Here is a 57,671-nt window from a genome sequence, read left to right on the forward strand (position 1 = left end):
GTAACAAAAGTTGACAAACTATAGATGGGTGTTTATTGTTTACGCAAATTAGTTAGTAACAAAAAGTTATATACCCAGGAAGGGCATGTAGAAGGGCACCTAATGACCACCAAACTATTTTCTTCCCGCATCATTCAAAGCGCTTTGGATTTCGATGTCTACAAAGTCAATATGATGAGTGCTGTAACAGCGCTTTACCCTGATGCGATGGTGTCATATAAGTTTATCGTGCGCAGTGAGGAAGACCTTTCTGAGCTTTTGCCTGAGGTAAAAGCCGAAGTCCTTAAACTGCAAGATATTCAATTTACGCAAGAAGAAATTGAATATATTAAGCGTGTCGCGCCTTACCTGAATCCTGACTTTGTTGATGCACTGCGCCATTTCCGTTTCAACCCACAAAGCGATGTCTCTTTCCATAACAAAGCCATGGCTGATGGCTCAAGCCAGTTAAGAATTACTATTAACGGTTTGTGGCGAGATACCATCTTGTACGAAACGATCATCATGAGCATCGTGTCTGAACTTCGTAGCCGTCAGCGTTGGTCAGATATCCCTGTTGTGCAATTTACCACTGTTTTAGAAGAGAAAGTTCGGCACCTAAAGTCGGAACTAAAACGTCGTAACATCACTAACTTTAAATTTTCTGACATGTCGACGCGTCGACGTTTTTCCTTCCAAGCTCAGCGCACTATGCTGGAATATTTGTGCCAGGAAGTGCCGGAATGTTTGACAGGAACAAGCAACTATCACTTAGCAAAAGAGCTAAACTTGACGCCTATCGGCACCGTTGCTCATGAATGGTTTATGGGACACCAAGCTCTGGTGAATGTGCGAGATTCGCAAAAAGTGGCGTTGCAACGTTGGCAAAAAATGTTTAATGGTGCACTAGGCATTGCGTTAACCGATACGATTGGTATCGATGCTTTCCTTAAAGACTTTGATGAAGAACTAAGTAACGCGTACTTCGGTGTACGTCACGATAGTGGTTGCCCTTATAGCTGGGGTGAAAAAATGATTGCACACTACCAGTCACTGAATATAGACCCATTAACAAAAACACTGGTGTTTACCGACGGACTTAACTTCGAACAAGCGTTAGATATTTGCGAGTATTTCCAAGGACGTATTCAGGTGAGTTTTGGTATCGGTACTTTTCTTGCCAATGATATGGGTGATTATGTCAATAAAGATGGTGAAGCCTACCAGCCACTTTCTATCGTGATAAAAATGGTCACGTGCAATGGTTCACCGGTCGCCAAAATCAGTGACGAACCTGAGAAAGCCATGTGTGAAGATATCTTCTTTTTGATGAATCTCAAGCGCCGCTTTGAACAACCTCTTGATTTAAATGAGTGTCGTAAAATGATCGATCGTTTAGAAACTGAAGGTCAAAATTATCTCATTGACGCGTAGGCGTTATCCTCTCTCCTTGATAAGCACCCTCTATCGTTACGACAAATTTATATAGGTAAACGTGGAGGGTGATTTCGTTATAGTAATATACAGAAGTAACCAGATACAGCGCAGGAAAGCACTCAAAAGTTGATGTGTTATCTGCCTTTGATTGGTGTAAATCGATACGTTACAGCATCGTGGACGGTGTATCTCATCCGACACTAAACTCAGTCTAATCACGTAGTTTATTCCCACGTACCATGAGCTCACTCGGGTATAGACGTCTATCTGCTTTTATGACTTTGGGCTTCACGTAGTTGCTTGAATCAGGAGTCAAAATGAACCTAGTAGTACATTTGCAAAAGAAAGCGATCCGAAAATATGGCTATGAGATGGCCACTCGCCAAGCATGGAAGTGTGGTATCAAGGCAAATCTTGTAAAGCGCGTGATTGGCCTTTTTAAAGGACAAATTGTTTGTGTGGTTGAAGGTTGCCGAGCAGAGTTTTCTTCTCCTCTTAATAACCCCCTTCACGAAGATGACAAGCAGGGGCGATATGTGTTTGTTGGCGGTGTATGCTGGGAACCAAATAACATTATAGCGCCTGGTTTCCCTGATTTTATGTTTATGCACGTGCGTAATCTAAGCCACCGTCATAAGTATTTAACGGATGACGAACTATTTTTGAGCTTGGCTTAAAAATAAATCTCATAGACTAGTCCAGCCCAATCATAATCAGTAGTGATACAGTTTTAGCTCTGTTGACATTCTGCTGAGTGTTTCTTGATGTACCTCTTATAAAACAGTGTTTCTTTACTTGTTAATAACAGAGGGTTTGTTTTCGTCTGATGTGATTTCCCTTTTGCGATTTACCATAACGCTCATCAAAGCAAACCATACTGGGATGTAAATCATGAATATGAAATCTATCGCAATTGCAACGGCAGTTGTTGCTGTACTAGCAGGCTGTAAAGACAAAACGCCACCAGCTCCAACTCAAGCAAACATTACTTTGGTTGAAGCGGTGACTGAAACGGTGAAAAAGCCGCACCAAGTATGTAAAGACGTGGTAGTAACCGAGCAAGTTGCCCCTGCGGATGACAATAAAATTATTGGTACGGTTGGTGGCGCAGCAGCTGGAGCAGCGCTGGGCAACCAAATCGGTGGTGGCTCAGGTAAAGTGATTGCAACTGCAGCTGGTACGATTGCTGGTGCACTGACAGGTCGTAAGATCCAGGAGAATGTGCAAAAAGGTGATGTAGTAACAACGACGAAAAAACAGTGTCATACAGAATATACGACATCTGATAAAGTAGTGGGTTACGACGTCACTTACGAAGTTTCAGGTGCACCAACGACGGTTCGTTTGGCGAGCAAGCCAGCGACAAAAACGTTCCCAATTCAAGATGGTAACGTTGTTCTACCACAATAGTTAGCGACTTAACCGAAGCGATTAACAAGCCCTTTTATCTTTGAGATGAAAGGGCTTTTTCACACAAACGGCGTTTTCATCTGTTTTCCTATTGGAATGTGCGGCCAGAAATACCCGTTAATTTCCGTGTTCGATACAATCACTTTTCTAAAAGTACGAACGGAAAAAACATGGAAGATTTTTACCTGACCGAGCACGGTTTGGCTGGTTATTTCGAAGCGCAATGGTTCGACAAGTTCATTGAGGATCAACAGATTGAGATGATAACCAGTCGCTCAAAACAAGTCCCACTTTCTTTTTTGTCATCACCTCACTGCTCCCAAGTTGCTGATTTTATTGCGCAGGCGGTAATCGAAAGCAGCGTTCAGCCGTATTCCCTACTTGAGGTTGGGGCGGCGCTGGGAAGAAATTATTATGAGTTAGTGCAACGCTTACCTAACCTTAGAGAAGCGACGCTTGTGGAGCCTTCAAATAGGTTAATGGATGGCTTGAAGCAACTATTAATAGAAGAACAACGCGTCGAGCTTACTTACCTTCACGATGTGAACACCTTAAACACTTTAGAGGTAGAGAATAGAGATATCGTACAGAAATGTGCTCATGTTGATTTGACGCTAATTAACCAGCCTTTTGAGCTTGATACTCTCCAATCTCGCTTTGATTTAGTCGTATGTTTAAATGTGATTGATCAATGTGAGTCGCCACTTAGCGTGATCAATGCTCTAAAAAAAACCACCAAGGTGGGTGGGCTGATCGTTGTCTCTTGCACTTATCAGTGGAACGCGAAACACATCAAAAATAAAGAAGAGGCGGTTGATGATATCAAAGAATACTTTGCTGAAGGCTGGCGTCTAGTGTCGGAAGCCGATCATGAATATCGCATCCGGTTTAATGATCGCTTCGCAAGGCAGTTTTTATCTCACGTAGTCGCTTACGTAAAAACCGATTAGAGCCACATAAAAAAACCGAGCACTTACGGCTCGGTTTTTTAGTCTTTGGGTTAGAGCACAACTTTAAGTAACGTGCGCTTCTTGTTGCTCTTGCAACTTTTTCTTGCGACGCTCTCGTTTAGAAAGCCAAACCAGAGGCACAACAATCATAATGGTTCCTATTGCCATAAATATGTCTGGCACTTCTCCAAACCAAATCAATCCCACAAATACGGCACCAATTAAGCCACTGTATTCAGCGCTGGCAATTTTGTTGCTATCGATCGAGCGGTAAGCGATGACACATGTTGCTGCATAAATCATGATGAACAAACTTGAGCCAGCAGCAACAGGGAAAGCACTCCAGTCCCAAGGTTCTGCTTCGATCAGAACAAGCAAGAAGGCTACTGGAATACCTGCCAAGTTTGTCATCAATAACGTTTGCATCACAGACTGATTTTTTGGCAGTTTTCGAATGAGCAAGTTATTGATTGCTAAAGTAATTGCAACAACTAAAGCTGAAATGGCTGCCCAATCGATTTGGTCTGGACGAATGATGACCAATACACCGGCAAAGCCCATTATCGCTGCGGCGACCGATTGCTTAGACAACTGTTCTCCAAAAAAGATTGCTGCAAGCGGCAACATGATTAATGGCGCGGCGTAAAAGATCGCGTTCGCAGTTGCGAGCGGTAAAGATGAGATCGCCAAAACCATGAATATTGCACCAAGTAACCATACGTGAGCGCGAACAGCATGCCACTTAAACCCTTCAAGAAAAGGCGCATTTTTTGTTAGCAAGTAGACTGGCAGCAGGAAAAGCACCGCTGAAATTTGTCGGAAAAAGACAAATTGAAAAATAGGCACTTCATTTCCGACACTTTTAATTAAAGAGTCCGAAAGCACCGCAATGAGATTTCCAACAATTAATAGCAGCATCGCTGCTCCGACCGATGTAACTTTCACTTTTTCCTCTCCTCTTTCTTTGCCAAAGAGTAGGTGATGTCATAGGATGAAGTGAAGTGATATTTATTAGTTTAAGTATGAGATTTTTAGATAATGAAATTGCCACCACTCAGAGCGGTTCACTGTTTTGAATCTGTTGCCAGAAACTCTAGCTTTTCGCTTGCTGCTGAAGAACTCAATGTGACGCAAAGTGCCGTTAGTCACCAGATACGACTATTAGAAGATTATTTGGGTGAATCATTATTTATCCGTCAAGGCAGAAAGCTCTCTTTGTCCGATACGGGCACCCGCTATTTAGAGGATATTAGCCCAGCAATTAGCTCAATTGCGATGGCCAGCCAAAAGGTGCGAGAAGGGGACAAAGGCAGCATACGGTTGGCGATTTATAGCTCGCTTGCCGTAAAGTGGCTTATTCCTCGTTTGTCTGATTTTAAGCGCTTACATCCAGAAATCGATCTGACACTCAATATGGTCGTTGGTGATCCTGAACAGACAGACAGCGTTGGCGATTGTTTTATCACGGTAGAAAAGCCAAAGCGAAACTACATGTCGGTAAAGTTATACGCGGAGACGCTGTATCCGGTCTGCAGCCATAAAATTTGGAAAGAGTTGCAAGATCAACCGATTCCAGAAGCGCTTTGGCGATACCCTATTTTGTCGACAGACTCAATTTATCGTGAGAGAGGAAAAGACTGGGCTGAGTGGTGCAGAGCGGGCGGTTACACCTTGCCGAAAGATGTCGATGTTCAACATTTTAGTCATATGTTGTTGGCAATAGAGGCGGCGCGTTATGACCAAGGCATCGCATTTGCGAATGATTTTATGCTTAATGAAAGAGATAAAGCGCACGATTTGGTGTATATCCCTTCTCATGGATTGGAAACCGGCGACAGCTTTTATTTTATTCATAAAAAGAGTCGAGCCAAGCAAGCGGAAATCATCAAACTCACTAACTGGTTGAAGCAGCAATGCTTGTGAAATGACTAAATTGTCAAAATTAAGAAAGAAAGTGGCAAAGTTGTGTCTAAATATTTCATGTTTTATTGAGTTTTTATTCATTAACATCCACTTGGTTTTGAAACCAAGTGAAATGGATAGCATGGCATGCTTAAGGATGGGCAAAACACAACCTCAATAATTAACAGGCAGTGAAATACAATGTTTAAAAAAACATGGCTAATGACAGCCCTTCTAGCAACATGTTCTGTTGCAAACGCAGCTCCTTACGTTGGTGCATCTGTAGGTCAAGCATCGTTTGGTGATGTTAATGGCTCTATCAATGGTGGTGGTACTAACGCTAGCACTAAACTTAAACTTGAAGATGACTCAAGCCTTTCAGGTAAAGTATTCGGTGGTTACAAATTCAACGAATACATTTCTCTAGAAGCAGCCATTGGTGGCTACGATGCTTTAGACGGCAAAGTTGTTACTGTTGGTGATATGAAGTATCTATCGATTCAGCCAAAAGCGACTCTACCGATTGGCGATCGTTTCAACCTTTTTGCTAAAGCTGGTCTTTCTTACTTCAATGCTGAATTCAAAATTAGCAACTCTGTGATTGACGGTAGCGCAGGCCATACCACCATTTCTGACAGCACTGTAACAGGCATGTACGGTTTAGGTGCAGAGTTCGCTATTACTGAAAACTTTGCTCTACAAGTTGAATGGGAATACATGATGCCTGAGCTAGACATTGCGAAATTTGGCAATGAAAAAGTAACGGTTGATGCAGACATCAATGTATTCTCTGTAGGTATGAGCTACCGTTTCTAAGAATACTTATTCAAGTTACCTCTTGGCTTAGTAAACGTTTTTGACTTCTGTTGGTCGAGCTGAGTCCAAGCTTTGAATTTGTTTAGATATAGCACAGGAAGTTTAGTTGCTAAGCGTCCTGTGCTATTTTTTTGCTTTGGAATAACTCTTAGGAATCTTTGTGAACGATGTCAATCTTAGGTATCTGGATCTACTGTTAAAGCACTTTGAACCTCACCAGTATCACCTTGTTACGCTTTCTGAGCTAGAAGCGGTGATTTGCACGTCGAGGCGCAATGTTTCTATTGTGATGAAAAAGCTTGCCACTTACGATTGGGTCGATTGGCAACCTGCGATTGGCCGAAGTAACGCTAGCCGTCTCAGTATTAATATTTCCCTCCAACAAGCGATGACCGAGTTTTTGGTTGAGGAGCTTGGCAGAGGAAGAATGAACTCAATAACGAAACTTATTGATTGGTTCGGTCAAACCGCGGTTAGAGCACTAACCATCGCTTCTGAAAAAGTGAATCGATTGAATGAATCAAATAACGCTATTTTGATTTCTTCTTACCCTTGGGTATCCAAAATCGACCCTGCGAATACTTACCGTCACACTGAATTACACGTCGCGAAAAGCGTTTATGACGTATTGCTGACCCAAAATTCCAATGGTGGTATCGAGCCATCGTTAGCACACGAATGGAAAATGGAAGGCAAGGTAATGACGTTATGGTTGCGGCCAGGCATATATCGCCATGATGGCGAGCCCCTTAACATACAGGATGTGGTTTGGAGTATAGAAAGACTCAGGGAGATAAAAGGACCAGTTCACGAGCTCTGGCAATGCATTGATAGTGTGGTTGCAGAAACATCTAACTGCTTAAAAATTATATTGAAGCATCCGAACAAGTTGTTTCCATACATGCTAGCAACTCCTCATGCGTCTATTCTGTGTCGAGATGTCGTCTCTTTCGGTTCTAGTTATTCCTACCACATCGGGACTGGGCCATTTAAAATTAGCGGCTGGAACCAGGAGAGTATGACTCTTGAAGCGCACAAAGAGTATTTTTCAGCACGCGCATTGTTAGATCAAATAACGCTGTCTCATGGTGATGTTAAAACCTTAAATATGTTGAGCTTTAACCAAAGCTCCGATCACGTTGAAGTGGAAAAAATTAGCGCATTTTCATATCTGACCTACCGCGAACGCGCGGAATCCCAACTCACAAAAGAGACTTGGTATCAACTCGCTGATTACATCCATGTGCAAAAGCGAATTTATGATGCGCCAAGTGCCGTTGACAGCATTCAGTTAGAGACTCATGAGCAAGATTTATCAATAATAGATGGTGGTGTGATACCTAAACTGAAAGGTAAAGTGGTATTAGCTGAACCTGTCTGGACGATACCGAGTTTAATTCGTCATTCCGAATGGTTGCACAGTGTGATTCGTGCAACGGGATTGGAGTTGGAGATCGTCGTTATTGATGACATTAGTTTTCCTGAGGTAGTGTCTCACCAAGCAGATTTGCTCTTCATTGAGGAAGTCATGGAAGCACCATTTGAATATGGCATCTTCGAATGGCTGTCGATAGCAACTGGACTGCGTTTTAGTTTTGATCAAAGCCAGATGTTAAGCCATAGAGAAAAGGTCCGCAGGGCGATGGCTGATGATCACTCGCTGCAGTCTTTATTAAACCTAGAGAAAGCGCTGCGCGATCAGTACCTATATTTGCCTTTGTTTGTTGGCTACGAAGAAGTGACAAAAACACAGCAAGTGCGAGGTGTGCAGGTGAAGAATACAGGCTATAGCGATTTACATAGGTTATGGATTGCTCATTCACACTAACGTCTGTGTGCAATATGATGCAAATGTCCAACGCATAAAGCCATCGAAATGATGGCTTTATAAGGGCGTGTCGGATTAGAAGTTGTACGACACACTTGCGCCAACAACCCATTGGTTTGCACTATCAACGATAGAAGAGTCGCTGATACCGCTGCCTAGGCGCGTGTATTGTGTCATTTGGCTTACTTGCCAGTTGTCGTTGATTGGCATAACAAGTTTGTAGCCCACACCATAGCTTACCGTTGAATCACCTTTGTATGCTTTGCGGTTTGCGTTTGCTTCGCGTTGTTTTACACCAAAGTAGTAATCTACGTAGTCTTCACTTTGATAAGTTAGGTTAGCAAAAGGAACAAAATCAACACTACCGAATTTCATGATGTGGAAGTAAGTCGCACCCGCTAAGTAACCTTTGTAAGCACCACTGATATCGTGCTGAAGGTACGTAGAAATGACGTTGTTTTGATCCAGTGTAAAGTCTGCGTTTAAACCTAGATCGACGGCGAAGCGGCGTTTATCTGTGCCTTTCAGGCTTTTCGCTGTATCACCGTCGCGCATTACACCGCTACCTACAAGGTAGGCACTCATGTTGATTAACTCATTGGTGTTACCGAAGAAGCGGTAGTTAATGCCACTTAGGTCGGCATTAAAGTCGTCACCATGGTAACCACCGTTGAGAATTGGTGCTGTATTATGCTTTTGATCTTTGAAAAGATCGCTGCCTTGAGCCACACCAGCTTCTACGTTCCAACCGCCTTCGTTGTTGTAGATGTTACCGTTACGAATGTAAGTATCGCCAGCGAAAGCTGAGCCAGCAGCTGTCAGAGTAAGTAGTGCAATTAATGTTTTTTTCATCATTTTTCCGAGTTGTTCTGTTTTGTTTTGAACACTGTACAAAATGACGTTGTAAGCATCTATCGGCAAAGCGTATGGAAATGTAATGAACAATCAGGGTAAGAAGCAGAATGTTGCTTCAGAATAGAAAGGTTGCTGGAATAGTTTTCGTTAAAATAACGAAAAATCCGAGCTGGGGTGGCTCGGATTTGAGGTATTTATCAGGTATTGATACTAACTTCTTACTGTTTCGTTAAGTTGTATAGTGGTGCTAGGTCACCCGTTACTTTTTCGCCATTCATGTCTAGCTTCATAAGTACGTTTTCACCAACAAAGTATTGGTTTGGTGCATCTTCATTTGTCAACGTTACGATGCTGCCATTTGCGTCCCAAGTGAATTGACCTTCAGATTTTGATTGACCGTCTTCTTTGTCTTGGTAGCTTTCTTCAAGTACGTAAGTGCCATCTTGATTTAGTGTGATGGTCATATCGATACCAGCACAATCCGCGCAAGGTAGTGTTCCTTTGTAGGTGCCGTTCCAGTCCAGAGCACTTTGTGCGTTGTGTTCAGAGTCTACAAATGTCTCTTCAGTAATTACCTGTTCTTCTTCTACTGGTAACGTGTCAATTGTCTCAGTCGTAACGTCTGCACTGGTGGTGACTTCAGTTTCCGTTGCCTGAGGTACTTCAACTGCGCTTGTTTCGGCTGGTTTCTCATCTTGACAGCCTGCAAGAATGATTACCGCGCCTGTTAGTGCCAACATTGTCTTTTTCATTTTATCCCTCTTTAAATCAAGATTTTGTATGAGAGTAATAGTAGACATTTATCGAGGATTTGCGTCATCAAAAAGCAATAGAATGATCTGACTATGTCAATAAAACCGGATATGAGCATGAAATTGTCAGGAAAATCAGAATAATGTAAATGTTGCTTTGGGTATCAAGCTTGAGCCCACAGACAAATATCTAAAAGGGGATTGGGAGCGAGTTAATTGATAACAGCCCACATTATTGTGAGTTGTATTATCAACATCATCTAAGAAACGTTATTGAAGCTTGAGCGTGAAGTGCCTCGTTTTGTGCTTCGTTGATCAGAAAACAGCTCCGCAATAACCTGACGATTTAATTCGCCTTTCAAATTGCCGTGCTTATCGATGACGGGCAGTGAATATTCACACGACATGACTTCAGTCAGCACTTGCTCAATGGCTAAATGTGGAGAGATGATAGGCACCTCTTCATAGATATCATCACGCCAATCTGATAGGTGAGTTAACTTCGCTGCGTTTAGCAATCCTTGCTGTGTTATCACGCCTTGATAGCCTGCATTGGTCTCATGGTAGGCATAATCACGTTTAACACGTTTCATTTCACTCAGCGCATCTTCAATGGTTTCAGCGCGAACACAGTACGAAGGTGGCTGCATCAGCGTTTCGACCGTCAGTGCTCGCGCTCTATTGACGTCTTTTACAAAGGCTTCAACGTACTCATCGGCAGGATGCAGTAAGATTTCGTCCGGTGAACCTTGTTGGACAAGTTCACCGTCTTTAAGTATCGCGATGCGATCGCCAAGTCGAAGCGCTTCATCTAAATCATGAGTAATGAAAATAATGGTTTTGTGCAGCTTCTGTTGCAGCTCTACCAACTGATCTTGCATTTCGCTCCGAATCAGAGGGTCCAATGCTGAGAAAGCCTCGTCCATCAACAGTATTTCGGCGTCGGTAGCCAGTGCCCGTGCAAGGCCCACACGCTGTTGCTGTCCACCCGATAGTTGAGCAGGATACTGGTGCTCATAACCCGTCAGTCCAACGGTTTCTAACCATTCATTTGCTTTTTCTAAGCGCGCCTCTTTATTTATTCCCTGAACTTCTAAACCATATGCGATGTTGTCGATAACAGTGCGATGAGGCAGCAAGCCAAAGCGTTGGAACACCATAGACATCTTGTGACGGCGAAACTGTTCAAGCTCTTTGTTAGAAAGTTGCATGACATCCACCCCTTCTACCAAAATCTGCCCCATGGTTGGATCGATTAATCGGTTGAAGTGGCGAATCATGGTGGATTTTCCAGAACCGGATAATCCCATAATGACAAAAATTTCACCCTTTTGAATTTGCAGGTTGATGTCTTTTAGTCCGACCGTATGGCCCGTTTCCGCTAAAACCTGCTCTTTACTATGTCCCAACTTAACGCGCTCAATCACGCTATTGGGCTTGGGGCCGAAGATTTTATACAGACCGCTGATTTCGATAAGTGGACTAGTCATGTTTTGAGTCTCCTAAATGAGCTTGAGTGCGTTTCGCATACGCTTGTGAAGCACGATCAAAAAGGATTGCTAGGGCGACAATTGCTAAACCATTGAGAAGACCAAGAGTGAAATATTGATTGGTAATAGACTTTAGAACAGGCTGACCTAAACCTTTTACCCCAATCATTGATGCGATGACCACCATTGACAGTGCCATCATGATCGTTTGGTTAATTCCCGCCATGATGGTTGGCATTGCAAGCGGAAGCTGAACCCCAAAAAGCCGTTGCCGAGTGCTGGCACCAAATGCGGTTGCGGCTTCCAATACTTCTTTATCAACTAGACGAATGCCCAAATTGGTTAAACGAATAACCGGTGGAATCGCGTAGATCACTACTGCGATAAGGCCAGGAATTTTCCCGATGCCCAATAACATCACAACTGGAATGAGATACACAAATGCCGGCATGGTTTGCATGACGTCGAGTAATGGTGTTACCACCGACTGAATGCGATTAGAGCGCGCCATAGCGATGCCGATAGGGATACCAAGTGCGATGGCAAGCATAGTACATACAGTGATGATACTGAGCGTGCGCATAGTGTCTTCCCACATTCCAAAATAGCCAATCAGAATCAGCGAACCAAAACATGCAGCGGCCAGTTTCCAAGAGCGGCTAGCGGCATAAACGAGAGTGGTGCAGACACCTAAAATAATGAACCAAGGTGTAGAAATCAGAAGCTTTTCAAACCAGACAAGAAACGCCAGGAGCGGATCAAACAGAGACTCAATGAGTTCACCATACTCGCGAGAGAAATCTCTGTAGGCGCCGTCGAGTGTTTTGCGAATCGCCCTGAGATCAGAGGCATCCATTTCCGGGAATTCGCTGAGCCAATTTGAGTCAGACATATGTACTTCCTTTTTCTGATATACCTAAGCGCTTTCAAGAAACTTAATTTGGCAAGAAGAGTAGGGCATCTAGGCCAAGTAATGGTCGTTCGACAGGTTCTGTATCGAAAGTATTACCCTTTAAGCTCAGGCCAATGTCGTCAAACTTCTCTTTTTCGTTCCTTAGGTATACATCCTTTAAATAAAACAATCATTAGTGTTCAAACTAATGATTTGCTTGGATTATAGTTTTTCTTCTTCAATAAAATGAACACATTAGCGTGTATTTGTATGAAAAATCTGCGCAAACTAACGTTTTTATTATCCGGTTAATTAGAATTGATCTTTTTGTTCGTTTGTCATCAAAATTCCTAAATTATTAGATGTCTAATTAATGCTGATGTATTACGTATTTGTCGTGTTGATTTTTGCAAACTTAGTTTATTGGCATATGCTAAAAATGTTATTGGCATATGCCAGTTTAAGGCGTAATTTGACTCTGTGTTTTTGAGGGACAATGATGGCAAGACCAAAGATAGAAAGACGAATATGCGGACGTGCGGCTCACCATTGCTTTAAGCCCAATGGCATTCCATTTAATCAGTTGGAGCAAGTCGCCATATTACCAGAAGAGTTAGAAGCGCTACGTTTAGCCGACTTAGAGGGGCTTAGCCAGCAGCAAGCTGCGGAGCAGATGGGCGTTTCTAGACAAACTTTTGGTAACACAGTAAAAAGTGCAAGGTTGAAAGTCGCAAAAAGTTTAGTTGAAGGTCATGCATTAGTTTTTCCGAATGAGGAGTCAAACTTATGATTTATGCTATTCCTAATGATGGTGAGCGGGTGGCAAACCACTTTGTAAAAGCACCATACATTGCTATTTATTCTGATACTGACGGTATGCTAAAAAACTTAGCGAACATAGCTTCTATGCCACAAGCGGGTTGTAATGCGAAGTCTCAGTTGATTCAGTCTCTAAAAGGGTACAATGTGGATGCTGTTCTTGTGCGAAATATCGGTGAACGTGTATTGGCAAAGCTACTTAGCAGTGGCACGCCAGTATTTAGGCTGTCTACTCGTAGTTCCTTGGAAGATGTGCTTGCGGTTCCAAGAGAGCCTTTGATTGAGCCCTCTCAAGGACGTCCATCAAACAATCATAAGAAAAGTGTTCACAAAGAAAAAGGCGGCTGCGGCTCCTGTGGTTGTGGTGGCCAAAAATCAAAACCCTCCTTGTTGGCAAGACCTAAAGCGCTACTCAAAGCAACATCTAGCCCTGCTATACTTAAGCTAGAGTCGATGGCTAATAAGGCAGGTTAATATGGTTTGGTTATTTACCTTTCTTGGTTTTCTCGCAATCATTTTGTTGATGTCACTTGGCGTCATTTTTCATAACAAGCGTATTCAAGGAAGTTGCGGCGGTTTAAACAACGTCGGTGTTGATAAAGTATGCAACTGCGAAACCTCATGCGCAGAACCTGAAAGGCGTTTATATCAAATCTCAGAGCCTAACTCATCACCTGAGCGCTAAGGCTTTTGGCCCATTGCGGCAAGGTTTGCCGAAACCAGTCCAAATACTTGCTGGTCTGCGGATTCTCTCTGGAGACCAGTATGTTGACTACCTCGACAACGATCCACGCTTTTGCTAGTCCGATATCGCGCGCCAATTCTGTTGTTTCACCTTTCTCTGCGCACTCTATATACTTGCCTGCTACGTTCAAGTAATCATCAAATGTGCCCATGCCCTCGATGAGCGGCGCTAAATCTATCGCGACATGCCCTGTAGAAAAGCGTTCCCAGTCGAACAGCACTAGCTCGCCATTTTCGCGCTGTCCCCAGTTTCCAGCATTCGAGTCTCCGGAGATCAAGTTCTGTCCATCGAAAAGATGCGCCGATCGTTGTTGGAGGTTGTGGAAGAACTGCTCTGTCTCTGAGCCCAGTTCAAGTGTAGCGAGTGCTTGTTGAGTCGCTTGTGGTGTCCACTGGTGGCGGTGATAAACACCATCTGATGTTGGTGGAAGTTGGTGCAGTTTGACGAGTTGTTCAATGACTCGATCATCTTCAAGTAAGAATGCTTGCTCGACTGCGTGGGGAACGTATTCAATGTGCAGAACGTTTTTCTGGTCGTCGAATTGAATCAAGCGCGGTACGTGTATTCCAAGCGCGTTAAACTGTTCGGCATAGCGTTGATAAAACGCCACTTCTATTTGAGTAGGGTTACGTTTTTCTATTACTTGGACGCCATCTTTTTCGATGAGAAAAACTTTGGCACTGCCCATTTGGTTGAATTCTTGTTGCGACACCGGACTTCCTGTCTTCATGTAGAGAGAGCTCACCTTAATCGCTGCACTCACGTTTGCCAATAGCCACGACAAAGTGCCTCAAAAATATTAAATGCAACTGTTTAAATATGATTTTGCTGTGAGTGTCTAAATTTTACACAGTCTCGCCTGTACTCCGATAAATTCGTTCTACGCTTACTATTCGTCTTAATAAAGGAGAACCAAAATGGCTGTAATGAAGCAGGATATTCCAAATCGTGTAACGGTTTACCATGACAATATCGATCAAGAACAAGAGCTGAAAAATGCGATGCTGCCAGAGAAACCGCGCTACTTTAACGGTGCTCCGACTTACAAAGCGAACAGCATCGAAGAGTTTGAAAGCAAAATCAGTCAGATAGGTTTGTCTCTCGATAAATAATTTTTCTTTTACCTAAAAGCGCCTTCAAAATGAGGGCGCTTTTTTGTTTATGTGATTGATTTGAATCTTAGGGAATTAACCTTGTTGTGTACTGCCTTGGCAGACCTGTTTTTGCACTGCTGGTGGCGCAGGCTCGTAATGGCTTAAGGTCATACTAAAGCTGCCTTCACCACCAGTGATAGAGCGTAATCGACGAGCGTAATCTTGCAGCTCGTTTACAGGTGACTTGGCTCTGAGTAAGGTGAAGCTGCTGTCGATTGGCTCGGAGCCTTCGATTAAGCCTCGGTTGCCAGATAAATCACCAGAAACATCGCCAACATTCGCGGTTGGGATGTGCAGTTCCATCTGGACAATGGGTTCTAGCACAATAGGATCGGCGTTGTTAATAGCATCTAAAAAGGCTTTCTTACCTGCGATGACAAACGCAATTTCTTTCGAATCGACGGAGTGATATTTACCGTCATAAACGGTGACTTCCACATCCTTAATTGGGTTGCCAGAAATCGCGCCTTCCTCTAACGCTTGCAAAATACCTTTTTCAACAGCAGGAATGAGCGCGGTTGGGATGGCGCCACCCACCACTTTGTTGATGAACTTAAATCCGGCACCACGTTCGAGTGGACGAACCTTCAATTGCACTTCACCAAACTGGCCTGCACCGCCACTTTGTTTTTTGTGTCGATAATGCCCTTCGGCAGGTTTGGTGATGGTTTCAAAGTATTCGACGCTTGGTTGGCAGGTTTCGACGTCCAGTTTGTACACGTTCGCCATCTTTTCTAATGCGACTTTGAGGTGAAACTCCCCTTGGCCGCTGATGATGGTTTCGTTGGTGCGAGCGCGATGTTCGATGCGCAGCGAAGGATCTTCACTGGCAATTTTATTCAGCACATCTCCTAATTTTTGCTCATCTCCACGCTTAAGAGGCTTCAAGCACAAAGAATACATGGAGTCAGGAAGGTCCAACGTTTTGAGTTGAACTCCATCTTCTTCGTGAGAGTCATGAATGATTGAATCGAATTCGAGATCATCCACTTTGGCTAAAACGCAGAAGTCGCCTGCAAGCGCGCGAGGGATCTCGGTTCTATCTTTGCCCTGCAGTTGATATAAGTGCCCAACTTTAAATGCCTTGTTGCTTTCGCCAATATAAAGCTGGCTGCCCGCATTGATTTCACCCTGATACACACGTAAGTAGGCAAGTTTTCCCATATATGGGTCGACGCTGACTTTGTACACGTGTGCGACGGTGTGCTCTAAGGTTTCGCAATTTACTTTGATTTTTTTGCCGTTCTTTTCCAGTAGAGGAGGGTTACCCTCGTTTGGCATGGGCATGATCTCCGCCAAGGTGCGCAGCAGCAACTCGACGCCCGCGCCGGTTTGTGCTGAGACAAAACAGACCGGAATCACATGTCCAGTTCTCAGTGCTTCTTCAAACGGATCATGCAGTTGCTCTGCGGTGAGTTCGGAGCCTTGTTCCAGATACAGTTCCATCAGTTCTTCATCGACTTCGATGACTTGGTCAATTAAGGTCTCATGAGCTTCATCTACCGTTGCAAGTAAGGTTTCTCGTCCCAATTCTGGTTCGAAATAGCAGTCAACTACAGATTCCCCGTCAGCCGAAGGTAAGTTGATCGGCAAGCTGTGGTCACCAAAATGCTCAACGATGTTCTCCATCAATCTCTCTAACTGATTACCGTGGTTATCGAGCTTATTGATGATGATCATCTGACATTTTTGCTGCTCTTTAGCAAAGGTGAATAAGCGATCGGAAGTTTGGTTAAGTGGGGTTTGAGGGTCGATGACAAGGGCAGATGTTTCAACGGCAGGAAAAACGCTGATAGTACGGCCAAGTAACTCGTTTTGTCCCGGAGTGTCGATGATATTGAGCCGGTGTTTATTCCAGCGCAGTGCGACTGGCGTTGCTTCAATACTGTGTTGATATTGGATGGATTGAGGGTCGAAGTCGGTAACAGTATCGCCTTTTTCTACGCTGCCTAAATGGTGGGTGGCATCGCAGGTGAAGAGCAGTTTTTCTATCAGTGTGGTTTTACCGGTCCCGGTTTGGCCGACAAAAGCGATATTGCGTATTTTGTTGATAGGCATAGAGCCTCCTTGCAAGATGGCGTGAAAAACCTACGAATTGCTAGGAAGTGGGTTGCTATAGAAACCCACGCACTGCATTGGAGTAGGGCGGGATTACCGCCTATTCGTCTTCCATGTCATTTTTCGGATGACTCGATGCATAAGACCACCTTCTTGGACCACTGTAATCTTAGCATGCCGTAATAACCGTATAATTTATGTGACTTATTTCATGATGGGGCTGATTGTTTTTTAATCGAGATCATAAACTCAGAGGTTCTGACTTTTGGAGCAAAACCTCTGGATTGTTTAGGCTATTTGGAAAGAACGATTTCGCCGTCGCGATAAACCAAGCTTGGCGTTACATCTTGTCCGAGCAGCACCGGGCCATCAAGATCGACAACGCTTGCCTGAGCAGCAATGGGTAAGGCAGCACGCATCGCAAGCGACGTCCCCAACATACAACCGGACATGAGGCTAAAACCGAGTTTTTGGGCGTCGTCGGCTAATAATAGTGCTTCAGTGAGCCCGCCAGTTTTATCTAGCTTAATATTCACCATTTCATATTTGCCAACCAACTGATGCAATTGCTCTCTGGTGTGACAACTTTCATCGGCGCAAAGTGGAATGGGGTGCGGAATGCTGGCGAGTACGTCATCGCAGTCTTGTGGCAACGGTTGTTCGATCATGGTGATGTCTAGCGGTTCGAGTTGAGCAAATACCGTCGCGAGGTCGAGGTTTTGCCACGCTTCATTCGCATCTAAGACAATTTGTGCGTGCGGCGCGGCATCGCGTACTGCTGCAACGCGCTCAATCACGTTTTCACCATCCAGTTTTACCTTAAGCAGTTTTGCGCCTTGGCTAAGGTAAGTTTGTGCCTGTTTTGCCATCGCTTGCGGCTTGTCGATAGAAACCGTCATCGCCGTCACAATCGCCTCGGGTAACGTAAAGAGGTCGTGAACCTGCTGCTTTTGGCTCAAAAGCGCGTGAAGATGCCAAAGGGCGCAATCCAATGCATTTCTTGCCGCCCCCGCGGGCAATAACGATTGAAGCAGGCTTTTGAGAACCATGACATCAGCTTCGCCTTTGGCATACAAACTTTGCAGTTCATGCGAGGCGTGAGAAATCGCCTTAATTACCGATTCAACCGATTCACCATAACGTGGGTATGGTGTGCATTCTCCTTGGGCTGTCATGCCTCGATGTTCAATTGTCACGCGGACTACGTGGCACTCTGTCCGACTGCCGCGAGAGATGCGAAATGGTGTCGCCATGGCAAGCGTGACAGGTTCTACATGAATTTTCATCTCACTAGTTTTCCCTAAACCGCAGTTATTTTCTAAACCGTAAATGTTTCTTAAATCGTAAGGAGCCTATCTGCAACCGCATCAACGCCAAAACGCACAGGGTCGGTGACGGGCACCTGGTATTTGTCGCTCCAATCCTGGCATAACTGGGCTGCATCTTCTTCGCTGATCGCCGAAGTGTTCAAGCAAATACCCACTAATTGAGCGTTTGGATTTGTTAGGCGAGCAGCGGCCAGATTCGCTTCTATCGTTTGTTCAATGGTTGGTAAGTTCGCATGTGGTAAGTTGCGGATGTGCGGGCGACCAATCTCATGGCACAGTATCAGAGCGTCAGCTTGTGCGCCGTGAAGTAAGCCCAAACTTACGCCAGCAAACGAAGGGTTAAACAATGAACCTTGCCCTTCGATGATGTCCCAATCGTGATCGGTGAACTTAGGGCTGATCGCTTCTACTGCGCCGGAGATAAAATCGGCAACTACGGCATCAATCGAAATGCCACTGCCTGCGATGAGAATTCCGGTTTGACCCGTTGCTTTGAACTCTGCACGACAGTTTTTACGCTTCAATGCATGCTCAATGGCAAGGGCAGAGTACATTTTGCCAACGGAGCAATCTGTCCCTACAGTAAGTACTCGCTTGCCTGCGCGAGCTTTGCCATTGCCGACCTTGAGCGGGGCATCATAATGACGAACATCATATAGTTTGGTTAATCCGCGTTGTTCTAGATCGGCAAGAGGAGCAAATTCCGCCAAACGTTGGTGCATGCCCGATGCAATTTCAAATCCCATCTCTGCCGCTTCAAGTAAGGTTGCTTGCCAAGCTTCGGGAATGACGCCTCCTGGATTTGCCGTGCCGAGCACCAGCGTTTTTGCTCCTTGCTGCTGCGCTTGTTGTATTGTCATGTCGGTTAAACCAAGCGATACGGTTTCTGGCGTCAGGCGGATTTGGCCAAGACAAATCTCAGGTCGCCATTGATATATGCCACGTGCGGTTTTTGCTGCGAGTGGATCGGTTACATCGCCAAGAAAAAGTAGGTAAGGTTGAGCAATTTGCATGATGGTTCCCTTCGTCATCGTTATTGCTCATTAATGTAGCCAGACTGATTTAGGAAACCGAATGCTTATTTGTTAGGCAGGTATAACTTCAGGTTATACCTTTAAACCATCTGTTGTTTTAGGGCGGTGATAAATTGCTTTGTCGCAATGGATTGAGGTGTGTGCTCTGCGAATAAAATAGAGACAGAGAAGGACATATTTGGCTCCAAAGCATGCACGGAAACGGCATTATCTTGGCGATATTGTTTTGCAGTCCAAGGGTCTACAATCGCGAATCCTGCTTCGTTTTTCACCAGTTCAGCCGCCGCGGAGTAGCTGCGGACGGTAATGGCATGTTGATAATGCTCGTCACGCGCTGACAAGGTTTGATGTAACAGCAAGCCCAGAGGGTCTCGGCTATCTAAACCGATAATGGGTAAATCGTGACTGATGAGTTCTTCTAAAGTGACGGTTTTTTCTGTGGGTATCGCTGCGCTTTTAGGGGCAATTAGCGCCAAGTTTTCTTTTAATAACATGTGTCCCATGATCGCTGGTGGCGTTTCTTCACCGAACGCAATGGCGACATCCAATTCATGTTTCAGTAAACCTGAGCACAGCTCATCGCGATTGGCCGTTAAGAGCTCAAAGGAGATGCTGTGCTCTTTCGACAACAACGCGACAGTCGGCGTTAACAAGTGTGCGGCCAAAACAGGCGGAGCACCAACTCGTAAATGTTGAGTTCCCTGTTTGACTTTGTTGGTCAGAGAGCGAAATTGTCCGAGTTGTTGATAGACTTTTTCAGCCTCTGGCAATAAGGCTTTGGCTTCTTGAGTTGGAACGAGACGGCCCTTTACACGCTCAAATAAAGCGAAGCTCAGTTGTTGTTCTGTATGGGCGAGAACTCGAGTGACATTAGGTTGGGAAACGTGCAGTAAGCGAGCCGCGCCTGACACCGTTCCTGCTTGCATAATGGCGTAAAAGACTTCTAATTGCCTTAAGTTCACTGCGATTTCTCTCTGCTCATGTTGGTCACCTCAGAATACCCAACCTTGCTGATAAGCGATAGAGGCAAAAGTGCTGGCGTAAAAAATAGGAAGACGATGTTGGTTGCCTTCCTATCTCGCTTTTTCAATTTCTCAACTTCTCAATTTCTATGCTTCACTTTGCTGCTGCATGAAGGGGCAGGTCGTTAAACGGCTCGACGTCTCGGCTGAGTAATCCCATCAAAATCACTGCTAATACCATGACAGCAGCTGCGATTGCAAAACCGTATTGTGTTAGTTCGTAATGACTCAATATTGCAATCAGGACGTAACTGAGAGATTGAATGGTGGTGGCAAACATGCTGATGCCGCCATCGACGCGACCTCGTTGATGAACCGCTACGGTGTGATGCATCCAGTTGACTCTCGCAATGCGATTTAGCGCGTTAAATACGCCAAACAGCGCCGTAAACAATAAGATGGTCAGCGGGCTCATCGCAAAACTCATCCCGATAAGCGCAAAAGAGACCATAACCATCGAAGCGAACATAATGTGGCTATGGGAGGAACGGCTTAGCACTTTGGTGACAATAAAGCCGGTTAGCAACGAGCCGAGGCCAAAACTGATGTTGAACCCTGCAAACCAATCGCCAGAGATGCCTTGTTCAGAAAACCAAATCGGCACCAGTTTGCTCAAATACGTCAATGCAGGATAAGAGAGGCAAGAGAGCAGAATAAAGCCATAAAATCGGGGTTCGAGGCGGAATATTTGTTTGCTCTCTTTGAGTTGCGCGATGAAAGCAACGGATTTTGATGCCCTTAATTGTTGGGTATAAGGCGTCAGAATATAGAACATCGCTGCTAACGCAGAGGCGCTGGCCGCAAACAAAGCAAACTCTTTCATACCCCACATTTCAAGCAAAACAATACCCAACGCGCCAGCTCCGAGGGTTGTGGATTGCATTACAATTTCTTGCTGACCCGAAATTTTCGCATACTCATGGTGCTGATAATTTTCTTGGGTGAAAGCGTTGTTGGTCGTCCATGCAAAATTACTCGAAACCCAATACACCAATTGTGCAAAAGCCAGCAACCAGTGTGACTCGAACCCTAACCAATAAGCAATGAACACCACCAAAGCCATACCCGATTGAATCCATTGATTGAGCACGAGTAGTACTTTGCGTGAATGTCGGTCAATTAAAGTGGAAAAGAAAGGCGTTGCTAGAAAAGAAATCGCGGTGCAGCTCAGAGAAACTAAAGCGACGAATGTACCCATGTTAGGTTCGGAAAGCATGACCCATGGCAGTGCCATCATGAATAAGCCAGAGGAAATGCTGTCGAAGAAGCGGCCAGCTAAGTACGGCTGAGTTTTATTTTTCATTATGTTTGCCTCTAACTCCCGATGGATTTCAAAAGGTTGATGTCCAACTGTCTTGTGGTTAACAACCAAGTCGTTCGCGCTGAATACATTATCTTGAGATCGCCGGGGTTTAGCGTTAATTAAGATGGTGCAACTTTAAAACCTCAAGTAAACTTGAGGTAAAGCATTTTTTTAACAAAATTGATACGCAGGGAGTCAAGGATGGAAATCAGCGTAGGAGAAGTGGCAAAACGTTCTGGAGTGAAAGTATCTGCCCTACATTTTTACGAGCAAAAAGGACTGATTTCGAGCTGGAGAAATCAAGGTAATCAGCGTCGCTACCATCGCAGTGTGTTGCGCCGTGTTGCGGTGATCAAAGCAGCGCAGCAAGTTGGGTTGTCGTTAGAAGAAATTAAACATGCGTTAGATGAACTGCCGAAACACCAAGCCCCTAACAAAGCGCAATGGGAAGAAATGGCAAGCCATTGGCATGAACAGTTAGAACAAAAGATTCAAAAACTTAAAGCGTTGCAAAACGATTTAGGCGGATGCATTGGCTGCGGGTGCTTGTCGTTAGAAACCTGCGCACTTCGAAACCCAGAAGATGTATTAGGGAAAGACCACTCGGGGTCGAACTTAACGTTAGAAGAAGAGTAGCGATTATCTCTATTCTTTGTCGAAACTGTCGACTACGATCGCGCCCATCGAAGCAGGCATTGTGATGACGATAACGCGTTTTATCGCAACCAAAGGCTCATTCATGAGTGGCAGTTTATCAAGACAGAAAAGAACTAACGCTACCACAACGGCCGCAATGAGGTACGCGATAACCACACGAAAAATAAAGATGGATACGCGATTCTTGATGTGGCTTTGAAACACGCTTTGATACGCGAAAAAACTGAGGAAAATGACAGAAAGACTTAACAGCATGAGCAAGTTTGCCATTGGTAGGCTCTCACCCAATCGCCACGCTTCCTCCGAAAATGAGATCGGGACTGCTAGGGCAAAAGCGCCAACCAATACTTGGCTAGCGTCTTCTAGATTAAAGTGGCTGCTCATGCTGTTTCTTCCATTATTCGCTTGCTAGATGTAAGAGCTTTTCAAAACGCTCATTACCGTGCAGCAATTCGAGGTCTCGTTCTTCGGCAAGTAAATCACGAATGGATGGGCTGTATTCAATTGCGCGTTCCAAGTCTTCAATAGCTTGCTCTTCGATACCAAGGCGAGAGTATGCACACGCGCGTTGATACAGTGCAGGGCCGTTGGTGTAATCGACTTCAAGTACGCGGTTACAAATGCTAAGTGCCCAATGGTATTCGTTGATTTCCATCGCTGCGTCGGCTTTGTAAGTCAACGCTTCTAAATCACCTGGACGAATTAATAAGATTTCATCATAGATTTCAATACGTTGTTCTGGAGTTTGAGAGCTTTGTGCACGTAGCCATAAGTTATGGATCTCGTTGATTTTCTCAATCTCTTTGTTGTTTTCGCTGATAATGCGAGTTTTGCGTTTTAAATCTCGCTCAAGGGCGACAAACTTTTTCTCGTATTCTTGGGCGATCTTCTCCAATCGTTTATCAGCCATCTCTTTGGTGTTGTGTTTAAACTCGCGCAGAGATTGCCATCCGACAAAGGCAATCAGCGATGCGACACCAGCAATGATGTAGAAGAAGTATGTAACGGTCACGTTGGCATAGTTCAACGATTTATCTGCGACCGTTAGCTCGCGATCGGTGATCTCTGTGATCATTCGCTTTTCTAGGCTTTGATAGTCCTGACGCAGCGCTTTTAGTTCATCTAAAATATAGCGTTCCATTAATGGTCTATCTAACAGATCCGATTCTGAATACTTTTCCTCCGATGCCATTGTTGGCAAGGCAAGTATCAGCGAGAAAAAAATACCAATAAATAAGCGCATATAACGTCCTTTCACGAGAAGAGTACAGATAGACCATGCAACAATAGCAAATAGCACAAACGTTTAGCAAAGTTATTACAAAAGAAATAACAGTCGTCTTCGTAGAAGTCATATTCTTGTTGTTTTTCAGTTTGTTCCTGATGGTTATTTGTTGTGATATCTTTTATCCTCCTTGCGAATTTATGATTAGTGGAGTGAGCATGGACGCGCGAGCTAAGGATTACTTAGAACAATTCCTAGAATTATTATCACCAGAACAAAGGGAAGCTGTACCATCAGTCAGTGCTGACTATTATTGTGCCGATGAATACAACGCGAATGTATGCGCAGATTTGGTTCGTATTGGACAGAAAACTGCATCGTGCAGTTTGGAGCTTTGGTATCGAGAGCATGGTGAAATCATGCCCCAAGTCGGTCATTTACAAGTAGTGACGAATTGGGATGGGGACCCGGTTTGCGTGATACGAATTACTGACGTAAGTACATGCAAATATGAGGATGTAACCGCAGAGTTTGCCTTCGCAGAAGGCGAAGGTGATAGAACCTTAAACTGGTGGCGTGATGCTCATACTGCATTTTTTAAAGCTGAATGCGATGAGTTGAACATCGATTGGCATGAGAAACGTACGCTGGTTTTAGAGCGTTTTGAAGTGGTGTATCCCGTCAATTAATCTCTGATAGCAGCACTGATTTGAAGTGCTGCTTTCTTTATTGAGAGACCATTTTTAGCGCTTTCGAGCGGTCACACTAAACATATGCCAATGTTTTTGGCTTCCTACTACAGTGGTCCCGTCTTCATCTCTTTCATGCAATGAAATGAGGTCGTAACCCTCGAATAAGCTTTCCACTTCCTTTTTTGTTAATGCGGTAATGTTTGGATGCATTTCGGAGGTCACCCAGGAGTCTTTCACTCCCAAGAAATCGCCGCAGAAGATACCGCCCGGTTGTAATGCGCTGTCTATTTTTGTCCAGACTTGTTTGAAGCCTTTGTCAGGGCAAAAGAACAAACTGGCATTTGCGATAACCAAGCTGCACTGAGGGTAATTAAATTCAGTAAAACAGCACTGCGAAACTGAAAATCGCTTATTACCTTCAAAGCGTGTTAAACAAGTTTTTACTGCATCTTCATTGCTATCACATGCGTGAACCTTAAATCCCTGTTCGAGGAGAAAGTGGCTGTCTCGACCTATTCCGCAGCCAATATCGAGAGCGACTTTGCCTTCTATCTTAAGTCGGTTTACGGCATTCTCCACGTTTGGGCGGTGAGGTTGGCTTAAAATTTTCTGATAGTATTCATTCCATTGCGCTGGCATTGAACTTCCTTATGTTGGGTGTGTCCCCTGCCCAAAACTAGCGTCCATTTTGTTTTGCTTGACTGGGGAGGTTTGCAGTATTGGCAGCTGTTATAGCTGATCTTCAATCGGTAATATTCCGGAGAACCAAGCGCCCATTTTTCGCCATACTCCTGCTTCTGGTTCGGAGTCGTATTCTTCGCCTGTTTTTACGTCGGTCCAGACAATGTCCCCGTCGCGCAGAGTTAAGGCGTAGGCGTTACTCGACAGTTGATTCGGCAGTTGTTCTAGAAACATTTGCACATATTCTGGCTGTTCTATAACAACGGCCATTTCGGTATTCAAAGCTGCCGAACGTGGGTCCCAGTTCATTGAACCAACGAAAAGTGTTTTTTTATCAATCGTCATTGCTTTAGCGTGTAAACTTGCTCTGCTACTCCCCGTGAGGCTCCACTTACTTTTGAGTTTCGCGCTCGCTTTTACTTCCCAAAGCTTGATTCCAGCTTCGAGTAGATCTTTTCGATATTTTGCGTACCAACCATGCACGGCAAACACATCGTTAGACGCGAGGCTATTGGTCACAATCGTGATATCAACGCCTCGCTTGGCCGCGTTACTTAATGCTTGAGTACCTGCTTCAGTTGGAACGAAATAGGGAGAAATGAGCACAAATGAATCCTCAACACTTTTAACCAGTTCCGACAAATTATCAATAAGTTGGCTCTCTCGGGTCGCGACTTTATCGGGCAGATCAAACCATACTTTCGCTTCTCCCCAGTAGAGCTTGAGTTTGCCTTGTTTTAGATCTTGGTACATATCCAGTTGAGTGAAGTCATAGCGGCCGGTTGAAAACTTTTCCTCTAACCGGAGTTTATTGACCTGCTTTTGAATCGCTTGGTCGGTAATTTGCTGTGAATTCGGTGTAATCCATTCCATTGGTATCGAATAGGCGCTATTCCAGTAGAGGTCGAACTGATCGGCAGTTTGTTGTACCGCCTCACCATAGAGCAGAAGATCAAAATCACCAAACTCAACTTGCGATTCAAAAGAGAAGTATTCATTGCCGATATTTCTACCTCCGACAATGGCGGAAACACTGTCTGCAATCAGAGACTTATTGTGCATACGACGATTAAGACGTTCAAAATCGCTAGCAAGAGCGAACCAACGGGAGTCGCGATACTGATGCGGGTTAAATAAGCGGATTTCTATATTAGGATGTGCATTGAGGGCTGCCATCACATCGTCGTTTCGCTTTTGCATATCGTCAAGCAACAGTCTTACTCGAACACCACGCTTTGCCGCTTCATACAAGCGCCACGTTATTAGCTGACTCGTTTCGTCACCACGGTAAATATAGTATTGAAGGTCAAGGCTTTTCTGGGCGGACTCGATCAAAGAGGTTCGAGCAAGAAGGGCATCGTGTCCCTGATTTAACGGTGCAAAGCCAGTTATGGACTTGGGGTCTCTCCCGTAAGCTTCAAAGTACTGCGCAAGAACAGAATCCTTTTGATAACCGAGCTGAAAGCTGGTGGACTTTTCACTGGCGTCATTCAACGATACGGATGAGCATGCCGATAAAATAGTGAGCAGCGAGGGGAAGAGCAACTTGGCGAGCGTTTGTAACAAAGCACATTTCCTTGTCTTACAGAGTGTTACCTACTCCAAATTATAGACTTAAGCTGACGCCACATGCACCCAGAACCGTTTGATAACGAGCGATTAATCGATGAATTGCCATAGAGCCGGAACTAAGTTCAACTTTTAAAGCGCAGATAATCATTTATTTTAATTATCATTATGGCCGTATTGGTCATAATCACTAATATCTGGTGATTATGACCAATAGCGCACTGGATAAAATAATGATTTTTATATAACCATATGATTTTTAATAAATAAATGCTTGGCATGTCATTTGCTATTTAGAATAAAAGTTAAGTCAGAGCAACTTGCGCAGTTGGTTAATTTTTTGTTAATTTTATTAACTTTGAATTGGCAATAACTATCTAGTTCGCTGCTTAAAAGACTAGGCAAGTGCCGCTTTGATGTTTATTCAAATTCAATTCTCTCACCACCATGCTTACCGGGAGCAATGGACTGAATAAAAGTGTGGTGTTGAAAACAACAATAAAAAAGGATTTTCGATGTTAGCAAAACCCATATTACGTTGGCTTTTACCCTTCGTCGTCGTTGGAGGCTCTTATGCAGGATATGCTGCAATTGCCGCAACTGCGCCGGAAAAAGAGTCAACCAAAGATGCAATTACAGAACCTACTGTTCAGGCTTCTTCTCTTTTTCCTACTGATCACAAAGTGGTGATTACCAGTCACGGTGAATTAGTTCCTTTTGAAAAAACACACCTTTCCGCGCAAGTCAGTGGTGAAGTGATAAGTTGGCACCCGAATTTTGTAACGGGTGGCATCGTGAAACGAGGAGAGGTTCTTTTCACAATTGAAAGTGACAACTATGAAGCGTCGGTTTTACAAGCTGAAGCCGATTTAGCTAGTGCACGCGCAAACTTGATTGAGGAACAAGCGAAAGCCGAAGTTGCAAAACGTCAGGCAAAGAGACTGAGCGATAAGCAAGTGACGGATCTGTATTTACGCAAACCTCACGTTTTGAGCGCACAAGCCCAAGTGAAGTCGGCTCAAGCGGCACTCAAACGAGCAAAAAGAGAGTTAGAAAATTGCAAAGTCGTTGCACCTTACGATGCGCTGGTTGTTGAGCGTGATATTGGTGTTGGTCAATTTGTTACATCTGGTTCTCGAGTTGCCACGTTAAACAACATCGAAGTGGCAGAGGTGCACGTACCCATTGCCGGTTTTGATAGTGCATTTTTACCCGAATCCATTGGTGAACTCACTGCGACAGTGACGCAGCAAGGTGTGTTTTCTACCACTAGAGAAGGTCGAGTAGTTCGTGATCTAGGCATGATTGATAGCGCTACCCGAATGATTAACATGGTCATTCAAATCGCGGACCCATACGGTGTCGATAACCAGCAGCCTCCAATTAAATTCGGCTCCTACGTTGAAGTGAGCTTCACTGGTAAGGAACTTAAGCATATCTATCGCTTACCACAGGAATTAGTTAAAAACCGTACCGTGTGGGTGGTGAATGGCGATAATCAACTTCAACCCAGAACTGTCACGGTTTTGAGAGCAGAAGGTGAGCTTTTGCTGGTGGGCGAAGGTTTAGAGCAAAGTGATAAGTTGGTACTGACCTTGCCCGAGTACCCTCAAAAAGGCATGGCGGTACAAATCGCAAAAAAGAGTGACGACTCCGAAACCGTCGTACAGTAAGTAGGAGTATGTCATGGAAGATACTAAACAAAAGGGCTTAATTGCCTATTTTGCGAATAATCCCGTCGCTGCCAACCTTTTGATGGTGTTCATCATTATCATGGGTGTGGTGAGCTTTCTCTTTATTCAAAGGCAGATGTTTCCGAATATTGAGGTGAACTACATTGATGTTCGTGCGACTTATCCTGGCGCTTCTCCTCAAGAGATAGAAGAGAGTATTCTCGTTAAGGTCGAGGAATCGATTAAAGACGTCACCGGGATTAAAAAAGCAGTCTCAACGGCCTCTAGAGGTAGCGCGTATGTTTCCATCGAGGTAGACGTTAATGCCGATATCAAGCGTGTCTTAGATGATGTAAATCAACGTATTGATACCTTGTCTAACTTACCAGCGGGTATGGAACCAATCAATGTCTACCAAGTTGAATGGCGCCAAGATGTAATTGAAATGGGGTTAGTTGGGGACCGACCGCTCGAGGAGCTTAAACCGATTGCTAAGCAAATCGAAGATGAATTACTTCAGTTAGAAAACGTCATGCTGGTGTACCTGAGTGCGCCAGAAGAAGAAATAGCTATTGAAGTTGACCCACTTGTTCTTCGTAAATACGACCTGACGTTGAGTGATATCAGCAGCGCGATCAGCCGTTACTCAGCCAACTTTTCTGCGGGCGAAGTAAAAACAAACTCAGGGATGATTGCAGTAAGGATTGAAAACCAATACTACCGTGGTGATGAGTTTAGAAATATTCCTGTAAAGCTTGGCGCAAATGGTGCAAAGGTTCTGTTGCAAGATATTGCCACAATAAAAGATGGCTTTACGGAAGAAGAGCGCTACTTTGAATACTCAGGTCAAAATGCGATCTACATGTCTGTTGAAGCAACTCGTGACCAGAACATTATCCCTGTTGCACAGTCCGTTCGTAATTATATTGAAGCAAAAAACAAGACATTACCGCAGGATGTTAAGCTCAAAGTCTTAGTTGATACGACTTATTATTTAAATGGGCGTCTCGACATGATGTTGAAAAACTTGCTGCAAGGCGCTGCATTAGTCGCGATTATGCTGACCATTTTCCTACGTTTCCGCTTGGCTATGTGGGTAATGATTGGGCTACCTGTCTGTTTTCTCGGTGCCGTAATGATGATGCCTGCATTAGGGATCACGGTAAACATAGTGTCTCTTTTTGCCTTCATTATGGTGCTCGGTATTGTAGTTGATGACGCCATCGTGATGGGAGAGAGCGCTTACAGCGAAATTGAAGAAAAAGGCGGTGGCGTCGAAAACGTGGTTCGTGGTGTAAAACGTGTTGCCACACCAGCCACTTTCGGTGTGTTAACCACAATTGCTGTGTTTGCTCCTTTCTTGTTGTCTAGTGGTATTGATAGTGCCTTCTTTTATGGTATCGCGGGGGTCGTGATTCTTTGTTTGATCTTCAGTTTGATTGAATCGAAGCTGATCCTTCCTGCACACCTTGCGCATACTCATTTTAAGCCAGTTAAACCAGGTGGCTGGCGTGACCGATTTAACCAACGTTTTTTTGGTTTTGTAAATGGTCCATATCGTAACTTTGTAACAACATGCACCCATTGGCGCTGGACAGTGTTTGCGGTGTTCTGTGGTTTACTGCTGATCAGCGCGGCTTTGATCAACGCGAATTATGTTCGGGTGATCCCTAACCCTAAAGTGCCGACTGACTATCCTGCGATCACTATTGAAATGAATGATACCGTTTCAAGTGAGCAGACAATCAGTGCACTCAAGACTATTGAACGTGTCATGCAAAAGATCGAATCTGAGACCATTGCAGAACATGGTCAAGGAATGATGTGTGATGTGCTGTCGTACAACAGAAGCCGCACCGAAGGTCGTGTATTAGTACCTTTGGTTGATGAAGAGTTACGCCCGTTCAATACATTTGAGCTGGCTCGACGTTGGCGTGAAGCTATGCCTGTTATTCCAGGTATGAAGAGCATCAAAATCCGCGAGCAGAGTGCGGGTGGTGGTGACAGAGATGAGTTTGGCTACTTGTTGTTTGGTTCTAACATCAATGAGCTCAACGAGGCTGGGCGTTACTTGATAGAGCGTTTACAGCAGGAAGAAGGGTTATATGATATTTCATCTTCTATTGATTCTGGAAGCAAAGAAGTACTCCTGTCTCTTGCGCCTGTAGCGTACGATCTCGGTCTGGATCTCACCATGATCGCAGAGCAAGTTGGTGGCAGCTTTTATGGTGGCGAAGCACAGCGCATTATTCGTGATGGTGAAGAAATTAAAGTTATGGTGCGTTACCCGCAACTGACGCGTGAAGCATTCTCATCATTGCGTTACGCTGTGATTACAACACCAGCAGGTAAGAAGGTCATGCTAGGTGATGTGGTGAAGATCAACGAGCAGCCGGGCGTGAGTAGCATTCGACGTGAAGGCGGGTATCAAACCGTTTATGTTTATGGTTCCATAGACGAAGAATTGGTTGAACCTCAAGAAATCGTTAAGGTCATTGACGACAATATCTTACCGGACATGAAGCAAGCCTTCCCAACTGTGAAAACAGAATTGGGCGGTGATATTGAAGAGCAGGCTGCGCAGCGTAATGAACAGATTTTGTTCTTTATTGCAGGCATGATCATCGTCTACATCTTGTTAGCTGTACCGTTAAAAAGTTATACCCAACCTTTGATTGTAATGTCCGTCATTCCGTTTAGTCTGACGGGGGCGATTTGGGGCCATTTCTGGCTAGGTTTAGACATCAGTATGATGTCGACATTTGGTTTGATCGCCGCTGCTGGCGTGGTTATCAACGACTCTCTGGTTATGACAGATTACGTAAACCAAGTGAGAGAAAAGGGTATGAACATCAAACAAGCGGTTGTTGAGGCGGGTTGTGCTCGTTTTCGAGCTATCACGCTCACCTCAATAACGACGTTTGCGGGTGTATTGCCGATAATGTTTGAAACGAGTTTGCAGGCGCGTTTTGTCATACCGATGGCTGTCGCTTTGGGCTTTGCGGTGTTGTACGCAACGGTTCTGACTTTATTGTTGGTGCCTTGTTTGTATTTAATGCTTGAAGATATTAAAAATATTTTCAGATCGATTAAGAGGTTTATCCATCGTTTGATTAATCGTTTCAGAAAGTCGCCAGTGACGTAGAGCGTTGAAGCAAGCGTATCGACTTAACAAGCTTGATGTTAACGATTAGGAGCAGCCTTCGGGCTGCTTTTTTGTTTCCGCATTTTGATTCAAAGCGATTTTTTAGTGGGCAGTTACGTAATTATCTGATGAGAAAACTGCCTGACAAAGCATTTCTAATGTGTATGTTTCTAATGTTTTAAATTCGTATGGTTAATTTGACACTTGGTTAGCGAAATTTACCAGACGAAGATAACGTTGAATATGAGGGTTTGTTTAAGTTGTTGAAAAATAACAAAATAAAAGTTGGCATCGTATGTGCAATATATAAATTGTAATTAAAATTAACTGCTAATCCTCAAGGAGCTTATTATGAAAAGCGTATTTCTATCTACTCTAAGTCTTATTGCTGTAATGTCATCACCAATCGCTGCTGCTAACACTTTAGACAAAGAGGAGTGGAGCTCAGATTTACGTCAGGACTTTTCTGAAATGAAACATGAAGCTATAGCAGATATTCAGCAAATGAACATGGATGCCATTCACGCACGTGATGAGCGTATCGTGAAAAACATTAAAGATGAGCAAGAACAGTTAGTAAAGGTAACGTGCCACAAAGAGAAAGCAAGCAAGTCATAAACGCCGATAAAAGAGACTAACAGACGAAAATGAATCCAATACGAGTTCGGTGTTAGCTAGCAGTAAGCACTGACCTTGTTGCTCTACTTGCCAGCCTTTTAAGGCTGGCTTTTTTGTTTCTCATTTCATGGGTAGGGATCAGATCCTCAAGCTCATTATCAATAGTTGGCGTGTTTGATGAGCTATTGCTGGATGGAGCGGATGTAACTTTTAAAAGTGTAGATTTCAGTAAAGTGGAGGTGATGTTAGATATTTAAAATTTTGAAAAGATCCGATCTCCTTTTTGACCTTCATAATACCTTAGTATGTGGCTTACCTTTACTTGAATTAGAACTCATATTTCAGGCGTTCGTTTAAAGGTATTGATGCATATTTGAAGAGTAAGAGATAGACATATGAGTTTTATTAAAATGTGTAAAGATGGTTTTAGAGGAAAGCCGGATTTCTCTGACTTATTACATAATGCGTTCCAGATAGATGACTTAGTGCTGTCATTTGAGTGTCCGAACAACATATATGAAGGACATGTATACCAGGATCTTGTTAATTTAGAACAGTTCGATGTTGAATCAAAAATAGAGAGGCATGAAAGGTTTATAAAATTAGCTACGGTATATTTTTTGTTTCAGAAGAAAATATTAAACCCTTTGCTTCCTATTAACAAACAAGGTGGATTATATATTAGGCTGCGGGTTAAGTCTGCTGAAGAAGATATTGATAATATTAGTCAATTGTCCTCATTTTTAGAGAGAGAGTATTATGATTTTTATCATGCCCCGGAGCAAAGTGAAGGCTCTATGAGGGGGTATCATACAGACTTGATGAAAGAATTGACTAAGCGTGCGAATAAACAATGGGGAGAAATTCCAGAAAGTGAAGACCGAAAAAGAGAAAAAGAAGAATATTTAATTAGAGGTTTCTTAAGTGGTTATCCACCAATAAATTGTGAGCTAGTTGAAGTTGGAAAAAACAAATACTCAAAATACTCAGAAGGTAATATTAAGTATAAGAGTGAATTACGAAGAGTATACAATTTACCCATAAAAAATGAATTCTACCTGAGCATCGAGTTTTGGTATAAATACGAATCGATGTTTGCTAAGCAAAAGTTTTTAGATTGGGTGAGAAGTGCTGATGAAACCTTTGAAAAAAAAGTATTGGAATTACTGGATTTGTCTCCGGTAATCGAATCGTATACGGCTGGAAAAACAGAGAGATTGAGCAAAGAAACTAACGCAGATTAAGCCCATTTCAGTGGGAAGAAAAAAGCCCGCGAAGAATGCTTTCACGGGCGAAAAAAGGGCACCAAATTGGGTGTCTATTCATTTTGGAGGTGGTCGAACGTCCATATAAAACTGACAATAGGCTTGGTGAGAGGCTTACCACCAGCGCGACCAACGAGGCTAAAGTTAACATTGTTGTAATGATTGTTAAAATGTTAATTCTTCAATCAATGTTTTCATTATCGTGAGTTTAAATTGTGAATGTGTTGCCTACGTGTATTTTTACTCTGTGAAATTCCGTTTTTGACAATAAGACATATTATAAATCTTGTGTTGGTTATTTGATTTGGTTATATAAAACTCAACATACTTAATCCTTAACTGTTCATATTCACACTTAATGAGACACAATAACTCTCTGTTTGTTAAGTGATTGTGTTTTTTAACGTGTTGGTGTTGAACAAAAAGCGACCTAAGCCGCTCTTGTTCATTTTGATAAGTTTACTTATCAGTCGTTTTAGATCTCTTCATGCTTATGGACTAGGCCGAAGTCAGCTAAAATGGCATACGCGGCAGGGATCATAAACAACACCAGAAGAGTGGATGCAAAGATACCAAACACGATGGAGATAACCAGTGGTTGGATAACCTGTGCTTGCAAACTGGTTTCAGTCAGTAACGGAAGCAAACCTGCTGCAGTGGTCATTGATGTTAGGAATACTGCTCTAAAGCGTTCCCGACTGGCTTTGACTACTGAGTCGTGCACATTATCCCCTTCATCGACATGATGGCGTATGTACTGAACTAACAGAATCGAGTCATTCACCACAATCCCCGCTAGTGAGACAAAGCCCATCATACTCGGCATACTTAATGAGTGACCGAGTAGGATGTGTCCCCATACCACGCCAATAAAGGCGAGTGGAATCGCAAGCATGACCACGAATGGTTCCAAATAACTGCGGAATTGGTAACTCAGAATCGCAAACACGCCAAACAAACCAAGCAAGAAGCCTTTACCCATTGATGCGCCAGTTTCAGCGGTATCTTTGGCTTCGCCTTCAAAATCAAAGCGAAGACCAGGATACTTTTGCATAAGCTTTGGCGCTTCATCTTGTTGGAACTGACGAATAATGGCGGTTGAGTTGGCTTTCGTATTGTCGATATCGCCGAATACACTCACTGTGCGCAAGCCATCAATGCGCTGGATTCTTACGTAATTACGTTGGAAATCCAAAGTCGCAATGGTCGCGAGTGGGATTTGACTGCCATCGGACAAGATAATTGGGAAGTTTGCCAATTGCTGTAAGTCACCAGCTTGTGCTTTATCGAGGCGAACTTCGATGGAAATGTTTTCTACCCCAACTTGGATTTCGTCTGCGGTTTGGCCAAAGAAAGCCGCACGTAACTGATTGGCGATGAGTTGGCCGTTAACCCCATAAGCTTCTGCCCCCGGACGCAGTTTAACTAAAACTTCTTCTTTACCCATACGCATGTCATCCAACACGCCATGGACACCGTCAAACTCATTCAAGTATTGCTGAATGTCGATAGAGGCAGCTTTGAGCGCATCCAGATCATCATGCTTCGCTCGAATTTCAATCGCTCGTCCACCCGGCCCCATGGTCGGTTGTTTAAATACCAGCGAGATAGGATCGGCAAGTTCACCGATGTCTTCGCGCCATGCATCGATAAATTCATCGATGAGTGTGTTACGACTCTCTGCACCCAGCAAATCCAGACGCACCGTGGCAATATGAGGGCCAGATTCATTCGCATCGGCGTTAGCGTTGAATTGACTGGTGATGTGTAGAACCAATGGATTGCCGTCTTCCACTTTCTCTGTCCATTCTTTATCTAGCTTTTGAGCGGAAGCGACGATCTTATCGACGACGGCTTCCGTTTGAGACAGAGAAGAACCCGGAGGAAGAATAATGCGCGCTTCTGCAATGTCGCCATCCAGTTCAGGGAAGGGTTGAAACTTGAGTAAACCACCTACTAACGTGGCTGCGGAGATAAGAAGCAAGGCAACCACACCACCCATAAAGGCATAGCGATACTCGACCACTTTATCCACTGCGTTGACCAAGGTGGTGTTGCGAAAGTTTTCAAAAGAAGCGAGCAGCTTTTGTTTGAACTTCGGTGTTTTTCGCTCTTGCTTTTGTTTGTGTAGTGAGTGAGAAAGGTGGTTAGGTAGAATCAAGAAGGCTTCCACCAAACTTAAACTCAGTACGAGGATCAGAACTTGAGGAACCGCTTTAAGTACCGCACCCATTTCACCTTGCAAAAATAACAAGCTACCGAAAATACACACCGTAGTTAAAAAGGAAGAGATGACCCCCGGCAGTACCTTTTTCACTCCTTTAGTTACGGCATCATCGATCTCTTCTCCTCGGTCTAGGTGAGCGGCAATCGATTCGGCAATAACGATGGCGTCATCCATCATGATACCGATGGCCATGAGTAACCCGACCAAAGACATGATGTTGATGGACAGGCCAAGTTGCGCCATCAAAAATAACCCACCTAAGAAGGCAACAGGTAAACCAGCTGCGACCCAAAAAGAGTAGCGAAAACTAAAGAACAACCACATGGTGGCGAAGACCAGAATGATACCTTGCCAACCGTTTTTGACCATCATGGTCAGGCGATCCCAAAGCACGGATGAAAGGTCATTGGTCATTTGTAGCATCACACCGTCTGGCGCGATGGCTTGTTGTTCTTCGACAAATTGAGCAACACGTTCTTTAATGCGCAGTGCATCGTCTTCTTTGTTTTTGCTGACTTTTAGTAGGGCAGAAGGGTGACCATCAAAGAGGACTTTCTGTTCGTCCAATTCAAATCGGTCGGTAATCGTCGCAATGTCTCTTAGACGGATGATTGACCCATTTGGACCAGAGCCCACGACGATAGTCTCAAGCTCTTCTGGCGTCACGCGTCGTTCGTCAAAGCGGATCAGAAAGTTCTTATCTGGCGTTTCGACATTACCACTTGGCAACTTGACGTTCTGACGACCAATCTGCTCAGCAATATCGCCAACACTTAAGCCAAGCTGTCGAATGGCTTGAGTGTCTAACTCTACTCGGTATTGGTGGTCAGAGAAGCCTGCAACTTCAACCAAAGACACATCATAATCGAGCTTTAATGTGCGTTTAAGTTGTTCTGCATAGGCTTTTAGCTCTGGCCATGTGGTGTCTGCAGTGATCGCGATATCCACAACTGGCTCATTCCAATCTAGCTCTTGGACCACAGGAGACTCAATTTCTTGTGGGAAGTCATTAATCGAGTTGATCTGGGTTTGAACATCAACCAGCATGCGGCCGATGTCGGCTTCTTCATTCAGTTTTAAGATAAGACGCGCAGAGCCTTCAATCGCTTCACATTGCGTTTCTTCAATGTTAGCAAGGCCATCAACAGCATCTTCCATTCGGACACAGATACTCTCTTCGACTTCTTGCGGGGAAGCTCCTGGGTAGACTACACCAGCTAGGATGTAGGGCGGATCAAACTCAGGAAAAGTTTCACGCTTAATCGTGGAAAGTGAAGAAATCCCCAATATCAGCAGCGTTAGCATCAGCAAGTTGGCTGCTGTTGGATGCTTGGCGAAGAATCGGATCATGAATCAGACTCCTCAATAGTGGCTTCTGACTGTTCAGGTGACTCTTTCAATAGCATGCCGTTAATTGCGGGCAGCAAATCGTTGATGATCAGCTTCTGACCTTGCTCTAGTTCACCATCGATCACCACTTGGTTATTGCGGCGATATAACACTTCAACCGTCACGACTTGCAGACGGTTGTCATCTCCCATCAGGTAAATCTTATCGCCATGAAGCGCACGCTCTGGGATGACCCAACTCGGGTTCTCTTGTCCCTCAATCAAGGCACGCACAAACATGCCGTTCACCAATGGAGGCGCAGACGTTGGGTTTAATGCACGGTAGTCTTGTTCAATTTCCAGAATCACACCGGCAGTCGCTTGGCTTGGATCAACCGTTTCACTGATGCGTGCAACTTTCGCAGGCCAGCTTGCAGAGAGGTTACCGCTGCTGAGTTCAATGTTGGCATGAATCGCATTCATATCAGGTTGTGGAATACCAGATTCATCACGAACAAACTCACCGATGCTCGCCGCCAAAGTTTGCATGTCATGAATGGACAGTTGAGCTTCCACTTCCATGACATCAATACCATGTCCTGTCACCATGGTTTGTTGGAGGTTAACCACTTGCTTTTTCTCAATTTCTACGTCAGCAATACGCAAATCGTAAGGAAGCGTGATGATGGTTTTATCAAGCGAGCGTTCGGCCTCATCCACTTTTGATGCATTAACTTTAACTAGGGCTTCCGCGACTCGTTTCTCATCCGGCATCAAACCAATTTGATTTTCAATATCCAGTACTAACTTACGTTGAGAGAGCGCGCTTTGCTCTTGCTGATCTACATCCGATTGCGAGGTTAAGCCTTTCTTACGTAGGTTTTGTTTACGGTCTAACTCTTTGTTGGCGATAACCAGACGGTTGGCTTCTATCTTGAGTGTGCTTTTGAGATTCGCTTCTTCTTGGTTCAGCTTAGCCAGAGAGGTTTGAGCAGATTTGAGATCGGCTTGAGCTTGAACCAGTTTCAGTTCGTAATCGAGTGGGTCGATTCGCAAGATTTCTGTCCCTGCTTGCAACACTTGTCCTTTTTCCAGCTGCGGATGGCGGTAGACCACTTTACCCGTCACTTCGGCTATCGCTTTCCATTCCACTTTTGGGGCGATCTTGCCAAACCCTATGGCTACTGGAGCAATGGCTTTGAGCTCAAGTGGAATCGTCTCGACCAACCGTGCACGATCTCCAGCGGGTTTTACGGGCAAATCTGGTTTGAGGCTAATCGCCAAAAACAGAATGACGACCCCCACCGCAAGAGCAGGAAAGAACAGCAGCTTTTTATTTATCTTCATATTGGTCGCCCGAGTCTAAAAATCCATGTTTCATCAGTTGTATGTTGTGTTCGAATAATCGGTTCAAGAAGGCTTCAGAAAGTTCAATGCCATGAATGGCGAGCAGTGCTGGTGGTGCCATAAAAGGAAATACCATCAAGCTGATGTAAGAGACGCGACAAAGTTGAGGGTCGGCGTCTTTTCGTAAAACGCCACTGTCGATCAACTTATCAAAGATCACGCCTTGCATTGGCTTACTGATATCTGCGAAGACTTTTTCGAGCAGTTTGCGTTGGGTTTCCGATGGGGGCATATTCATAACTTGGGCAACTAAGCGTGGGAACTGTGGTACCTTGATCATTTCGCGGTAGTAGGTGCGCATTAGATCGAGAAAGTTTTGCTCGTTACTGTTGGATACCAACGTCTGCATCTGCTTTTGCATCGGTGACAGTGTTTCGCGCAACATGGTCTCGAACAAGCCTTCTTTGTTGCCAAAGTAGTAACGAATCATCGCCACGTTCACGCCTGCTTTCTGCGCGACTAGGCGAGTAGAGACCTTGTCATAAGCCATAATGGTGAAGAGTTCGCGCGCGTGGAAAATCAGTTTTTCCCTTGCGTCGATATTATCTGTGGGTCTTCCCGCCCTTCGATGCGCTTCCGTCACAATCTTCTCTCAAAATATTAAACATTTGATTAATTATAAGACGCTGATTTCTCATGCGACATGTGAAAAATTAATCAGTATTTAATCAAGTGATTAATTTGTGATGAAGAGAAGTAAAAAAGAGCAGAAAGAACTGCTCTTTGAACAAATAGAAAAGTATTTACTTAGGAAGAACGGTCTTGTGAGGCTATATCACCCCCAACTTAACACACTCCAATTCGGTCTGTTGGCGTGTTCTTTTAGTTGTGGGCATGGATTTACCAGATAAGCGTAGTTCGCGTATTCACAAAGCGGTAAATCGTTGATTGAATCGGTATAGAAATGGATTTCGGAATAAGGCTCAGGCTGATTTTCTAGCCACTGTTTTAATCGCGTGACTTTGCCTTCACGATAACTCGGGATACCGTCGATTTCAGCAGTATAACGGTTGTTTTTCTCGATTAAATCAATTCCGAGTGCGGTTGGAATATTAAGACGGCGACCAACGGCTTCCACCAAAAAAGTGACGCTGGCAGAGATGATAACCATATCTATACCATCACGAGACAGTTGCTCAATCAGGGTTTTGGCTTGAGGAAACTGTTTAGCCAGAATATGGCTTTCAACACATTCTTCAACCAAGGTGTTTACTTCTTCAATCGGCATGTTTTCTAGTGGCTTCATGGAGAACGCGAGATAGTCTTCCATGTCCATTTTGCCTTCAGAGTACAAGGCCATTAGACGCTGATCTTCCTTAATAAATAAAGGATCAGTCGCGATGCCTCTCTCAACCATAAACTCGTTCCAAATCATTGCGCAGTCAGCGTTTATTAGGGTTTCATCCATATCAAAAACATACAAAGGTTTGGACATGTTTAGGCTCTCACTGGTTGAATTTCGTTTAGGTTAAAGAGTAGCTCTAGTTGGCTGCCATTCGCTAGTAAGCGTTCTGAAGAGCGGTTAAGCAAGTCAACAGTGAGCTCACACTCTTCAACGTTCACTTGATAGCGAATAACATTACCTAGAAGCTGGTGGTTGGTGATCGTACCTACTTGTGGCGCTGAGATGTGGCTATCATATTGACGACCTTGCTCTTTTACATATATAGACTCTGGGCGAATCGCTACTTTCCATTCGGTATCAATGTTGAAGAGTTGCTTGGCTTTATTGGCCTCTACAAGGTTGTAGTGCCCCATGAAACCGGCCACAAACTCGTTAGCAGGATGAGTATAAATTTCTTCAGGTGTTCCTGCTTGAACAATTTCCCCTTTACTCATTAGGAAGATACGATCAGACATAATCATCGCCTCTTCTTGGTCATGAGTTACGAAGATAGTGGTGAGATTCATCTCTTTCTGAATGTCTCGGATTTGCTGACGAAGGTGTTTGCGGATTTTGGCATCAAGCGCAGAAAGTGGTTCATCAAGCAATAATATGCGAGGTTTCACCACCAACGCTCGAGCGAGTGCGACACGCTGGCGCTGACCGCCAGAAAGTTGATGCGGATAGTGTTTTTCTTTACCTGCCAGATCCACCAGTTTGATGACTTTAGCCACTTCACGTCGAATATCATCATTCGCAAGCTTTTTCATTTTTAAGCCAAATGCAATGTTGCCTTCGACGGTCATATTGGGAAACAGCGCATACGATTGAAAGACCATCCCAATACCACGCTCTTGCGGGACTTGATGCGTGATATCTTCTCCGTTTACCCAAATCTCGCCTCCATCGACAGGGTTAAGCCCAGCAAGGCTGCGAAGTAGTGTCGATTTACCACAACCGCTAGGGCCCAAAAGCGTAATGAATTCACCTTGCTCGATGTTAAAGTGAATGTCCTCAAATACGGTGTTATCACCAAAACGTTTAGTCAGATTTTTCGCTGTTACGTAGCTCATTGTTTGACTCCTCGGCTGAAACGACTTGCCAACCAAGTCAGTAAAAAAATAAATAGGAAGTAGGTCATCACTAAGGCAGACGTAAAGTGGCCGCTCGTCTGACGCATGTTATACAAGTAGATTTGCAGGGTTTCATAACGTGTGCCGACTAAAATATTGGCGAACACAAACTCTCCCAATAGAAATGAAAATGAAAGGAAAAGCGATGCCATCAGTCCTTTTTTGAGGTTAGGTAAAATGACCATCAAAAACGCTTTGGTTGTGCTTGCCCCTAGCAAGTGTGCAGCGTCCATTAAATCGTTAAGGTTAATTGCTTCGAAGCTATTAGAAATCGCACGATACATGAACGGTAACGCTATGGTGAAGTAAGTACCTACTAGAATCCAAGGAGTACCGATAAGGGAGATTTCACTGTCAGCATAAAGTTGAAGCAAGCCGACGGAGGACACCACTGGTGGTACAGCGAATGGTAGCAAAATCAATACGTTCATGAGCTTATCGAGCTTCGGAAAGTAGTAAAACACCACGAATATCGCTGGCAGAACTAGAATCACACTGAGGGTTAGCGAAGCAATACAAATAAACAGCGAACGCCCAAACGCTTGCAAAAAGCGTGGGTCGGTCAGCAATTTAACGTACCAATCAAAAGTGAAACCATCTGGAAGCACCGTGGCGCCCCAGCGTGATGAAAGCGAATAGACAAAGGTCGCTAAAATCGGGATGAGCATGATCCCAACAATGGAATAAACCACCGTTTTATGGAATCGAGTATTAACGTTGTTCATGACTACTTCCTACCTGCATAGCTTTTCGAAATGAGCCATTGGTTAATCACTGTGATAAAGGCAAGTAACGCCATTAGAATCACCGAAATTGCAGCGGCGAGATTAGGTTCAAGGAACAGGTCTCCCGATACCAGACTCGCAATTCGAATTGTGATGACGTTATAGTTACCGGAGGTCAGCGCATAAACACTCGCATAAGCGCCAATTGCGTTGGCTATTAAGATAATAAAGGTACCGAATAAGGCTGGTGAGAGCACTGGCAGCGCGATTTTCGCCCAATACTGTGATGTTTTGGCTCCCAGTAGCGCAGCAGCAGCTTGCCAATCATCACTCAACGCGTCGAACGCAGGGTAGAGCAACAACACCGCCAGCGGGATTTGAAAGTAGATGTAAATGACCAGCAGACCCCATTTACCATAAAGGTCGAAATCACCGAGTAAGCCATACTGCTTGAGCAAAAGGGTAATCGCCCCATTGGTGCCCAAAATAATGATAAAAGCGAATGACAGAGGTACGCCTGCAAAGTTGCTGCTCATGTTCGTAAACGCAATCACACCATCGCGGACTTTAGAATCGATTCTGCGCAGAGAAGAGACCAACAGAGTCGCAATGGCTAAGCCAAAAATGCTCGACCATATAGCTAACCACAAACTGTTGCCAAACGCCTGCATCATAAAGGTGGAGTCGAGCACTTCAATGTAGTTATCGAAGGCAAACTCGCCATCGTAGATAAAGCTGTTTAACAGCACCCAAATCATCGGTGCGAGTTGAAATCGGTAGAAAAACAGTGCGAAAGGCGCCAACCAAACGGCTGGCTTAAAGCGCTTTAACCAAGTACTTGCCAAATTTGAACGTGATTCGCTAGAGCTTGGGGAGAGGACTGAACTGCTCATAGTGCTAACAATTCCTGAGTGTATGGCTTCGTGTGGTCAAGGTTTAGCAATTGACAAACGGTGCCACAAATATCAGTTTGCTTAATATGACAATCTTGATGGGTAAACTTATCACCAATGACAAACAGGGGAACTTCTCGCTCTTCAGGTAAAATCCCACCGTGAGAAAGATCGTTGTTCATGCCATGATCGCTTGTCACAATGATTTGATACCCATCAGCAAGCCATTGATCGATGTAGTTGGAAAGAATAATGTCTGCACCTCGCGCACAATTGCGGTATTGGCGAGAGTCTAGGCCAAACTTATGTCCTGTATCGTCGATATTCATCGGATGGATCAGTAAGAAATCAGGTTGATAGTTGCGGCGTAAATACTCTGCGTCCAGGAACAAGGCTTCATCAGGATAATGATCCCAATGGTAAAAGCAGCCGTGCTGGATATTCAGGGTTTCATCATGCGTGAAACGATCGCGAACAGGTTCAAATGGCGCGCGATTATAAAGCTCACTTACCCAGTGGTAGGCAGCCGCAGCGGTCACTTTTCCTTGGGCTTTTGCCAAACTGAAAATGGAATCGTGTTTGGATAGACGAACGATATTGTTGTTTACGATGCCGCTTTCTACAGGGCGAACGCCCGTTAAAATGCACTCATAAAGTGGGCGAGACATAGAGGGCAGCTCACACTGCACAGGATAAAGCGTTGCGCGAGTTTCTTGTTGGGAACGACTTTGTTCTAGAAGACCATTGAGGTAGCCCATGCAATCACGGGCTACCTGATAGTTCAGTCCATCTAGAACAACAAGGATGACCTTATTGCTCATAACGACTTACTCTTATTGCTGGTGGATTAAGACACTTTCTTGCCATTGACGTGGCAGCTTACGTGCGGACTTTTCCCAAGCTGAGAAGTCAGTCACTGGGTGAACATTGCTGTATTGGTCATTAGCAATTAGCTTGTCTTGCACTGCTTGAGGCAGTGTGATGTTGGTGCGGATTGGACGCGCATAACCTTCTGCTAAGTTGATTTGCCCTTGATCGCTGAAGATGTATTCACGAGCAAGCTTTGCTGCATTAGGGTTCTTCGCGTATTTATTGATTATGGTTGTATAACCAGAAATCACAGAGCCATCTTGAGGAATGCTCACTGTAAAGCGGTCGCGGTCAATTTTGTCGCGGTAGTTCAATGCATTGAAGTCCCACATGATCGCCACTTCAACTTCGCCTTTTTCTAGGTTGGCGATGTTCGGATCGGTAAATGAAAGACGACCTTGCTTCGCGAGTTCAGAAAAGAATTTGAGCGCAGGCTTGAGGTTGGATTCGTCCCCACCGTTGGCGAACGCTGCGGCGAGAACCGCGTTGTTTGCCTGTGCTGCTACGCCTACGTCACCTACGGTCACTTTGTAGTCGCCTTTTAATAGGTCATCCCACGTTTTTGGCGCGTCTTTTACGAGGTTATTGTTGGAGATAAAAGAAATAGTGCCAGTGTAGGCAAGTGCCCAATGACCATCTTCGTCTTTTGCCCAATCTGGGATGTCATTCCAAGTTGTTGGTTTATATGGCTGAGTGACGCCTTTTTTTACCGCTACACGTGCAAAGGCAAAGCCTACGTCACCAATGTCTGCGGTCGCGTTTTTCTTCTCAGCTTCGAATTTTGCGATTTCTTGAGCCGAGCTCATATCCGTGTCTTGGTGCTTAAGGTTGTAATTTGACTTTAAATCAGCCCAAGTGTCTTTCCAGTTTGCCCAACTGTCAGGCATACCCACACTGTAAACCGCCCCTTCTTTTTGTGCTGCTGCTACCAAAGATTCAATATCGGCTTCTTTCGCTACTGTTGGCGTAGCGAGCGTTACCGCAATGATTGCCGCTGGTGCGGTAATTGAACGACTTAGCAAAGTTTTCATTGTCTCCATCCTTCTGGACTAGGTCAGTAAGTTCGCTTTGTATGCTATGGATGGAATGTGACGATTTAGCGCAAGTAATTTGACAGTTTTGCTGATTTTATATGGCACTTATATTTCATACGTTCAGTATGTGTTCTGTTGATTAATGTCATATTTTTGTTACGTAAACGCCTTATGTTATTCGTCAAATTATCGTTGGACTAGATCAGAATGAGAGCGACAGGCACCGGACAATTTGGTACCCAATTAGGAAAAATTAGAAGCAGCTTAAAACAGCAGATTCTTTCCGGCATCATGTCGGAAGGACAAAAACTGCCGTCAGAGAGAGAGCTCAGTGAGCTGTTTTCTACGACTCGAATCACTATCAAAGATGCGTTGGTGTCTTTAGAAACGGAAGGTCTTATTTATCGAGAAGAGCGCCGGGGTTGGTATGTATCTCCTGAGCGTATCTGTTACAACCCGTTGTCTCGTTCTCACTTCCATCAAATGATTCGAGAGCAGCATCGTATTGCAGAAACTAAGTTACTCAACGTGCGAAGTGAAATGGCCGCAGGTGAGTATGCCAAATCGTTAGAGGTGGAGCGAATTACCCCAATTTATGTAATTGAACGGTTACGTTTTATTGATGGGCGAGCGGTATTGTTTGTTGAGAACGTGCTCAAAGCGGCACTGTTTGAGGGGATATTGTCTGAGAACCTCACCATGTCCCTGACGGGCATTTATCGTGAGAAGTATGGTTACGAGACAAAGCGCTCTCGTTTTGATGTGATTCCCACGTCAGCTCCTGCTCATGTCGCTAAGGCGTTGAACCTAGCTGAAGGACAACCCGTTCTGAAAATTCGGCGGGTAAACTACAAACAAGATGGGCATTTAATGGACTGCGAATTCGAATATTGGCGTCCAGATGCAGTGATGATTCGCATTGATAGCGTAGGATAAAGCGCAGAATTAAAAAGAGCCCAATGAAGGGCTCTTTTTCGCATATTGGTTAGAGAGGCGGTTTAAACGAGGCCTTGCTCTTTTGCCATTCTGCTTGCAATGCCGGGTGCTTTCCAAATGCTTGGCAGCAAAATGAAAGACACAGGCACGGCAGTAATTACAATGAAAGACTGCAATGCAGAAATACCACCAGAGCCCATTGAGATAAGCGCAATAGCGACAATACCCATAATCAGACCCCAGAACGAGCGAATCACTGCGTTTGGTTCTGTTGAGCCCGTCATCACTACACTGATTGTGTAAGTCATCGAGTCACCCGTCGTCACGATAAATGTTGTCGTTAAGATCAGGAACAGAACCGAAATGATCATTGGGTAAGGTAATTCACCAGTAATCGCTAGCAGTGCTGCAGGCAAGTTAAAGCCTTCAAACGCAGATGAAATCAAACCAGGGTTATCAAGTTCAAACGCAAGGCCACTGCCACCAACGATACTAAACCAGAAGCAAGTAATCAGCGGTGCCGCGATGCTAATAGACATGATTAATTGGCGAATTGTACGACCACGAGAGATACGAGCAATAAAGATCGCCATCATTGGGCCATAACCGATAAACCAACCCCAGAAGAATACTGTCCACCAACTTAGCCAGCCTGTATCACCACGGTAAAGTGCCATAGGGAAGAAGTTATCCACCATACGACCAACGCCTTGCACGTAGCCATCAACGATAAAGCTTGTCGGCCCGAAGAACAGGATGTAACCAATTAATAGTACAGACAAAATGATGTTGTAACGACTGACGATTTGAATACCCTTGCTCAAACCGCTCAGTGCGGAAAGGGTATACATCAGGATCGCCGCCATAATAACCATACTTTGCGTTACGAACGTATCTGGCAGGCCAAACAATGAATTTAGCGCGTAGCTAATTTGTAAACCTAAGAAGCCGATAGGACCGATGGTTCCTGCTGCTACTGCAATGATGCTACATGCGTCAGCAACATCACCAATCCAGCCTTTAATGGCTTTATCACCAAAAACAGGGTAAAGCAGAGTACGCGGCTTAAGAGGCAGGCCTTTATCGTAATGCAAGTGCATTAAGACAATGGAAGATAGACCACCAAGGATCGCCCAAGCTAAGAAGCCCCAGTGCATAAAAGACTGAGATAGGGCATTGATTGCGGCAGTTTTCGGTGAGGCTTCCCCGTATAGAGGCGGAGCAGTCACAAAGTGCGCGATAGGCTCAGCTGCGGCCCAGAACACACCACCACCTGCAAGTAGAGTACAGAGTACGATTGACAACCACTTAAAGTTATCAATATCAGGTTTCGCTAGACCACCTAGGCGCACATAACCAGTGCGACCAAACGCAAGAGCCAAACCAATTAGGAAATTCAGAAGAAGCAGTACTTGCCAGTAAGCTCCGAAATATTTAGTAGCAAAGCCGAAGCCGGTGTTAACCATTGCGGTTAGAGAGTCGGTATTCGTTAGAGCAAGTAAAACGAATAGAGTGAGGAAGCTACCACTTAACCAAAAGACAGGATTGGTGAGTTCGAGGCGCTTGAGTAAAGATGGGGGATGAATAGCAGAATAGTCAGCATCCTGAATAGGCGCTGTGTGGGAGGCGGCATTCGTCATATTTGACATAATTACTTCGCTTTTTAGGGCTATGAAGCCGTGCATTTCCCCTCACATCGTTTCAACGAAAAGTGTGAGGATGTTCAAAAAGCCGATGATGTTAACATGTCGAAGTTGCAAATATAACCTTAGATTTCGATTAATTTTTAACAGGTTAGCCAAGTTGCTGATTTTTGGGTAGAGATCAAAAGAAAGAGTTTTTACGTGAAATGCACCGCATTTCGTATGTAATTAACATTTCCCTTGTTTTTGCATGGGATTATCAGGATTACATTGAGAAAATATGTTTTTCCCAAGCTAAGGTTTAACTCGATGACTCACTTCGAACTTAACGGGCAGTGGATGCTTACCTCGCCACAGCGTCCCAATCTTGAAATTCCAATGTTTATTCCGGGCGATAATGTGTCGGCGCTTTTACAAGCAGAGCAGATTCCAGATCCTTATTTTGCCGATAATGAAAACAAAGTTCGATGGATTGAAGAGTGTGAGTGGCATATCTCACGTGAGTTTGAAGTCGACGCGTTTACGTTGTCTGCCAAGCAAATTTGGATGACGCTAACTCGTGTAGATACCTTGGCAACCTTCTATGTTAATGGTGAGTTAGCACTAACTTGCAGCAACATGTTTACCCAGCAACGTGTGGATATTAAACCGCATTTAAAGCAAGGTACTAACACGATTCGGGTTGAGTTTGCTCGGCTGGATTTAGAAGGTATCGCAAGAGCAAAAAAACTGCCATTTCCTATTCCATCGGCAATGGGCAACAACCAAATTCCACACATGAACTTGATCCGCAAAACACAATGCCATTCCGGATGGGACTGGGGCATTTGCTTGATGGTATCGGGTATTTACGACCCCATTCAAATCGACATTGTGAATGAGCTTTGGCTCAAAGGCTTCTCGACAGAGCAGCAATGGCAAGCCGATGGGAGTGTGTTTCTTGATGTAGTAGTTGAAGTGGAAACGGACAGTCAACGCCATGAAATGATTGTTGAATTTAATGGTGAGCGTCAATGTATTCAAACAAAAGGAAGTGGTCACTATCATTGCCAGTTCCACATTTTGGAGCCTCAACGCTGGTGGCCATCGGGTTATGGCGAAGCGTATCTCTATCCCATTACCATTTCTTGCAGAGAGCAAAAGTTAACGCACAACATTGGTTTGCGTCAGTTAACCCTAAATAACCAAGCTGATGAGCACGGCTCTGCAATGGAATTTATCGTCAATGGCGTACCGATTAATGCTAAAGGTGCCAACTGGATCCCTATTGACGCAATGCCGGGGCGAGAGTACGAAACACGTTATCGCAACCTTTTGCAAAGTGCGGTTGACGCCAACATGAACATGATTCGCGTATGGGGCGGTGGTCAGTACGAGAGTGAAACCTTTTATAACCTTTGTGATGAACTTGGCTTGTTGGTGTGGCAAGACATGATGTTCGCCTGCTCGTTGTACCCATCAAACGACGAGTTTTTAAAAGACGTAGAAGAAGAACTTAGATTCCAAATCCCGAGGCTTAAGAAGCACCCATCAATCGCACTTTGGTGTGGTGACAATGAAGTGATTGGAGCTATTGGTTGGTATGACGAATCTAAGCGCAGCAAAGTCAAATACACGGTTAACTACGATCGCCTCAACCGCATGATTGAGAAGGAGGTTACCGAGCAAGATAGCACTCGCCGTTTCTGGCCAAGTTCCCCATGTAATGGTGAACTGGATTTCGGTGATGCGTGGCATGATGATAGTAAAGGCGATATGCACTTTTGGGACGTTTGGCATTCAGGAAAATCATTCAGTGCCTACCTTGACGTGAATCCTCGTTTTTGCTCTGAGTTTGGTTTTCAATCTTGGCCATCTTTTGCTGAAGTTAAGCGGTTTGTCCCTGAGCAAGACTGGAATATTACATCCCCAACTTTCGAACAACATCAGAAGAACCCTCGAGGTAATAGTATTATCACAGAGATGTTCACGCGCTATTTTCGTTTTCCCTCTGGATTCGAGAGCATGCTGTATTTAAGTCAAGTTCAGCAGGCAATCGCGATCAAAACTGCATGCGATCATTGGCGTGCCATTTCTCCAGTTTGTCGCGGCATGCTGTACTGGCAACTCAACGACAATTGGCCTGTCAGTTCTTGGTCTAGTTTGGAATACAGTGGTCGATGGAAGCAGTTGCACTACCATGCGAAGCGATTTTTTGCGCCACAGTATTTGGTATTTTCCGAGCATACAGGCAAGTTGAGCCTACATTTGCTCAATGATGCCAAAGAGTCCGCAAGCGTCAACGCACTGCTTAAGTGGGTAGATTGGCAAGGGGAAGAAAAGCAATGTTGGAGCTTAGAACAAACAGTCATAGCAGACAGCAATACGATTTTGTGGCAATTGGATGAATCGATCGAGAAGGACGAACTTACGTCAGGCTTCTTCTATGTTGAAGCGCAAATCGGTGAAGACAGAATAAGCAACACATGGTTTAGTACTCACGAGCTAAAAACCTTGCCGATAGCGAAAGCCAATATAGGTGTCTCTATTGAAGGGAGGAAAATTACATTGATTGCGGATAAGCCTGCGTTTTTTGTTCATTTGGAGAGTGATGCTGATGGAAGGTTCAGTGACTCTAGTTTTACTCTGTTGGCCAAGGTTCCAATGACGGTTGAGTATTTAGGTGATGATGTTTCAGGTATGCAGCAGTCGTTGAGGGTATGCCACCTTAATGATTAAAGCGGGCATAGAACATCTACATGCTGATAACTAAAAAGGGAGCGTTTGCTCCCTTTTTAGTTATCAAGTATCCGTTATTAAGCTCAGGTGGAGACAGAAGACTATTTAAGTTTCTGATGGACCCGATAGCTAACGACAAAGCCAATGTAGAATAGTGCAGCAAGAGTAATCACTGCCGTCGCGTACGCCAGCAGGCTGTTTAACCCTAAACCAAAAGCCAAAGTGAAGGCGATACCATGAATGGCTTCCGCAGGGATTCGGTACCAAGCAGCGTGGACGGAAGATCCGAAGAGGATAAAGGTACTAAGTAAGACAATCGTGCCGCCTATAAAGCCGACCCATCTGCTGTTGTTCATGTTGCAGTCTCAGGGGTTACCGAGGTAACGTAACAAAATATTTCAGAATCGTATTATACAACCGATCATCGCGAAAAGCGCTAGAGAAATTTCGCGGATAAAACAGAGTGTTTTAATTCGAACAAAAGAATACGACATAGCCAACTTAATACAGGAATAACAAAACATGTTGAGATTTATACAACGTCGCCGCATTAAGAAAGTGATTAAACTAATGAGTACCAGATTGGTGGTGGGATACGGCAGTCGTGACTACTTTTCGGTTGGTCAGGTAAAGACGAGCACCAGCGAGTTAAGCGCGTGCCAACAAAAAATTGCGTTGGCATTATATGCGGATCCGCAAGATCTTGATTTGGAAAACCAACCAGAGTTGCAAGCAATACGCTCAGACGTGGCGCATGACTTCTTCGCTGGTGTCGATTATACCGCTCAAGATGTGCTTAATTTACTCGGTTCTGGTGGCTGGAAAGGTGGCCGAATGGAAGATGGAATGTCTCATCATTTTGGTATGCACAGTCGCTATTAAAAACATGCGTTAATTTTATAAATTCGATAAATATTTTTGCTGTTAAAGATTAATTAAATTTTCTTTCAATTGGGTAACAATTACCTAATTATGCACCCGAATCCCAGCGCGTCGCTGGACTGGTTGGATTGCATACCATGAAATTAATCATCAAAGGATTGGGGCTGAGTGCTCTTGTGCTCAGCATGTTTGCTCATGCAGATAGCAAAACGTTGAACGTTTATGCATGGGGTGGCTATTTGCCGGAAGCATCGTTAAAAGCGTTTGAAAAACAAGAAGGCATTACGATTAATTATTCGACTTTTGAGAATAATGAATCAATGTACACCAAGCTAAAATTGCTAAAAGGTTCTGGCTACGATGTGGTTTTTGCTTCTGCGTACTTCATTGAAAAAATGGGGCGAGAAGGGCTGCTTTCGAAAATAGATCACGCTCAAGTGCCAAACATGCAAGACACAATGGACGGTTTACTTGGCCAAGCGCACGATCCTAAAAATGATTACTCGCTGCCTTATATTTGGGGCATTACCGGGATCAGCTACAACGAATCCATGGTTGAGCAACCAGTGACCAAATGGGCAGACTTATGGGAGTCTCAATACGAACAACAAGTCATGCTGATTGATGACGTTCGCGATGTGTTCGGTATGGCGCTGAAGAAAAATGGCCATAGCGTGAACACAAAAGACGAAGCAGAAATCGAGCAGGCTTTTGATTCTCTAGTCGCGCTGAAAAACAACGTATTACTGTACAACTCAGATGCGCCGCAAGTCCCTTACGTGTCCGGTGAAACATCGGTCGGCATGCAATGGAACGGCAACGCATTCCAAGGACAGGTTGAAATGCCTGAGCTGAAGTTCGTGATGCCGGAAGAGGGCGCGGTATTGTGGATGGACAACTTCACTATTCCGTCTGGCAGTAAAAACAAAGCATTGGCGCATAAATTTATTAACTTCATGTACCAATCAGAGAACCAAGCGGAAATCGTGACCAGTTTGGGTTATGCGTCGGCAACGAACGCTGGGCGTGACAAATTGCCAGAAGAGTTGAAAAACAACCGTACTATTTTCCCTTCATCAGAAGACTTGAAAAAAGGCGAGTTTATTAATGATGTTGGCGCAGAAACGTTAGCGATTTACGAAAAGTACTGGCAACGTTTAAGAACGCAATAAGCAACGTCTTTGCCTATTGTTAGGCTTAAAATCGTTCAAATTTGGATTCCCCTCATCACGAAAGTGGTGAGGGGAATTTTTTTATAGGTTTTGTATTGCGAGTGTTGCTACGCGGCACGCTTTACGAGGCAGAAGTGCTTTTTACCGCGTTGCAGTAACCAATATTGATCAAACAGTGGGAAGCTTAAACTCGGGTTATCAGCCGCCACTTTTTCACCGTTTACACTGATGGCGTTGTTGCTGATGTGTTCGCGTGCAACACGCTTCGAACTTGCTAAGCCCGACTCAATCAACAGCTCAACCAAATCTTGTTGTGTGCTCTCAATGCTTGGTAAACCATCCAACTCCAACTGTTTTAATTCACCCAAACTCAGTTGTTGCACATTACCGCTGAATAAAGCTTGAGTGATACGCTCGGCACTGGCTAGGCCTTCTTCGCCATGAACAAATCGCGTCATTTCTTCAGCGAGAATACGTTGTGCTTGTGGCTTACCTTGGCTTGCTTGGTCTTGCGCTTCAATGCTGGCAATTTCTTCGCAGCTCAAGAATGTGTAGTAACGCAAGAAGTGGTAAACGTCGGCGTCTTCTGTGCCAAGCCAGAACTGGTAGAACGCGTAAGGAGAGGTTTTGCTAGGATCTAGCCATACTGCACCGCCTTCGGTTTTGCCAAATTTGGTACCATCGGATTTGGTGATCAGCGGCAGAGTTAAGCCAAATACTTGCTCACCATTTTGACGGCGAGTTAAATCGATCCCGCTGACGATGTTTCCCCATTGGTCATTGCCACCGATTTGCAAACGGCAACCGTATCGACGGTTTAGCTCGGCAAAATCGTACGATTGCAGTAGGGCGTAGCTAAATTCGGTGAAGGAGATACCTTGGTCAGGTCGTTGCAGGCGTTGTTTTACCGATTCTCGGTTGACCATAGTATTGATTGAGAAGTGCTTACCCACATCGCGGAAGAAGTCGATCACATTGATCGCTTTCATCCAGTCAGCGTTGTTTACCATGATCATCGGCTTGGCCAGTTGGTGATTCATCAACTGCTGAATTTGATTAGAAAGATCGTTAACCCAGCCTGAGACGATTTCCTCTGAGTTCAGACTGCGCTCAGTCGCTTTAAAGCTTGGGTCGCCAATCATGCCCGTTGCACCGCCAATCAAGGCAACAGCTTGGTGTCCGGCATCTTGAAAGCGCTTAAGCATAATCAAAGGCACGAGGTGGCCGATATGTAAGCTGCCAGCTGTAGGATCGAAGCCGCAGTAAACGGTTTGTGGCTGTGAGAGAAGTGTCTGAATTTCTTCCAAATCGCTGGCTTGTGCAATCAAGCCGCGATCTTGTAAATCTTGCAGTAATGGTGTCGTCATTCTTTTTGTCTGTTTTAGTGGTTGTTACATTCAGACTAAAACGCGACACCTTTTCTCGATATATCCCTTAAGGGACAGTTTTTTATCTTGAATGGAGAATGAGGTGATTGAGGAAAAGCTGGAATAACTCACTCAATGAAGACACATTTAATTGCGAGTAAATTCGCTTTCGATGATTTTTGACCGTGCCTTGAACTAAGTGTAACCGCGCGGCAATTTCTTTGGTGTCAAACCCTTGAGCGAGAAGCGAAGCCACCTCTTGTTCGCGACGGGTGAGTGATTCTACGCCAAACGTTGCTAAAGCTTGCTCAATGGCTAATCGCATACTGCCAGAATAAGCACTCTGTGCAAAAACAGGCTCAGAAAAGGTAAATTCCGTTTGTTTCCAATGCTGCTGACAAAGCGACTGAATTATCGGGAAATAGGGCTTTAGCTTATTGATTTGTTGCTGAGAAAAGTATTTTCCATCAGTCATATATCCGAAGTACAGCATGACCCAACGGCCAGATTCAACTTCGACTAGCATGCTAAGTTCGTCTTTCCACCCTGTTTGATGATAGAACTGCTCGCAGTATGAGGTGAAGTCAACGCCTTTACGCGCCACGTCTTTGAGCGTAAATACGCCTTGTTGCTTTGTCTCGTTTAGTTTGAGAAAAAAAGGGTCATTTTGAAATGAGTCAGTAAGGTAGCGTTGAAAAAGTAACTCTCGCTCGTTCTCAATTGAGTCGTAGAGATAAATAGGATGTTTACCTTCTCGGTAACCTAAAATAACTGCGCAATCAAAATGAAAAAGAGTGCGAATGACACGCATAAGTTTAGGAGTAAAGTTAGGCGTGTTAAGAGCAGAAATTGCTTCTGCTAGCAGATTATTAAAGTTATTGTCAGGCATGGGATACCGAATTGCAGGTGGTTTTGCGCAAGCATAACCAAAAGCAATCCAACGAGAAAGGGAAGTCGCCATCTTCTGGTGACTTCCATAGAGAAAGTTGCGTAAGTGCTCAGTTTTGAGGAATCATATCCCCGTTAACTTATTGATAAGGGTGCATAACAACGGTTTTATTTAAGCGATTAGTTGCTATGCATTACTGCGAGTTAGTGAGCTCTTCGTTAACCCAATATTTAGAACCAGACACGTTAGCATCGATGAGCAAACCTTTAGCGTTCAACTGATAGACGGCGACGCCGCTGTTAAATTGTTTTGAAAGTTGCTCTGAATCTTCGCCCGCAACAGCAGAGGCTTCACTTGTGGCCTCCCATCCTTCGTTGACGAACGTATCAAAGTCTTCTTTGCTCTCAAACAGAACCACTTGTTGGTAAAATTTGCCGCCAGCCCCAAGTGCAACGCCCAAACCAAACATATTCATATAAGTGCGTTCTTCTGTTTCCTTATTCACTGCGACTCCTGACCCTGAGTTGGTGTGAAACAGCAAAGATAATTTACGAGAATCAAAGACCGCGTAGCCGTACGCGTTGTCGTAAATAGCTTTTGCCTCCGGCTTTTCATTAAATAACTTGAGCAAAGCGCTATCTGCCATTAAGTCCACGGCTTGGCGAGCTTCTTCTGGCGTATCGCCTTCCATCAGCTCATCAATTTTTTTGTCGGCAGCATCTATCCATTCTTTGCTTTTCTCGATGCTGGCTTCTGTCCATTCGCCTGCGGTATTGATCGCTTCCTCGGACCAGTTCGTGAAATCTTGCCACGCTTGTTTTGAAAACGCTTTGGTGTCGTCCCAAGCATCTTGTGCAGTATCAGAAACTGCGTCGCCAAGCTCAGACATTTTATTGGAAATTTCATCCCAATCGGCATAAGCAGGGGATGCCAGGAGCATCAATGTAGTAAGGAGTGCGATAGGCTTTTTCATCAAATTCTCTCTGGAGTTATCGATATACCATTCATTTTAGGTCATCAGACTTTGATAATGAAATTGACTAAATGACGAACTTGAGAGAGGAATCACGAACTGATTGTGAAATGACGTGTGAATAACAAAGCCCTCACAAGTGGAGTGTGAGGGCTAGAGTTTATCGTGTGTTACTTGCTGCTAACTTTACCGAGTTTTAACCAAGTATCGATAACCGTATCTGGGTTTAGTGATACAGAGCTAATACCTTGATCCATTAGCCATTCCGCTAAGTCGTCGTGGTCTGATGGGCCTTGACCACAAATACCAACGTATTTGCCTGCTTTTGTTGCCGCATCAATCGCCATCTGAAGCATCACCTTAACCGCTGGGTTGCGCTCATCAAATAGATGTGCAACATCGCCAGAGTCACGATCAAGTCCAAGCGTTAGCTGAGTCATGTCGTTTGAGCCAATCGAGAAGCCATCAAAGTACTTCAAGAACTCATCGGCAAGGACCGCGTTGGATGGCAGTTCGCACATCATGATGACTTTAAGACCCTGATCGCCACGGCGCAGATCAAACTTCGCTAGCAAATCAATCACTGATGCTGCTTCGCTTGGTGTACGCACAAATGGGATCATGATTTCAACGTTTTTCAGACCCATTTCGTTACGAACGCGTTTGATTGCTTGAGTTTCTAGCTCGAAGCAGTCTTCAAACACTGGAGAAATGTAACGAGACGCGCCACGGAAGCCAAGCATTGGGTTTTCTTCATGCGGTTCGTAGGCTTTACCGCCAACCAAGTTGCTGTATTCGTTAGACTTAAAGTCAGACATACGAACAATAACGCGTTTCGGCCAAAATGCCGCAGCAATGGTTGCGATACCTTCTGTCAGTTTGCTTACGTAGAAATCGATAGGATCTTTGTAACCACGAATACGCTGAGTGATTTCTGCTTTTAGCTCATCGCTTTGTGCATCAAAGTTAAGTAATGCTTTCGGATGGATACCAATCATCTTATTGATGATGAATTCAAGACGCGCAAGACCAACACCTTCATTTGGAATTTGTGCGAAGTCAAACGCGCGATCAGGGTTACCCACGTTCATCATGACTTTTGTTGGTAGCAGCGGCAGTTCATCAACAGAAGAGCGTTTTACATCAAACTCAAGTTCACCTTGGTAAACGTAGCCCGTTTCACCTTCTGAACAAGATACGGTCACGGTTGCACCATCGGTTAACTTGCTTGTCGCATCGCCACAGCCAACGATTGCAGGAATACCAAGCTCACGAGCGATGATGGCAGCGTGGCAAGTACGGCCACCACGGTTGGTTACGATTGCAGATGCTTTTTTCATCACTGGTTCCCAATCTGGGTCAGTCATGTCTGTAACTAGCACGTCACCTTCTTGGACTAAAGACATTTGGTCCAGAGAGTCAACCAAGCGAACCACGCCTTTACCGATGCGCTGACCGATTGCACGACCTTCAACCAAAACATCTGCTTTGTTTTGTAGCTCGTAGCGCTCAATCACGTTTTGTTCCGTTTGTGAACATACGGTTTCAGGACGCGCTTGAACAATGTACAGCTTGCCATCAATGCCATCTTTTGCCCATTCAATGTCCATTGGACGCTGATAGTGCTTTTCGATGATCATTGCTTGTTTTGCGAGCTCTTTGATCTCGTCGTCGTTCAATGAGAACGTGTTGCGTTCTTCATCAGAAGTATCAACGATATCAACTTGTTTGCCGATTTCTTGGTTATCTGAGTAGATCATTTTGATCAACTTAGAACCAAATGTTTTCTTAACGATTGGGTGTTCGCCTGCTTCAAGCATTGGCTTGTGAACGTAGAACTCGTCAGGGTTTACTGCACCTTGAACGACCATCTCGCCTAGACCCCATGAAGAGGTGATGAAGACAACTTGGTCGAAACCCGATTCAGTGTCTAGTGTAAACATAACACCCGACGAGGCTTTATCTGAACGCACCATACGTTGGATACCCGCAGATAGCGAAATGCCACGGTGGTCGAACCCTTGGTGAACGCGGTAAGAAATCGCACGGTCGTTAAATAGAGAAGCGTAAACGTGCTTAGTTGCTTCTAGTACTGCGTCGATGCCTTTCACGTTCAAAAACGTTTCTTGCTGACCAGCAAAAGAAGCATCAGGTAGGTCTTCTGCCGTAGCAGATGAACGAACTGCGACTGAAAGCTCAGGATTGCCTTCGATCAGTTCTTGGTAGTTTTCACGAATTTCTTGTTCAAGGTCCGCAGGGAAAGGAGCCTCTAATACCCATTGACGAATGTTTGCACCTGTCTTACGCAGAGCTTCTACATCTTCAACGTCTAGTTCATCGAGTAATTGGTGAATACGCTCATCCAAACCTTCGTGGTCAAGGAATTGGTTAAACGCGTATGAGGTTGTCGCAAAACCATTTGGTACAGAAACGCCTGCGTTTGCGAGGTTAGAAACCATTTCGCCAAGTGAAGCATTCTTACCGCCGACTTTGTCGACATCATCCATGGATAGGCCATTGAACCAGAGGGTGTTCTTTTGCATGTCTTTCTCCAGAAACATTGCAGCTTAGTAGGGGGACTTAAATCGATCTAAACAATCGCATGTTGGCTGTTATTACACGTTGACCATACATTGCTTCATTTAGATTGATATCAAAGGCAAACGATTACGTTCTGGCTGAAAAAAATTCAAAAGAATTTTTAAAGCTGTGGTGAACCTAACTGAAAGCCAAACTGATTTATTAATATTATGTGTACCATCCTACTCAAAAGATTTTGAAAAATTAAACA

Annotated in this window: 51 protein-coding genes; 21 read left to right on the forward strand and 30 right to left on the reverse strand. The window is 44.4% G+C overall.

Annotation, left to right across the window (positions count from 1 at the left end; genetic code table 11):
* Positions 1–102: 102 nt before the first annotated feature.
* The 4 genes from pncB to R7F07_RS03430 all read left to right on the forward strand — a co-directional run bounded on the left by pncB (position 103) and on the right by R7F07_RS03430 (position 3,776).
* Entirely contained in the window at positions 103–1,413 is a 1,311-nt protein-coding gene (pncB, locus tag R7F07_RS03415; RefSeq protein WP_171342648.1) for a nicotinate phosphoribosyltransferase, read from the forward strand.
* A 320-nt stretch (positions 1,414–1,733) separates the two neighbouring features.
* Complete coding sequence (locus R7F07_RS03420; RefSeq protein ID WP_005373947.1) at positions 1,734–2,093, forward strand: hypothetical protein; 360 nt, start codon at positions 1,734–1,736, stop codon at positions 2,091–2,093.
* A 214-nt stretch (positions 2,094–2,307) separates the two neighbouring features.
* Complete coding sequence (locus R7F07_RS03425; protein WP_005373945.1) at positions 2,308–2,826, forward strand: glycine zipper 2TM domain-containing protein; 519 nt, start codon at positions 2,308–2,310, stop codon at positions 2,824–2,826.
* A 170-nt stretch (positions 2,827–2,996) separates the two neighbouring features.
* Positions 2,997–3,776: a methyltransferase domain-containing protein gene (locus R7F07_RS03430; protein ID WP_025768005.1), complete on the forward strand. Its 780-nt coding sequence runs from the start codon at positions 2,997–2,999 to the stop codon at positions 3,774–3,776.
* Positions 3,777–3,839: 63 nt separating this feature from the next.
* On the opposite strand, the gene R7F07_RS03435 is transcribed toward R7F07_RS03430, so the two are convergent.
* Positions 3,840–4,721: a DMT family transporter gene (locus R7F07_RS03435; protein WP_005373940.1), complete on the reverse strand. Its 882-nt coding sequence runs from the start codon at positions 4,719–4,721 to the stop codon at positions 3,840–3,842.
* A 93-nt stretch (positions 4,722–4,814) separates the two neighbouring features.
* On the opposite strand from R7F07_RS03435, the gene R7F07_RS03440 reads away from it, so the two are divergent.
* From R7F07_RS03440 to R7F07_RS03450, 3 genes are all read left to right on the forward strand, one after another.
* Positions 4,815–5,699, forward strand: a complete 885-nt coding sequence (locus R7F07_RS03440; protein ID WP_005387224.1) for a LysR family transcriptional regulator — start codon at positions 4,815–4,817, stop codon at positions 5,697–5,699.
* 180 nt (positions 5,700–5,879) lie between these two features.
* Positions 5,880–6,494, forward strand: a complete 615-nt coding sequence (locus tag R7F07_RS03445; protein ID WP_005373936.1) for an outer membrane beta-barrel protein — start codon at positions 5,880–5,882, stop codon at positions 6,492–6,494.
* A 160-nt stretch (positions 6,495–6,654) separates the two neighbouring features.
* Entirely contained in the window at positions 6,655–8,322 is a 1,668-nt protein-coding gene (locus R7F07_RS03450; RefSeq protein WP_171342647.1) for an ABC transporter substrate-binding protein, read from the forward strand.
* A gap of 75 nt (positions 8,323–8,397) precedes the next feature.
* On the opposite strand, the gene ompV is transcribed toward R7F07_RS03450, so the two are convergent.
* The 4 genes from ompV to R7F07_RS03470 form a co-directional block, all read right to left on the reverse strand.
* Positions 8,398–9,174, reverse strand: coding sequence for an outer membrane protein OmpV (gene ompV, locus R7F07_RS03455; RefSeq protein ID WP_017635134.1), 777 nt, complete (start codon positions 9,172–9,174; stop codon positions 8,398–8,400).
* A 221-nt stretch (positions 9,175–9,395) separates the two neighbouring features.
* Positions 9,396–9,929 carry a copper resistance protein NlpE gene (locus tag R7F07_RS03460; protein WP_005373930.1) on the reverse strand — a complete coding sequence of 178 codons (534 nt, stop codon included), beginning with the start codon at positions 9,927–9,929 and terminating at the stop codon, positions 9,396–9,398.
* 260 nt (positions 9,930–10,189) lie between these two features.
* Positions 10,190–11,419 (reverse strand): quaternary amine ABC transporter ATP-binding protein, encoded by a 1,230-nt coding sequence (locus R7F07_RS03465; RefSeq protein ID WP_025768003.1) that lies wholly within the window; start codon positions 11,417–11,419, stop codon positions 10,190–10,192.
* Positions 11,412–12,311, reverse strand: coding sequence for an ABC transporter permease (locus tag R7F07_RS03470; RefSeq protein WP_005373926.1), 900 nt, complete (start codon positions 12,309–12,311; stop codon positions 11,412–11,414). Before R7F07_RS03470 ends, R7F07_RS03465 begins: the two co-directional genes overlap by 8 nt.
* A 499-nt stretch (positions 12,312–12,810) precedes the next feature.
* On the opposite strand from R7F07_RS03470, the gene R7F07_RS03475 reads away from it, so the two are divergent.
* From R7F07_RS03475 to nqrM, 3 genes are read left to right on the forward strand one after another with little or no spacing between them, the layout of a single operon-like run.
* Positions 12,811–13,101 (forward strand): DUF134 domain-containing protein, encoded by a 291-nt coding sequence (locus tag R7F07_RS03475; RefSeq protein WP_005373924.1) that lies wholly within the window; start codon positions 12,811–12,813, stop codon positions 13,099–13,101.
* A complete protein-coding gene (locus R7F07_RS03480; RefSeq protein WP_053349334.1) occupies positions 13,098–13,604 on the forward strand; it encodes a NifB/NifX family molybdenum-iron cluster-binding protein in 507 nt (168 codons plus the stop codon). Before R7F07_RS03475 ends, R7F07_RS03480 begins: the two co-directional genes overlap by 4 nt.
* Before the next feature lies 1 nt (position 13,605).
* Positions 13,606–13,815: a (Na+)-NQR maturation NqrM gene (nqrM, locus tag R7F07_RS03485; protein ID WP_017635136.1), complete on the forward strand. Its 210-nt coding sequence runs from the start codon at positions 13,606–13,608 to the stop codon at positions 13,813–13,815.
* Here nqrM and R7F07_RS03490 read toward each other — a convergent pair.
* A complete protein-coding gene (locus R7F07_RS03490; protein ID WP_049872752.1) occupies positions 13,793–14,605 on the reverse strand; it encodes an aminoglycoside phosphotransferase family protein in 813 nt (270 codons plus the stop codon). The genes nqrM and R7F07_RS03490 overlap by 23 nt on opposite strands.
* Before the next feature lie 187 nt (positions 14,606–14,792).
* Here R7F07_RS03490 and R7F07_RS03495 point away from each other — a divergent pair, with 187 nt between their 5' ends.
* Complete coding sequence (locus R7F07_RS03495; RefSeq protein WP_005373920.1) at positions 14,793–14,987, forward strand: hypothetical protein; 195 nt, start codon at positions 14,793–14,795, stop codon at positions 14,985–14,987.
* A gap of 75 nt (positions 14,988–15,062) precedes the next feature.
* On the opposite strand, the gene fusA is transcribed toward R7F07_RS03495, so the two are convergent.
* The 5 genes from fusA to R7F07_RS03520 all read right to left on the reverse strand — a co-directional run bounded on the left by fusA (position 15,063) and on the right by R7F07_RS03520 (position 21,774).
* Complete coding sequence (gene fusA, locus R7F07_RS03500; protein WP_171342646.1) at positions 15,063–17,087, reverse strand: elongation factor G; 2,025 nt, start codon at positions 17,085–17,087, stop codon at positions 15,063–15,065.
* A gap of 293 nt (positions 17,088–17,380) precedes the next feature.
* Entirely contained in the window at positions 17,381–18,373 is a 993-nt protein-coding gene (dgcA, locus tag R7F07_RS03505) for an N-acetyl-D-Glu racemase DgcA (RefSeq protein WP_005387202.1), read from the reverse strand.
* Positions 18,374–18,423: 50 nt separating this feature from the next.
* A complete protein-coding gene (gene dgcN / locus R7F07_RS03510; RefSeq protein WP_171342687.1) occupies positions 18,424–19,428 on the reverse strand; it encodes an N-acetyltransferase DgcN in 1,005 nt (334 codons plus the stop codon).
* A gap of 101 nt (positions 19,429–19,529) precedes the next feature.
* Positions 19,530–20,411, reverse strand: a complete 882-nt coding sequence (locus tag R7F07_RS03515) for a LysR family transcriptional regulator (protein WP_042523297.1) — start codon at positions 20,409–20,411, stop codon at positions 19,530–19,532.
* 154 nt (positions 20,412–20,565) lie between these two features.
* Positions 20,566–21,774 carry an MFS transporter gene (locus R7F07_RS03520; protein WP_042523295.1) on the reverse strand — a complete coding sequence of 403 codons (1,209 nt, stop codon included), beginning with the start codon at positions 21,772–21,774 and terminating at the stop codon, positions 20,566–20,568.
* A 201-nt stretch (positions 21,775–21,975) separates the two neighbouring features.
* Between R7F07_RS03520 and soxR the strand changes: the two genes are divergently transcribed.
* On the forward strand, positions 21,976–22,410 hold the full coding sequence (soxR, locus tag R7F07_RS03525; RefSeq protein WP_005373898.1) for a redox-sensitive transcriptional activator SoxR: 435 nt from the start codon (positions 21,976–21,978) through the stop codon (positions 22,408–22,410).
* Between the two features lie 9 nt (positions 22,411–22,419).
* On the opposite strand, the gene R7F07_RS03530 is transcribed toward soxR, so the two are convergent.
* Both R7F07_RS03530 and R7F07_RS03535 read right to left on the reverse strand, forming a co-directional pair.
* Positions 22,420–22,815 carry a DUF2391 family protein gene (locus tag R7F07_RS03530; protein ID WP_005373896.1) on the reverse strand — a complete coding sequence of 132 codons (396 nt, stop codon included), beginning with the start codon at positions 22,813–22,815 and terminating at the stop codon, positions 22,420–22,422.
* A gap of 13 nt (positions 22,816–22,828) precedes the next feature.
* Entirely contained in the window at positions 22,829–23,674 is an 846-nt protein-coding gene (locus tag R7F07_RS03535; RefSeq protein WP_005373890.1) for a tetratricopeptide repeat protein, read from the reverse strand.
* 200 nt (positions 23,675–23,874) lie between these two features.
* On the opposite strand from R7F07_RS03535, the gene R7F07_RS03540 reads away from it, so the two are divergent.
* Positions 23,875–24,345: an ASCH domain-containing protein gene (locus R7F07_RS03540; protein ID WP_017635141.1), complete on the forward strand. Its 471-nt coding sequence runs from the start codon at positions 23,875–23,877 to the stop codon at positions 24,343–24,345.
* Between the two features lie 54 nt (positions 24,346–24,399).
* Here R7F07_RS03540 and R7F07_RS03545 read toward each other — a convergent pair whose 3' ends face one another.
* A complete protein-coding gene (locus R7F07_RS03545) occupies positions 24,400–24,987 on the reverse strand; it encodes a class I SAM-dependent methyltransferase (protein WP_130546429.1) in 588 nt (195 codons plus the stop codon).
* Positions 24,988–25,077: 90 nt separating this feature from the next.
* On the reverse strand, positions 25,078–26,595 hold the full coding sequence (locus tag R7F07_RS03550; RefSeq protein WP_171342645.1) for a phospholipase D family protein: 1,518 nt from the start codon (positions 26,593–26,595) through the stop codon (positions 25,078–25,080).
* 518 nt (positions 26,596–27,113) lie between these two features.
* Between R7F07_RS03550 and R7F07_RS03555 the strand changes: the two genes are divergently transcribed.
* From R7F07_RS03555 to R7F07_RS03570, 4 genes are all read left to right on the forward strand, one after another.
* Positions 27,114–28,271 (forward strand): efflux RND transporter periplasmic adaptor subunit, encoded by a 1,158-nt coding sequence (locus R7F07_RS03555; protein ID WP_318110444.1) that lies wholly within the window; start codon positions 27,114–27,116, stop codon positions 28,269–28,271.
* A 13-nt stretch (positions 28,272–28,284) separates the two neighbouring features.
* A complete protein-coding gene (locus tag R7F07_RS03560) occupies positions 28,285–31,416 on the forward strand; it encodes an efflux RND transporter permease subunit (protein WP_318110445.1) in 3,132 nt (1,043 codons plus the stop codon).
* A 351-nt stretch (positions 31,417–31,767) separates the two neighbouring features.
* Entirely contained in the window at positions 31,768–32,034 is a 267-nt protein-coding gene (locus R7F07_RS03565) for a hypothetical protein (RefSeq protein ID WP_005373876.1), read from the forward strand.
* Between the two features lie 395 nt (positions 32,035–32,429).
* The gene (locus tag R7F07_RS03570; protein ID WP_171342643.1) at positions 32,430–33,278 is read left to right on the forward strand and encodes a DNAase; all 849 of its coding nucleotides are present in this window, start codon (positions 32,430–32,432) and stop codon (positions 33,276–33,278) included.
* A 496-nt stretch (positions 33,279–33,774) separates the two neighbouring features.
* Here R7F07_RS03570 and R7F07_RS03575 read toward each other — a convergent pair whose 3' ends face one another.
* From R7F07_RS03575 to R7F07_RS03615, 9 genes are all read right to left on the reverse strand, one after another.
* Complete coding sequence (locus R7F07_RS03575; RefSeq protein ID WP_149192153.1) at positions 33,775–36,876, reverse strand: efflux RND transporter permease subunit; 3,102 nt, start codon at positions 36,874–36,876, stop codon at positions 33,775–33,777.
* Positions 36,873–38,201 carry an efflux RND transporter periplasmic adaptor subunit gene (locus R7F07_RS03580; RefSeq protein WP_017633564.1) on the reverse strand — a complete coding sequence of 443 codons (1,329 nt, stop codon included), beginning with the start codon at positions 38,199–38,201 and terminating at the stop codon, positions 36,873–36,875. Before R7F07_RS03580 ends, R7F07_RS03575 begins: the two co-directional genes overlap by 4 nt.
* Positions 38,188–38,844 carry a TetR/AcrR family transcriptional regulator gene (locus R7F07_RS03585; protein WP_021707693.1) on the reverse strand — a complete coding sequence of 219 codons (657 nt, stop codon included), beginning with the start codon at positions 38,842–38,844 and terminating at the stop codon, positions 38,188–38,190. The genes R7F07_RS03580 and R7F07_RS03585 overlap by 14 nt, the downstream gene beginning before the upstream one ends.
* Before the next feature lie 192 nt (positions 38,845–39,036).
* Positions 39,037–39,696 carry an HAD family hydrolase gene (locus R7F07_RS03590; RefSeq protein ID WP_171342642.1) on the reverse strand — a complete coding sequence of 220 codons (660 nt, stop codon included), beginning with the start codon at positions 39,694–39,696 and terminating at the stop codon, positions 39,037–39,039.
* A gap of 2 nt (positions 39,697–39,698) precedes the next feature.
* The gene (locus R7F07_RS03595; RefSeq protein WP_005373862.1) at positions 39,699–40,718 is read right to left on the reverse strand and encodes an ABC transporter ATP-binding protein; all 1,020 of its coding nucleotides are present in this window, start codon (positions 40,716–40,718) and stop codon (positions 39,699–39,701) included.
* Positions 40,715–41,503: an ABC transporter permease gene (locus tag R7F07_RS03600; RefSeq protein WP_025767984.1), complete on the reverse strand. Its 789-nt coding sequence runs from the start codon at positions 41,501–41,503 to the stop codon at positions 40,715–40,717. Before R7F07_RS03600 ends, R7F07_RS03595 begins: the two co-directional genes overlap by 4 nt.
* Positions 41,504–41,505: 2 nt before the next feature.
* Positions 41,506–42,396: an ABC transporter permease gene (locus R7F07_RS03605; protein ID WP_171342641.1), complete on the reverse strand. Its 891-nt coding sequence runs from the start codon at positions 42,394–42,396 to the stop codon at positions 41,506–41,508.
* Entirely contained in the window at positions 42,393–43,217 is an 825-nt protein-coding gene (locus R7F07_RS03610; protein WP_005373854.1) for an alkaline phosphatase family protein, read from the reverse strand. Before R7F07_RS03610 ends, R7F07_RS03605 begins: the two co-directional genes overlap by 4 nt.
* A gap of 12 nt (positions 43,218–43,229) precedes the next feature.
* Positions 43,230–44,297, reverse strand: coding sequence for an ABC transporter substrate-binding protein (locus R7F07_RS03615; RefSeq protein ID WP_005373851.1), 1,068 nt, complete (start codon positions 44,295–44,297; stop codon positions 43,230–43,232).
* Positions 44,298–44,507: 210 nt separating this feature from the next.
* Here R7F07_RS03615 and R7F07_RS03620 point away from each other — a divergent pair, with 210 nt between their 5' ends.
* Complete coding sequence (locus R7F07_RS03620; RefSeq protein WP_005387087.1) at positions 44,508–45,236, forward strand: UTRA domain-containing protein; 729 nt, start codon at positions 44,508–44,510, stop codon at positions 45,234–45,236.
* A gap of 62 nt (positions 45,237–45,298) precedes the next feature.
* Here R7F07_RS03620 and R7F07_RS03625 read toward each other — a convergent pair whose 3' ends face one another.
* Positions 45,299–46,885, reverse strand: coding sequence for a BCCT family transporter (locus R7F07_RS03625; protein ID WP_005373846.1), 1,587 nt, complete (start codon positions 46,883–46,885; stop codon positions 45,299–45,301).
* Between the two features lie 303 nt (positions 46,886–47,188).
* Here R7F07_RS03625 and R7F07_RS03630 point away from each other — a divergent pair, with 303 nt between their 5' ends.
* Positions 47,189–49,597 (forward strand): beta-mannosidase, encoded by a 2,409-nt coding sequence (locus tag R7F07_RS03630; RefSeq protein ID WP_171342640.1) that lies wholly within the window; start codon positions 47,189–47,191, stop codon positions 49,595–49,597.
* A 101-nt stretch (positions 49,598–49,698) separates the two neighbouring features.
* Here the strand turns inward: R7F07_RS03630 and R7F07_RS03635 are convergent, their stop codons facing one another.
* The gene (locus tag R7F07_RS03635; protein ID WP_005387084.1) at positions 49,699–49,953 is read right to left on the reverse strand and encodes a hypothetical protein; all 255 of its coding nucleotides are present in this window, start codon (positions 49,951–49,953) and stop codon (positions 49,699–49,701) included.
* 166 nt (positions 49,954–50,119) lie between these two features.
* Here R7F07_RS03635 and R7F07_RS03640 point away from each other — a divergent pair, with 166 nt between their 5' ends.
* A complete protein-coding gene (locus R7F07_RS03640) occupies positions 50,120–50,479 on the forward strand; it encodes a DUF6559 family protein (protein ID WP_054865478.1) in 360 nt (119 codons plus the stop codon).
* 137 nt (positions 50,480–50,616) lie between these two features.
* Positions 50,617–51,651, forward strand: a complete 1,035-nt coding sequence (locus R7F07_RS03645; protein WP_054730624.1) for an ABC transporter substrate-binding protein — start codon at positions 50,617–50,619, stop codon at positions 51,649–51,651.
* Positions 51,652–51,758: 107 nt separating this feature from the next.
* Here R7F07_RS03645 and tyrS read toward each other — a convergent pair whose 3' ends face one another.
* The 4 genes from tyrS to ppsA form a co-directional block, all read right to left on the reverse strand.
* A complete protein-coding gene (gene tyrS / locus R7F07_RS03650; RefSeq protein WP_171342639.1) occupies positions 51,759–53,018 on the reverse strand; it encodes a tyrosine--tRNA ligase in 1,260 nt (419 codons plus the stop codon).
* Positions 53,019–53,100: 82 nt separating this feature from the next.
* Positions 53,101–53,907, reverse strand: coding sequence for a response regulator transcription factor (locus R7F07_RS03655; protein WP_021707696.1), 807 nt, complete (start codon positions 53,905–53,907; stop codon positions 53,101–53,103).
* A gap of 193 nt (positions 53,908–54,100) precedes the next feature.
* Positions 54,101–54,880, reverse strand: coding sequence for a hypothetical protein (locus tag R7F07_RS03660; RefSeq protein ID WP_005373824.1), 780 nt, complete (start codon positions 54,878–54,880; stop codon positions 54,101–54,103).
* 170 nt (positions 54,881–55,050) lie between these two features.
* Entirely contained in the window at positions 55,051–57,423 is a 2,373-nt protein-coding gene (gene ppsA / locus R7F07_RS03665; RefSeq protein WP_005373822.1) for a phosphoenolpyruvate synthase, read from the reverse strand.
* Between the last annotated feature and the right edge of the window lie 248 nt (positions 57,424–57,671).

The organism is Vibrio sp. YT-16 (assembly GCF_033337405.1).
GTDB lineage: Bacteria > Pseudomonadota > Gammaproteobacteria > Enterobacterales > Vibrionaceae > Vibrio > Vibrio alginolyticus.

What these genes read in the sequence shown, in the direction of transcription:
- R7F07_RS03535 (WP_005373890.1), bottom strand. Translation starts at nt 23,674, where the DNA reads ATGCGCTTATTTATTGGTATTTTTTTCTCGCTGATACTTGCCTTGCCA.
- R7F07_RS03460 (WP_005373930.1), bottom strand. Translation starts at nt 9,929, where the DNA reads ATGAAAAAGACAATGTTGGCACTAACAGGCGCGGTAATCATTCTTGCA.
- R7F07_RS03465 (WP_025768003.1), bottom strand. Translation starts at nt 11,419, where the DNA reads ATGACTAGTCCACTTATCGAAATCAGCGGTCTGTATAAAATCTTCGGC.
- R7F07_RS03440 (WP_005387224.1), top strand. Translation starts at nt 4,815, where the DNA reads ATGAAATTGCCACCACTCAGAGCGGTTCACTGTTTTGAATCTGTTGCC.
- R7F07_RS03480 (WP_053349334.1), top strand. Translation starts at nt 13,098, where the DNA reads ATGATTTATGCTATTCCTAATGATGGTGAGCGGGTGGCAAACCACTTT.
- R7F07_RS03600 (WP_025767984.1), bottom strand. Translation starts at nt 41,503, where the DNA reads ATGAACAACGTTAATACTCGATTCCATAAAACGGTGGTTTATTCCATT.
- R7F07_RS03580 (WP_017633564.1), bottom strand. Translation starts at nt 38,201, where the DNA reads ATGAAGATAAATAAAAAGCTGCTGTTCTTTCCTGCTCTTGCGGTGGGG.
- R7F07_RS03425 (WP_005373945.1), top strand. Translation starts at nt 2,308, where the DNA reads ATGAATATGAAATCTATCGCAATTGCAACGGCAGTTGTTGCTGTACTA.
- R7F07_RS03475 (WP_005373924.1), top strand. Translation starts at nt 12,811, where the DNA reads ATGGCAAGACCAAAGATAGAAAGACGAATATGCGGACGTGCGGCTCAC.
- fusA (WP_171342646.1), bottom strand. Translation starts at nt 17,087, where the DNA reads ATGCCTATCAACAAAATACGCAATATCGCTTTTGTCGGCCAAACCGGG.
- dgcN (WP_171342687.1), bottom strand. Translation starts at nt 19,428, where the DNA reads ATGCAAATTGCTCAACCTTACCTACTTTTTCTTGGCGATGTAACCGAT.
- R7F07_RS03530 (WP_005373896.1), bottom strand. Translation starts at nt 22,815, where the DNA reads ATGAGCAGCCACTTTAATCTAGAAGACGCTAGCCAAGTATTGGTTGGC.
- nqrM (WP_017635136.1), top strand. Translation starts at nt 13,606, where the DNA reads ATGGTTTGGTTATTTACCTTTCTTGGTTTTCTCGCAATCATTTTGTTG.
- R7F07_RS03630 (WP_171342640.1), top strand. Translation starts at nt 47,189, where the DNA reads ATGACTCACTTCGAACTTAACGGGCAGTGGATGCTTACCTCGCCACAG.
- ompV (WP_017635134.1), bottom strand. Translation starts at nt 9,174, where the DNA reads ATGAAAAAAACATTAATTGCACTACTTACTCTGACAGCTGCTGGCTCA.
- R7F07_RS03565 (WP_005373876.1), top strand. Translation starts at nt 31,768, where the DNA reads ATGAAAAGCGTATTTCTATCTACTCTAAGTCTTATTGCTGTAATGTCA.
- R7F07_RS03575 (WP_149192153.1), bottom strand. Translation starts at nt 36,876, where the DNA reads ATGATCCGATTCTTCGCCAAGCATCCAACAGCAGCCAACTTGCTGATG.
- R7F07_RS03640 (WP_054865478.1), top strand. Translation starts at nt 50,120, where the DNA reads ATGTTGAGATTTATACAACGTCGCCGCATTAAGAAAGTGATTAAACTA.
- R7F07_RS03420 (WP_005373947.1), top strand. Translation starts at nt 1,734, where the DNA reads ATGAACCTAGTAGTACATTTGCAAAAGAAAGCGATCCGAAAATATGGC.
- R7F07_RS03540 (WP_017635141.1), top strand. Translation starts at nt 23,875, where the DNA reads ATGGACGCGCGAGCTAAGGATTACTTAGAACAATTCCTAGAATTATTA.
- R7F07_RS03560 (WP_318110445.1), top strand. Translation starts at nt 28,285, where the DNA reads ATGGAAGATACTAAACAAAAGGGCTTAATTGCCTATTTTGCGAATAAT.
- R7F07_RS03620 (WP_005387087.1), top strand. Translation starts at nt 44,508, where the DNA reads ATGAGAGCGACAGGCACCGGACAATTTGGTACCCAATTAGGAAAAATT.
- R7F07_RS03570 (WP_171342643.1), top strand. Translation starts at nt 32,430, where the DNA reads ATGAGTTTTATTAAAATGTGTAAAGATGGTTTTAGAGGAAAGCCGGAT.
- R7F07_RS03655 (WP_021707696.1), bottom strand. Translation starts at nt 53,907, where the DNA reads ATGCCTGACAATAACTTTAATAATCTGCTAGCAGAAGCAATTTCTGCT.
- R7F07_RS03590 (WP_171342642.1), bottom strand. Translation starts at nt 39,696, where the DNA reads ATGTCCAAACCTTTGTATGTTTTTGATATGGATGAAACCCTAATAAAC.
- pncB (WP_171342648.1), top strand. Translation starts at nt 103, where the DNA reads ATGACCACCAAACTATTTTCTTCCCGCATCATTCAAAGCGCTTTGGAT.
- R7F07_RS03470 (WP_005373926.1), bottom strand. Translation starts at nt 12,311, where the DNA reads ATGTCTGACTCAAATTGGCTCAGCGAATTCCCGGAAATGGATGCCTCT.
- tyrS (WP_171342639.1), bottom strand. Translation starts at nt 53,018, where the DNA reads ATGACGACACCATTACTGCAAGATTTACAAGATCGCGGCTTGATTGCA.
- soxR (WP_005373898.1), top strand. Translation starts at nt 21,976, where the DNA reads ATGGAAATCAGCGTAGGAGAAGTGGCAAAACGTTCTGGAGTGAAAGTA.
- dgcA (WP_005387202.1), bottom strand. Translation starts at nt 18,373, where the DNA reads ATGAAAATTCATGTAGAACCTGTCACGCTTGCCATGGCGACACCATTT.
- R7F07_RS03430 (WP_025768005.1), top strand. Translation starts at nt 2,997, where the DNA reads ATGGAAGATTTTTACCTGACCGAGCACGGTTTGGCTGGTTATTTCGAA.
- R7F07_RS03595 (WP_005373862.1), bottom strand. Translation starts at nt 40,718, where the DNA reads ATGAGCTACGTAACAGCGAAAAATCTGACTAAACGTTTTGGTGATAAC.
- R7F07_RS03520 (WP_042523295.1), bottom strand. Translation starts at nt 21,774, where the DNA reads ATGAAAAATAAAACTCAGCCGTACTTAGCTGGCCGCTTCTTCGACAGC.
- R7F07_RS03495 (WP_005373920.1), top strand. Translation starts at nt 14,793, where the DNA reads ATGGCTGTAATGAAGCAGGATATTCCAAATCGTGTAACGGTTTACCAT.
- R7F07_RS03445 (WP_005373936.1), top strand. Translation starts at nt 5,880, where the DNA reads ATGTTTAAAAAAACATGGCTAATGACAGCCCTTCTAGCAACATGTTCT.
- R7F07_RS03610 (WP_005373854.1), bottom strand. Translation starts at nt 43,217, where the DNA reads ATGAGCAATAAGGTCATCCTTGTTGTTCTAGATGGACTGAACTATCAG.
- R7F07_RS03490 (WP_049872752.1), bottom strand. Translation starts at nt 14,605, where the DNA reads ATGAAGACAGGAAGTCCGGTGTCGCAACAAGAATTCAACCAAATGGGC.
- R7F07_RS03635 (WP_005387084.1), bottom strand. Translation starts at nt 49,953, where the DNA reads ATGAACAACAGCAGATGGGTCGGCTTTATAGGCGGCACGATTGTCTTA.
- R7F07_RS03555 (WP_318110444.1), top strand. Translation starts at nt 27,114, where the DNA reads ATGTTAGCAAAACCCATATTACGTTGGCTTTTACCCTTCGTCGTCGTT.
- R7F07_RS03625 (WP_005373846.1), bottom strand. Translation starts at nt 46,885, where the DNA reads ATGTCAAATATGACGAATGCCGCCTCCCACACAGCGCCTATTCAGGAT.
- R7F07_RS03605 (WP_171342641.1), bottom strand. Translation starts at nt 42,396, where the DNA reads ATGAGCAGTTCAGTCCTCTCCCCAAGCTCTAGCGAATCACGTTCAAAT.
- R7F07_RS03615 (WP_005373851.1), bottom strand. Translation starts at nt 44,297, where the DNA reads ATGAAAACTTTGCTAAGTCGTTCAATTACCGCACCAGCGGCAATCATT.
- R7F07_RS03645 (WP_054730624.1), top strand. Translation starts at nt 50,617, where the DNA reads ATGAAATTAATCATCAAAGGATTGGGGCTGAGTGCTCTTGTGCTCAGC.
- ppsA (WP_005373822.1), bottom strand. Translation starts at nt 57,423, where the DNA reads ATGCAAAAGAACACCCTCTGGTTCAATGGCCTATCCATGGATGATGTC.
- R7F07_RS03545 (WP_130546429.1), bottom strand. Translation starts at nt 24,987, where the DNA reads ATGCCAGCGCAATGGAATGAATACTATCAGAAAATTTTAAGCCAACCT.
- R7F07_RS03660 (WP_005373824.1), bottom strand. Translation starts at nt 54,880, where the DNA reads ATGAAAAAGCCTATCGCACTCCTTACTACATTGATGCTCCTGGCATCC.